The sequence below is a fragment of the Hydrogenophaga sp. genome (assembly GCF_035481345.1).
Taxonomy (GTDB): domain Bacteria; phylum Pseudomonadota; class Gammaproteobacteria; order Burkholderiales; family Burkholderiaceae_C; genus Hydrogenophaga.
This window is the reverse complement of the sequence record NZ_DATIGV010000095.1, coordinates 1-54,648: the sequence shown is the minus strand read 5'-3', so window position 1 is coordinate 54,648 and position 54,648 is coordinate 1. Positions and strand designations below refer to the sequence as shown.

58 protein-coding genes (1 of these 58 only partly in view) are annotated in these 54,648 nt (G+C 69.6%); 21 read left to right on the top strand and 37 right to left on the bottom strand.

Annotated elements, in window-relative coordinates:
• Positions 1-729 carry the 5' end (the start) of a gamma-glutamyltransferase family protein gene (locus VLG41_RS10560; RefSeq protein WP_325349355.1) on the bottom strand. The gene continues 753 nt to the left of window position 1, outside the view, so only the first 729 of its 1,482 coding nucleotides appear in the window; the start codon lies at positions 727-729; its stop codon lies off the left edge, out of view.
• 356 nt (positions 730-1,085) lie between these two features.
• Here VLG41_RS10560 and VLG41_RS10555 point away from each other — a divergent pair, with 356 nt between their 5' ends.
• Positions 1,086-2,618, top strand: a complete 1,533-nt coding sequence (locus VLG41_RS10555) for a hypothetical protein (protein WP_325349354.1) — start codon at positions 1,086-1,088, stop codon at positions 2,616-2,618.
• Between the two features lie 38 nt (positions 2,619-2,656).
• On the top strand, positions 2,657-3,688 hold the full coding sequence (locus tag VLG41_RS10550; protein WP_325349353.1) for a porin: 1,032 nt from the start codon (positions 2,657-2,659) through the stop codon (positions 3,686-3,688).
• Between the two features lie 125 nt (positions 3,689-3,813).
• Here VLG41_RS10550 and VLG41_RS10545 read toward each other — a convergent pair whose 3' ends face one another.
• Positions 3,814-4,629, bottom strand: a complete 816-nt coding sequence (locus VLG41_RS10545) for a sulfite exporter TauE/SafE family protein (RefSeq protein ID WP_325349352.1) — start codon at positions 4,627-4,629, stop codon at positions 3,814-3,816.
• 182 nt (positions 4,630-4,811) lie between these two features.
• Here VLG41_RS10545 and VLG41_RS10540 point away from each other — a divergent pair, with 182 nt between their 5' ends.
• Positions 4,812-5,465, top strand: a complete 654-nt coding sequence (locus tag VLG41_RS10540) for a GntR family transcriptional regulator (protein ID WP_325349351.1) — start codon at positions 4,812-4,814, stop codon at positions 5,463-5,465.
• On the opposite strand, the gene VLG41_RS10535 is transcribed toward VLG41_RS10540, so the two are convergent.
• The 5 genes from VLG41_RS10535 to VLG41_RS10515 are packed head-to-tail and all read right to left on the bottom strand — an operon-like array spanning position 5,462 to position 8,053.
• Positions 5,462-6,370, bottom strand: coding sequence for an ornithine cyclodeaminase family protein (locus tag VLG41_RS10535; RefSeq protein WP_325349350.1), 909 nt, complete (start codon positions 6,368-6,370; stop codon positions 5,462-5,464). The two genes, VLG41_RS10540 and VLG41_RS10535, sit on opposite strands and share 4 nt — an antisense overlap.
• Positions 6,371-6,383: 13 nt before the next feature.
• Positions 6,384-7,139, bottom strand: coding sequence for a TSUP family transporter (locus VLG41_RS10530; protein WP_325349349.1), 756 nt, complete (start codon positions 7,137-7,139; stop codon positions 6,384-6,386).
• Between the two features lie 5 nt (positions 7,140-7,144).
• Positions 7,145-7,426, bottom strand: a complete 282-nt coding sequence (locus VLG41_RS10525; protein ID WP_325349348.1) for a 2Fe-2S iron-sulfur cluster binding domain-containing protein — start codon at positions 7,424-7,426, stop codon at positions 7,145-7,147.
• The gene (locus tag VLG41_RS10520) at positions 7,423-7,746 is read right to left on the bottom strand and encodes a ferredoxin (RefSeq protein WP_325349347.1); all 324 of its coding nucleotides are present in this window, start codon (positions 7,744-7,746) and stop codon (positions 7,423-7,425) included. Before VLG41_RS10520 ends, VLG41_RS10525 begins: the two co-directional genes overlap by 4 nt.
• 16 nt (positions 7,747-7,762) lie before the next feature.
• Complete coding sequence (locus VLG41_RS10515) at positions 7,763-8,053, bottom strand: 2Fe-2S iron-sulfur cluster-binding protein (protein WP_325349346.1); 291 nt, start codon at positions 8,051-8,053, stop codon at positions 7,763-7,765.
• Between the two features lie 186 nt (positions 8,054-8,239).
• Here VLG41_RS10515 and VLG41_RS10510 point away from each other — a divergent pair, with 186 nt between their 5' ends.
• From VLG41_RS10510 to VLG41_RS10490, 5 genes are read left to right on the top strand one after another with little or no spacing between them, the layout of a single operon-like run.
• On the top strand, positions 8,240-8,974 hold the full coding sequence (locus VLG41_RS10510) for an iron-containing redox enzyme family protein (RefSeq protein WP_325349345.1): 735 nt from the start codon (positions 8,240-8,242) through the stop codon (positions 8,972-8,974).
• Positions 8,975-9,021: 47 nt separating this feature from the next.
• Positions 9,022-9,870, top strand: coding sequence for an alpha/beta hydrolase (locus VLG41_RS10505; protein ID WP_325349344.1), 849 nt, complete (start codon positions 9,022-9,024; stop codon positions 9,868-9,870).
• Entirely contained in the window at positions 9,867-11,366 is a 1,500-nt protein-coding gene (locus VLG41_RS10500; RefSeq protein WP_325349343.1) for an aldehyde dehydrogenase family protein, read from the top strand. Before VLG41_RS10505 ends, VLG41_RS10500 begins: the two co-directional genes overlap by 4 nt.
• A 44-nt stretch (positions 11,367-11,410) precedes the next feature.
• Positions 11,411-11,890 (top strand): heme-binding protein, encoded by a 480-nt coding sequence (locus VLG41_RS10495; protein WP_325349342.1) that lies wholly within the window; start codon positions 11,411-11,413, stop codon positions 11,888-11,890.
• A gap of 19 nt (positions 11,891-11,909) precedes the next feature.
• Positions 11,910-12,920, top strand: a complete 1,011-nt coding sequence (locus tag VLG41_RS10490; protein WP_325349341.1) for a 2Fe-2S iron-sulfur cluster-binding protein — start codon at positions 11,910-11,912, stop codon at positions 12,918-12,920.
• 22 nt (positions 12,921-12,942) lie between these two features.
• Here VLG41_RS10490 and VLG41_RS10485 read toward each other — a convergent pair whose 3' ends face one another.
• Positions 12,943-13,782: an IclR family transcriptional regulator gene (locus VLG41_RS10485; protein WP_325349340.1), complete on the bottom strand. Its 840-nt coding sequence runs from the start codon at positions 13,780-13,782 to the stop codon at positions 12,943-12,945.
• A gap of 103 nt (positions 13,783-13,885) precedes the next feature.
• On the opposite strand from VLG41_RS10485, the gene VLG41_RS10480 reads away from it, so the two are divergent.
• The 3 genes from VLG41_RS10480 to VLG41_RS10470 are packed head-to-tail and all read left to right on the top strand — an operon-like array spanning position 13,886 to position 17,213.
• Positions 13,886-14,875 (top strand): tripartite tricarboxylate transporter substrate binding protein, encoded by a 990-nt coding sequence (locus VLG41_RS10480; protein WP_325349339.1) that lies wholly within the window; start codon positions 13,886-13,888, stop codon positions 14,873-14,875.
• A gap of 15 nt (positions 14,876-14,890) precedes the next feature.
• Positions 14,891-16,429 carry a class I adenylate-forming enzyme family protein gene (locus VLG41_RS10475; RefSeq protein WP_325349338.1) on the top strand — a complete coding sequence of 513 codons (1,539 nt, stop codon included), beginning with the start codon at positions 14,891-14,893 and terminating at the stop codon, positions 16,427-16,429.
• Positions 16,430-16,439: 10 nt separating this feature from the next.
• The gene (locus VLG41_RS10470) at positions 16,440-17,213 is read left to right on the top strand and encodes a citryl-CoA lyase (RefSeq protein WP_325349337.1); all 774 of its coding nucleotides are present in this window, start codon (positions 16,440-16,442) and stop codon (positions 17,211-17,213) included.
• On the opposite strand, the gene VLG41_RS10465 is transcribed toward VLG41_RS10470, so the two are convergent.
• The gene (locus VLG41_RS10465; RefSeq protein ID WP_325349336.1) at positions 17,210-17,992 is read right to left on the bottom strand and encodes an SDR family oxidoreductase; all 783 of its coding nucleotides are present in this window, start codon (positions 17,990-17,992) and stop codon (positions 17,210-17,212) included. The genes VLG41_RS10470 and VLG41_RS10465 overlap by 4 nt on opposite strands.
• 164 nt (positions 17,993-18,156) lie before the next feature.
• Between VLG41_RS10465 and VLG41_RS10460 the strand changes: the two genes are divergently transcribed.
• Positions 18,157-19,101, top strand: coding sequence for a LysR family transcriptional regulator (locus VLG41_RS10460; protein ID WP_325349335.1), 945 nt, complete (start codon positions 18,157-18,159; stop codon positions 19,099-19,101).
• Positions 19,102-19,132: 31 nt separating this feature from the next.
• On the opposite strand, the gene VLG41_RS10455 is transcribed toward VLG41_RS10460, so the two are convergent.
• From VLG41_RS10455 to VLG41_RS10395, 13 genes are all read right to left on the bottom strand, one after another.
• Positions 19,133-20,653, bottom strand: a complete 1,521-nt coding sequence (locus VLG41_RS10455; RefSeq protein WP_325349334.1) for a tripartite tricarboxylate transporter permease — start codon at positions 20,651-20,653, stop codon at positions 19,133-19,135.
• A gap of 1 nt (position 20,654) precedes the next feature.
• Positions 20,655-21,101: a tripartite tricarboxylate transporter TctB family protein gene (locus VLG41_RS10450; RefSeq protein ID WP_325349333.1), complete on the bottom strand. Its 447-nt coding sequence runs from the start codon at positions 21,099-21,101 to the stop codon at positions 20,655-20,657.
• 58 nt (positions 21,102-21,159) lie between these two features.
• A complete protein-coding gene (locus VLG41_RS10445) occupies positions 21,160-22,146 on the bottom strand; it encodes a tripartite tricarboxylate transporter substrate binding protein (protein WP_325349332.1) in 987 nt (328 codons plus the stop codon).
• A gap of 111 nt (positions 22,147-22,257) precedes the next feature.
• On the bottom strand, positions 22,258-23,682 hold the full coding sequence (locus VLG41_RS10440; protein ID WP_325349331.1) for a sensor histidine kinase: 1,425 nt from the start codon (positions 23,680-23,682) through the stop codon (positions 22,258-22,260).
• Positions 23,679-24,347: a response regulator gene (locus VLG41_RS10435; protein ID WP_325349330.1), complete on the bottom strand. Its 669-nt coding sequence runs from the start codon at positions 24,345-24,347 to the stop codon at positions 23,679-23,681. Before VLG41_RS10435 ends, VLG41_RS10440 begins: the two co-directional genes overlap by 4 nt.
• Before the next feature lie 20 nt (positions 24,348-24,367).
• A complete protein-coding gene (locus tag VLG41_RS10430; protein WP_325349329.1) occupies positions 24,368-25,171 on the bottom strand; it encodes an amidohydrolase family protein in 804 nt (267 codons plus the stop codon).
• The gene (locus VLG41_RS10425) at positions 25,168-26,175 is read right to left on the bottom strand and encodes a tripartite tricarboxylate transporter substrate binding protein (RefSeq protein ID WP_325349328.1); all 1,008 of its coding nucleotides are present in this window, start codon (positions 26,173-26,175) and stop codon (positions 25,168-25,170) included. Before VLG41_RS10425 ends, VLG41_RS10430 begins: the two co-directional genes overlap by 4 nt.
• Positions 26,176-26,185: 10 nt before the next feature.
• A complete protein-coding gene (locus VLG41_RS10420; RefSeq protein WP_325349327.1) occupies positions 26,186-26,926 on the bottom strand; it encodes a GntR family transcriptional regulator in 741 nt (246 codons plus the stop codon).
• Between the two features lie 98 nt (positions 26,927-27,024).
• Entirely contained in the window at positions 27,025-27,927 is a 903-nt protein-coding gene (locus VLG41_RS10415) for an EamA family transporter (RefSeq protein WP_325349326.1), read from the bottom strand.
• A complete protein-coding gene (locus VLG41_RS10410) occupies positions 27,924-28,910 on the bottom strand; it encodes an SDR family oxidoreductase (RefSeq protein ID WP_325349325.1) in 987 nt (328 codons plus the stop codon). The genes VLG41_RS10415 and VLG41_RS10410 overlap by 4 nt, the downstream gene beginning before the upstream one ends.
• Before the next feature lie 7 nt (positions 28,911-28,917).
• Positions 28,918-29,844: a bile acid:sodium symporter family protein gene (locus tag VLG41_RS10405; RefSeq protein WP_325349324.1), complete on the bottom strand. Its 927-nt coding sequence runs from the start codon at positions 29,842-29,844 to the stop codon at positions 28,918-28,920.
• Between the two features lie 18 nt (positions 29,845-29,862).
• Positions 29,863-31,176, bottom strand: a complete 1,314-nt coding sequence (locus VLG41_RS10400; protein ID WP_325349323.1) for a flavin-containing monooxygenase — start codon at positions 31,174-31,176, stop codon at positions 29,863-29,865.
• Positions 31,173-31,973, bottom strand: coding sequence for an SDR family oxidoreductase (locus VLG41_RS10395; protein WP_325349322.1), 801 nt, complete (start codon positions 31,971-31,973; stop codon positions 31,173-31,175). The genes VLG41_RS10400 and VLG41_RS10395 overlap by 4 nt, the downstream gene beginning before the upstream one ends.
• A gap of 94 nt (positions 31,974-32,067) precedes the next feature.
• On the opposite strand from VLG41_RS10395, the gene VLG41_RS10390 reads away from it, so the two are divergent.
• Positions 32,068-32,829 (top strand): IclR family transcriptional regulator, encoded by a 762-nt coding sequence (locus VLG41_RS10390; protein ID WP_325349321.1) that lies wholly within the window; start codon positions 32,068-32,070, stop codon positions 32,827-32,829.
• Positions 32,830-32,833: 4 nt separating this feature from the next.
• Here the strand turns inward: VLG41_RS10390 and VLG41_RS10385 are convergent, their stop codons facing one another.
• Together VLG41_RS10385 and VLG41_RS10380 are read right to left on the bottom strand one after the other, a co-directional pair.
• Entirely contained in the window at positions 32,834-33,394 is a 561-nt protein-coding gene (locus VLG41_RS10385; RefSeq protein WP_325349320.1) for a MarR family transcriptional regulator, read from the bottom strand.
• A 68-nt stretch (positions 33,395-33,462) separates the two neighbouring features.
• A complete protein-coding gene (locus VLG41_RS10380; RefSeq protein WP_325349319.1) occupies positions 33,463-34,596 on the bottom strand; it encodes an epoxide hydrolase in 1,134 nt (377 codons plus the stop codon).
• Positions 34,597-34,744: 148 nt separating this feature from the next.
• Here VLG41_RS10380 and gloA point away from each other — a divergent pair, with 148 nt between their 5' ends.
• Together gloA and VLG41_RS10370 are read left to right on the top strand one after the other, a co-directional pair.
• Positions 34,745-35,182 (top strand): lactoylglutathione lyase, encoded by a 438-nt coding sequence (gene gloA / locus VLG41_RS10375; RefSeq protein ID WP_325349318.1) that lies wholly within the window; start codon positions 34,745-34,747, stop codon positions 35,180-35,182.
• 9 nt (positions 35,183-35,191) lie between these two features.
• Positions 35,192-35,803: a glutathione S-transferase family protein gene (locus tag VLG41_RS10370; protein WP_325349317.1), complete on the top strand. Its 612-nt coding sequence runs from the start codon at positions 35,192-35,194 to the stop codon at positions 35,801-35,803.
• Between the two features lie 32 nt (positions 35,804-35,835).
• Here VLG41_RS10370 and VLG41_RS10365 read toward each other — a convergent pair whose 3' ends face one another.
• The 5 genes from VLG41_RS10365 to VLG41_RS10345 all read right to left on the bottom strand — a co-directional run bounded on the left by VLG41_RS10365 (position 35,836) and on the right by VLG41_RS10345 (position 41,104).
• Positions 35,836-36,561 (bottom strand): dienelactone hydrolase family protein, encoded by a 726-nt coding sequence (locus tag VLG41_RS10365; protein ID WP_325349316.1) that lies wholly within the window; start codon positions 36,559-36,561, stop codon positions 35,836-35,838.
• Between the two features lie 10 nt (positions 36,562-36,571).
• Complete coding sequence (locus VLG41_RS10360; RefSeq protein WP_325349315.1) at positions 36,572-37,531, bottom strand: PDR/VanB family oxidoreductase; 960 nt, start codon at positions 37,529-37,531, stop codon at positions 36,572-36,574.
• A gap of 19 nt (positions 37,532-37,550) precedes the next feature.
• The gene (locus VLG41_RS10355) at positions 37,551-38,636 is read right to left on the bottom strand and encodes an aromatic ring-hydroxylating dioxygenase subunit alpha (RefSeq protein ID WP_325349314.1); all 1,086 of its coding nucleotides are present in this window, start codon (positions 38,634-38,636) and stop codon (positions 37,551-37,553) included.
• A 26-nt stretch (positions 38,637-38,662) separates the two neighbouring features.
• Positions 38,663-39,703 carry a TRAP transporter substrate-binding protein gene (locus tag VLG41_RS10350; RefSeq protein ID WP_325349313.1) on the bottom strand — a complete coding sequence of 347 codons (1,041 nt, stop codon included), beginning with the start codon at positions 39,701-39,703 and terminating at the stop codon, positions 38,663-38,665.
• Between the two features lie 177 nt (positions 39,704-39,880).
• A complete protein-coding gene (locus tag VLG41_RS10345) occupies positions 39,881-41,104 on the bottom strand; it encodes an FAD-dependent monooxygenase (protein WP_325349312.1) in 1,224 nt (407 codons plus the stop codon).
• Positions 41,105-41,193: 89 nt separating this feature from the next.
• On the opposite strand from VLG41_RS10345, the gene VLG41_RS10340 reads away from it, so the two are divergent.
• Positions 41,194-42,108, top strand: a complete 915-nt coding sequence (locus VLG41_RS10340; protein ID WP_325349311.1) for a LysR family transcriptional regulator — start codon at positions 41,194-41,196, stop codon at positions 42,106-42,108.
• A gap of 20 nt (positions 42,109-42,128) precedes the next feature.
• Here VLG41_RS10340 and VLG41_RS10335 read toward each other — a convergent pair whose 3' ends face one another.
• Complete coding sequence (locus VLG41_RS10335; protein WP_325349310.1) at positions 42,129-42,743, bottom strand: FMN-dependent NADH-azoreductase; 615 nt, start codon at positions 42,741-42,743, stop codon at positions 42,129-42,131.
• Positions 42,744-42,846: 103 nt separating this feature from the next.
• Here VLG41_RS10335 and VLG41_RS10330 point away from each other — a divergent pair, with 103 nt between their 5' ends.
• From VLG41_RS10330 to VLG41_RS10315, 4 genes are all read left to right on the top strand, one after another.
• Positions 42,847-43,749 (top strand): LysR family transcriptional regulator, encoded by a 903-nt coding sequence (locus VLG41_RS10330; RefSeq protein WP_325349309.1) that lies wholly within the window; start codon positions 42,847-42,849, stop codon positions 43,747-43,749.
• Positions 43,749-44,681, top strand: a complete 933-nt coding sequence (locus tag VLG41_RS10325) for a LysR family transcriptional regulator (RefSeq protein ID WP_325349308.1) — start codon at positions 43,749-43,751, stop codon at positions 44,679-44,681. Before VLG41_RS10330 ends, VLG41_RS10325 begins: the two co-directional genes overlap by 1 nt.
• Before the next feature lie 112 nt (positions 44,682-44,793).
• Positions 44,794-46,173 (top strand): FAD-dependent oxidoreductase, encoded by a 1,380-nt coding sequence (locus tag VLG41_RS10320; RefSeq protein ID WP_325349307.1) that lies wholly within the window; start codon positions 44,794-44,796, stop codon positions 46,171-46,173.
• Between the two features lie 32 nt (positions 46,174-46,205).
• Positions 46,206-47,180 (top strand): tripartite tricarboxylate transporter substrate binding protein, encoded by a 975-nt coding sequence (locus VLG41_RS10315; protein WP_325349306.1) that lies wholly within the window; start codon positions 46,206-46,208, stop codon positions 47,178-47,180.
• A 93-nt stretch (positions 47,181-47,273) separates the two neighbouring features.
• On the opposite strand, the gene VLG41_RS10310 is transcribed toward VLG41_RS10315, so the two are convergent.
• Positions 47,274-47,732: a carboxymuconolactone decarboxylase family protein gene (locus tag VLG41_RS10310; RefSeq protein WP_325349305.1), complete on the bottom strand. Its 459-nt coding sequence runs from the start codon at positions 47,730-47,732 to the stop codon at positions 47,274-47,276.
• 52 nt (positions 47,733-47,784) lie between these two features.
• Positions 47,785-48,768 (bottom strand): RNA polymerase sigma-70 factor, encoded by a 984-nt coding sequence (locus VLG41_RS10305; protein ID WP_325349304.1) that lies wholly within the window; start codon positions 48,766-48,768, stop codon positions 47,785-47,787.
• A 186-nt stretch (positions 48,769-48,954) separates the two neighbouring features.
• On the opposite strand from VLG41_RS10305, the gene VLG41_RS10300 reads away from it, so the two are divergent.
• Positions 48,955-49,887 carry an AraC family transcriptional regulator gene (locus tag VLG41_RS10300; RefSeq protein ID WP_325349303.1) on the top strand — a complete coding sequence of 311 codons (933 nt, stop codon included), beginning with the start codon at positions 48,955-48,957 and terminating at the stop codon, positions 49,885-49,887.
• Positions 49,888-49,893: 6 nt separating this feature from the next.
• On the opposite strand, the gene VLG41_RS10295 is transcribed toward VLG41_RS10300, so the two are convergent.
• The 5 genes from VLG41_RS10295 to VLG41_RS10275 all read right to left on the bottom strand — a co-directional run bounded on the left by VLG41_RS10295 (position 49,894) and on the right by VLG41_RS10275 (position 54,512).
• Complete coding sequence (locus VLG41_RS10295) at positions 49,894-50,211, bottom strand: XRE family transcriptional regulator (protein ID WP_325349302.1); 318 nt, start codon at positions 50,209-50,211, stop codon at positions 49,894-49,896.
• Positions 50,192-50,572, bottom strand: a complete 381-nt coding sequence (locus VLG41_RS10290) for a type II toxin-antitoxin system RelE/ParE family toxin (protein ID WP_325349301.1) — start codon at positions 50,570-50,572, stop codon at positions 50,192-50,194. Before VLG41_RS10290 ends, VLG41_RS10295 begins: the two co-directional genes overlap by 20 nt.
• Positions 50,573-50,629: 57 nt before the next feature.
• Positions 50,630-52,876, bottom strand: a complete 2,247-nt coding sequence (locus tag VLG41_RS10285; RefSeq protein ID WP_325349300.1) for a xanthine dehydrogenase family protein molybdopterin-binding subunit — start codon at positions 52,874-52,876, stop codon at positions 50,630-50,632.
• 13 nt (positions 52,877-52,889) lie between these two features.
• Positions 52,890-53,363, bottom strand: coding sequence for a (2Fe-2S)-binding protein (locus VLG41_RS10280; RefSeq protein WP_325349299.1), 474 nt, complete (start codon positions 53,361-53,363; stop codon positions 52,890-52,892).
• A gap of 162 nt (positions 53,364-53,525) precedes the next feature.
• Complete coding sequence (locus tag VLG41_RS10275) at positions 53,526-54,512, bottom strand: tripartite tricarboxylate transporter substrate binding protein (protein ID WP_325349298.1); 987 nt, start codon at positions 54,510-54,512, stop codon at positions 53,526-53,528.
• Positions 54,513-54,648 lie beyond the last annotated feature (136 nt).

Below are 54,648 nucleotides of genomic sequence, written 5' to 3'. Positions count from 1 at the left end.
GAAACGCGCGCGCAAGGGGGTGCAGAACTCGCCCTCATGGACGGCGAAGTCGCTCGCGGCCAGCACGCCGCCGCGCGCGCGACTGGCCTGTTCGGCGGCGGCGGCGGGCGCACCCTTGTAGAAGGCGTCGGGGCCGTCGTGGGCGATGGCGGCCAGCGTGGCGGCCAACTCGGGGTTGCGGAAGGATTCACCCGCGCGCGGCGTGGCCCCCGCGCGGTAGAGGGCCGCGCTCACCGGGTCGCTGGCGATCACGGGCTCGAACAGGGCCCACTCGCGCGCGGCCACCGCGCCCACCGGGAAACCGTCGCGCGCCGCGGTGATCGCGGGCGCGAACAGGTCGCGCCACGGCAGCCGGCCGTATTCGCGGTGCAGGTCGTGCCAGCCACGCACGGCGCCGGGCACGGTCAGGGTGTGCACGTGGCGCTCGGGCAGGCGCCCGCCGGGAAGCGGCGCCAGCAGCGCCGCGTCGAACGCCAGGGGTGAACGGCCCGAGCCGTTGTAGCTGCGGGGAGCGGCACCCGGCGGGACCAGCATGGCCAGCAGGTCACCGCCAATGCCGGTGGCCATGGGCTCGACGACGCCCATCACCGCATCCGCCGCAATCGCCGCATCGACCGCGCTGCCGCCGCGCGACAACAGGTCCGCCGCGGCACGCGCCGCCAGGGGGTGGCCACTCGCGACCATGGCCGCCTCTCCGCGAACGGCATGCGGCATCGGCTTGTCTTGCATAGGCTCTCCTGTTCAGAGAATACAGTATACAAACAGACGGACGGGGCTGAGAGATACCTCCTTCCCTGGCCGCTGCCTCCGCCCGACGCCACCTGCGCACGCCGACGCGGCCCTTGCGCGGCGCCTGGCACGAAGCATGCATCTGGCCCGGCGCAGTATGTATACCGTATCCAAAATGGCGACAGAACTGGCCGACCGTCCCTTGAATCGCCCCGATTGCGGGCTTTCTCGCACCGAAAAGGGGATTTCTCAGACGTGAACAGCATGGGAAAACCCTGAGCTCGCCTTAACAGTATTCTGTATACGATCCTGCCGCCCCCGACATTGACCTCACCACCCACCCACGGACAAACCCCATGGATTCCAACGTAACCCTCACAGCGGCGCACTGGATGTACCTGCTCGGCGTGATCAGCATCATCGTGACGATGGTGTTCCGCGCGAACGTGCTGGTGCCCTCGATCGCGGCCACCTTCCTCGTCGGCCTGGCCTGGACCGGCAACCCGCTGGCCGGCGTGGGCAGCATCTACAGCGCCAGCCTGGTGGCCGCCAAGGAGCTGTTCAACATCTTCCTGGTGATCGCGCTGATGACGGCGCTGCTCAACGCCCTCAAGGCCTTGAAGTCCGACATCCTGATGGTGCGGCCCTTCCGCCTGCTGATGAAGAACGGCCCGGTGTCCTACCTGCTGCTGGCGGCCATCACCTACTTCATCTCGCTGTTCTTCTGGCCCACACCCGCGGTGCCGCTGGTGTGCGCGGTGCTGCTGCCCGCGGCCATCGCGGCGGGCCTGCCACCCATCGTGGGCGCGGCGGCCATCGCCGTGGCCGGCCAGGGCATGGCGCTGTCGTCCGACTACGTGATCGGCGTGGCCCCCGGCATCAGCGCCAAGGCCGCGGGCGCGGCGGCGGCGGTGATCGCCGACCGTGCGCTGGCGCTGTCCCTCATCACCGGCCTGGTCGCGCTGGTGCTGATCTTCCTCTTCCACCGCCGCAAGTTCCAGCCGGCCAGCCCGCTGCACCTGGAGCGCTGGCAGGAACTCGCCGTCAAGGGCGAGCTGGCCGCGCACGAGCATGAGGGCACGGCCCACAAGGCCGAGATCGCCCAGGGCACCAGCCGCGAGCACCAGCCCGTGACCAGCCAGGACCTCAAGCGCGAGCTGCAGAGCGTGCCGGCCGACGATTTCAAGTGGTCCAAGCTGTTCGCCATCGTCACGCCGCTGGTGTTCCTCACCGTCATCGTGCTGATGGTGCTGCCCAAGCTCGGCGTGCCGCTGGGTGACTTCAAGGGCGGGGCCGGCGCCTCGCTGGTGGGCGGCGCCGCCGCGCTGCTGATGATCTGCGCCACCTACGCCATGAAGGGCGCGCGTCAGATGCTGGAGGCCAGCGCCGACCACATCACCGAAGGCTTCGTGTTCGCCTTCCGCGCCATGGGCTCGGTGCTGCCGATCGCGGGCTTCTTCTTCCTGGGCGCCAGCGAGACCGCGGCCGCCATCTTCGGCGGCGACGCCGGCCAGACCCCCAGCCTGCTGTTCGATCTGGTGCGCAGCGCGCAGGACTGGATCCCGCACAACCCGCTGTTCGTGGCCTTCGGCCTGCTGATCGTGGGCATGGTCACCGGCATCGACGGCTCGGGCTTTTCCGGCCTGCCGCTGACCGGCGCGCTCGCCGGTGCCCTGGGCCCGGTCTCCAACATCGACGCCACCACGCTCGCCGCGATCGGTCAGATGGGCGCCATCTGGACCGGCGGCGGCACGCTGATCGCCTGGTCCTCGCTGATCGCCGTGGCCGGTTTCGCGCGCGTTTCGGTGACCGAGCTGGTGCGCGTGCTCGCGCTGCCCGTGCTCATCGGCCTGGCCGCCTCCACCGCGCTCGCGGTGGCGCTGTTCTGAATCTCCCTCCCCACCACTCCCCTCACCTCCCCACCCATATGAAAAAAAGCATCCTGCTCGCCTGCGCCACCCTGTCCACCGGCGCGGTCATGGCGCAATCCAGCGTCACGCTCTACGGCCTGGCGGACATGTACCTCTCGAGCCAGAAGAACCCCGCCACGGGCCTGCGCATGAGCAAGCTCGACAGCAGCGGCGTCTACGAAAGCCGCTTCGGCTTCAAGGGCAGCGAAGACCTCGGCGGCGGCTACAAGGCCAACTTCCAGCTCGAATCGGGCTTCGCCATGGACAACGGCGGGGCGCCCGGCCTGTCGTTCACGCGCCAGTCCTGGGTCGGCCTGTCCGGCGGTTTTGGCGACCTGCGCTTCGGCAAGGCCTGGAGCGCCTTCGACGACATCAGCGGCACGGCGCTGGCGGCCAAGAACTCCGTGCTGGCGCCCAACCAGGGCGCCTGGCTGAGCACCTCGTACCGCGACGCGCCGAACAACGGCGTCTACTACGCCACGCCCAACTTCGGCGGCTTCAGCGGCGTGGTGAGCTACGGCACGGGCGAGAACAAGACCGCCACCACCGGCGCGGGCTCGATCAGCAGCGTGCACGTGAAGTACGTCGGCGGCCCGGTGTTCGCGGGCGTGGCGTTCCAGAACGAGAAGGCCACCGGCGATGCGACGGCGATCAAGTTCACGCGCGTCAACGGCTCCTACGACTTCGGCCCCGCCAAGCTGCTGGCCAGCTACGGCCGCGTGGCCTACGGCGCCGACGACACGAAGGAATGGGCCCTGGCCGCGGACGTGCCTCTGGGCGGCGGCTGGCTGCTGTCGGGCGGCATCGCGGAATCGAAAGGCTCGGTCACCGGCTTCGTGGGCGACGCCAACTACACCGGCAAGCTCGTCACCACCGTGGCGCCCGGCGCGCCGGACGTCAAGCGCACCGGCTGGAGCGTGGCGGCCTTCTACAGCCTGAGCAAGCGCACCACGCTGTACGGCGGCTACCGCGCCAACACCATCAAGACGCCGGGCGCCGCCGACCAGGACGGCAGCGTGCTGGGCCTGGGCATGTACCACCTGTTCTGATGCAGAGCGCCCCGGGGGGTCTGATCCACCCCCCGTCCGGTTCTTCACACGACGATTTCTTCCTTTGGAGCCCTCGCATCAGGGCATTCACCGCGACCCCTGGTCGCGGTTTTTTTTTCGCGCCATCAATGCAGGAACGCCGAGTGCACCATCTTTGCCGCCAGCACGAACAGGAAGCCCGCGAACACGCGCTTGAGCGTGGCGACCGGCAAACGGCTCGCCAGGCGCGCGCCCACCGGCGCCATCAGCACGGCCGGCACCAGAATGCCCAGGAAGGCTGGCAGGTAGATGAAGCCCAGGCTGCCCGCCGGCAGGCCGCTCGCGCCGCGGCCCACGACGAAGAACATCAGGGCGCCCATCACCGCGATCGGCAGGCCCAGCGCGGCCGAGGTGCCCACCGCGCGGTGCATGTTCACGTTGCACCAGGTCATGAAGGGCACCGACAGGAAGCCGCCGCCCGCGCCCACGAGTTGCGACAGGCCGCTGATGAAGCTGCCCACGCCGAACAAGCCCAGCGCGCCCGGCAACTGGCGCGTGGGCTTGGGCTTGGCGTTCAGGAACATCTGCAGCGCCGAGTAGCTGACGAACACCGCGAACACGCTGGCCAGCACCGTGGTATTGAGTTGCCTGGCCAGCCAGCCGCCAACGAGGCCGCCCAGCACGATGCCGGGGGCGATGCCGCGCACGATGGACCAGTCCACATTGCCCTTGGCGTGGTGCGTGCGCGCGCTCGAGATGGAGGTGAACACGATGACCGTCAGCGAGGTGCCCAGCGCCAGGTGCACGAGGCTCTCGCGCGCGAAGCCCTGGGCCTCGAACAGCCAGGTGAGCAGCGGCACGAAGAGCATGCCGCCGCCGATGCCGAGCAGGCCGGCCGCGAAGCCGCCGACGGTGCCCAGCGCGAGATAGAACGGAAGCCAGAAGAGCAGATCAGGTGTCATGTCGAGGGGGATGGGAAAGGTTTGAAGATCACGGACAGGCCAGCAGAATCAAGCCCCTGCCGTGGGAAGGCGCCAGGCCTGCGGCGACCCGCCCGGGCGGGTCGCTCGCATAGAATCGGCCGGCTTCGCACCGGCGCTGCCGCGCCCCGAAGCCACGCGCAATACGGAGCGACGCCCACACCATGAACCTGCCACGCAAGGAAACCTCGCTGGGGGCAAGCCATTCGCCGCTGACGACGCTGGTGGTCGACGCACTGCGCGAGCGCATCATGGGCGGCACCATCCCGCCGGGCGAGCGCCTGGTGGAGAGCCGGCTCTCGGACGAACTCGGCGTCTCGCGCATGCCGGTGCGCGAGGCCCTTCGCCAGCTCGCGGCCGAGGGCCTGGTCACCATCGAGCCGCGCCGGGGCGCCTCGGTCACGGCCTTCTCGCCCGAGCAGGTGCGCGAACTCGTGGAGGTGCGCGCCACGCTCGAAGGCCTCAACGCCAAGCTCGCGGCGCAGCGCCACGACGCGAAGCAGATCGCCGAGATGGAGCGCATCCTGGCCGAAGGCACGCGCATGATCGACAGCGACGACCAGGCCGCGCTGCTCGAAATGAACCAGCGCTTCCACGACGCGCTGGGCAGCATCGCCGCCAACTCGGTGCTGCAGGAGCTCATGCGCTCGCTGCGCGACCGCACCGCGCTGATCTTCGCCCCGCTCAACCGCACGCGCGGCCAACAGAACTGGGACGAACACGCCGCGATCCTGCGCGCGGTGATCAAGGGCGACGCGGAACTCGCGTCGCTGCTGGCCATGCGCCACGTGTACAACGCGGCGCAAATGGAGCCCTAGCGCAGGCGCTGCCACACCAAGCCGGCCAAGGCCACGTCTTCCAGACCCACGCCCACCGACTTGTAGAGCGTGATCGCCTGCGGGTCCTGGCGACCGGGCTTGAGGCCGGCCACCAGTTCACCGAGTTCGACGATGCGCGACGGGTCCAGCACGCCGGGAGCGGCCAGCACCAGGTCGCCCGCTTCCTGCAGGCTTTGTGGTTTCCACTCCACGGCGATGGTCGCGGCGCGGCGCAGCGCCGCGTCGTCGAGCTCGCGCGTGTGCGGCAGGCTGGAGCCGATGGCGGCGACGAAGCTGCCGGGCGCGAGCTGTTCGCCACGGAACAGCGGCGTGGTGGAGCGCGAGGCGGTGACCACGATGTCGGCGCCCTCCACCGCGGCCTCGGGCGCGGCCAGACGCACCGGCACCCCGCAGGCGGCCTGCAGTTCCTCGGCCAGCGTGGGCGGTGCATAGGGATCGCTCACGCGGATCTCGTGCAAGGGAAAGGCGCGCGCCATCTGCAGCGCGTGCATGCGGCCCTGCACGCCGGCACCGTACAGGGCCATCACGCGCGCGTCGGCGCGCGCCAGGTGGCGCGCCGCGATCACCGAACAGGCGGCCGTGCGCAGGCGCGTGATGGCGCCGGCGTCGAAGGACGCGAGCGCGCGGCCATCGTCCGCAGCGAACAGCAGGATCACGAAGGTGAACTGCCCCTGGATGGTGGTGTAGACCTTGGCGCCCACCACGCCCTGCCCCGGCACCACGGCGCCCAGGGTCGAGAGCTTCACGCCACCGGCCTCGGTGCGCACGCGCGCCTGCATCGCGGCCTCGCCGCGGCCGAAGCGCGCGAAGGCGTCTTCGAGCGCGGCCTGCGCGTCCTCGGGGCTGATGGTGGCGTCGACCAGGGCGTCGGTGATGTGTTGCATGGGCTCGAAGGACTCAGAGGGCGGACAGGGTGCGCAGCAGGACGACGATGGCGCCGATCGCCGCCATGCCGAGCAGCATCTTGCGCACGAAGGGCGCGGGCACGAAGCGCTTGATCGGGTTGGAGGCGAAGAAGCCCACGAACATCCAGGGCATGAGCAGGGCACTGAGCAGGTACTCGTGCGCGCCCATGCGACCGACCACGGTGAGCACCGTGATCGACACCGCGGAACCGATGAAGAAGATGGCGCCGAAGGTGCCGCGCAGTTGCGCCGCGCCCATGTGCTGCATGGCGATCGCAAAGGGCGGCGCGCCGGCCGAGGTGATGGTGCCCATCATTCCCGAGGCCACGCCGGCCATGGCCATGTTGCGCCGCGTGGGCATGACGCGCCAGCCCGTGAGGCTCAGGCTCACCCCGGTGAGGATGAGCAGGGCGAACAGCAGCGACAGCGTCTGCACCGACAGCAGCAGCAGGCAGGCGGCGGCCAGCACCGTGCCACCGAGCCGCCCGGCCACGGCCGTGCCGGCCAGGCGCCATTCGATCGCGTCGCGGTCGCGCAGGCCCCCCATCAGGGCGAGCGGACAGCTCAGCACCAGCAGCGGGCCCGGCACCAGTTCGGGAAACCACATCGCGGCCAGCGGCGCGCTGAACATCGCGAAGCCCAGGCCGCTGACGCCTTGCAGGCAGGCACCGACGAGCACCAGCACACCGGCCGCCAGGTAGTGCAGGCCGCTCACGCCTTGCACGAGGTCGGTGGACAGCCAGTCCATGGCGCTCACCAGGACACGGCGATGTCGCCCTTCACGAAGGTCTGGCAGGCCATGCGGTAGCCGGCGGCCAGGTCCTCGTCGCTGAGGTGCTTGCGCTCCTTGGCCTTCACCTCGTCGGTGTTGTCCAGGCCCTGCTCGATGCGGCATTTGCACGTGCCGCACAGGCCACCGCCGCACTTGAAGGGAATGCCGCCCTTCTCGCGCAGCGACACGCGCAGCAGGTTGCTGTTGTCCGGCGCGCTGACGAGCTTGTTGTCATTGCTGATGAAGGTGATGCTGATCGTCATGGCGTATTGAAGGCGGCGGGGTCCCGGGGGCGAAGCTCGGCCTGCGTGCTGCCGTAGCTGCACAGTGCGCGCAGTTCGCGGCGCGCCGATTCGAGGTCCGCGAAGGACTCGAGGAATTTGGACGGAACCGAATTGACGCTGCCGTGGCCGCTGTCGTCGATCACGCGCACGCGGGTGGGCGCGGGCAGCTCGGCCACCAGGAAGCGGGCCCGCACGCGGCCGTCGCAGTGGTAGTCCCAGGCCTCGACCGGCACCAGGCCATCGCCCGGTTCGGTGCGGAAGTGGCCCGGCTTGCTGGTCAGGATCACGTAGGTGCTCATGGGCGGGTCCTCGGCATCACTCTTGCAAAAGCTCGATGTCGTGCTCGATCCAGAGCTGGCAGGTCAGGCGCCAGCCGTGCTCCAGGCGATCGCCGAGCTGCTTCTTTTCTTTCCAGTTGGGCGGGGGCAGGTGCTCGGCACCGGCCAGCACGCGCGTGGCGCAGGTGGCGCACTTGCCCATGCCGCACTGGTACTGAAGGTGCGGATAGGGGTAGGCCTTGATGCCCGCGCGCACCACCAGATTGGTCTTGGGCGCCACCTCGTCGCGGTAGGTCTGGCCGTTCTTGTGGAAGGTGACGATGGGCATGTCGGGCGTTGCGGAGGCTTGAATCTTCGTGAAAGTATACAGTATACTTTTGACGAGGACACCGATTTCCCCGCCTCTTTCACTGGTTTTGGCCTTGAAATCGACCTCTATGTATACTGTATACGCCAATCGGACGCACGCCCGCCCCGATCCCGGTGTCCCCCTTCACCCCACCAGGAGCCCGACATGTCCCAACTGCTCAGCCGAGATCAATTCCGCAGCGCCCTCGAAAACGCCATCAAGGGCAAGAGCGCCAACCAGTCCCCCTTCAGCCTGGCCTGGGCCGGCGGGACGCTCTCGCGCGAGCACCTCGCGCGCTGGGCCGAGAACCACTACCACTACGTCGGCCCCTTCGCCGACTACCTGGGCTACCTGTACGCCCGCACGCCGGACCACATGACCGAGGCGAAGGACTTCCTGCTGGCCAACATGTATGAAGAGGAAATCGGCGGCGACCGCCACACCGACCTGCTGATCCGCTTCGGCGAAGCCTGCGGCACCACGCGCGAGCGCATCGTCGATCCCGACAACATGAACGCCACCACGCGCGCGCTGCAGAGCTGGTGCTACGCCGTGGCCATGCGCGAAGACCCCGTGGTGGCCGTGGCCGGCCTGGTGGTGGGCCTGGAATCGCAGGTGCCCTCCATCTACCGCAAGCAGACGCCCACGCTGCGCGAGAAGTACGGCTTCACCGACGAGGAAGTCGAGTTCTTCGACCTGCACATCGTCTCCGACGAGATCCACGGCGAGCGCGGCTACCAGATCGTGCTGGAGCACGCCAACACGGTCGAGCTGCAGAAGCGCTGCCTGCGCATCTGCGAGATCGGCGCCGAGATGCGCCTGCTCTACACCACCGCGCTCTACAACGACTACGTCGCGCCCGGCCTGAAGCAGCAGCCGGAACTGGCCCACGCAGCCTGAAGGCCTTGGCGGGCCGCGACACGGCCCGCCAAACCCGGTCAACCCGCATGAACCACCACCGCCTGTCCCTGGACGAGGTCGAGCTGCAGGTCGGCATTGCCGGCCAGGGCGAGACCATCGTCCTCGTACACGGCTCCTGGGACGACCACAGCGCCTGGGACGCCGTGACCGCCATCCTGTCCAGCCGCTGGCGCGTGGTGGCGCATGACCGCCGCGGCCATGGCGGCAGCACGGTGCCCGACGGCCAGGGCCACATCAGCCAGGACGTGGCCGACCTGCACCGCGTGATCGGCGCCTTCGGCCAGGGGCCGGTGCACCTGGTCGGCCATTCCTATGGCGCCTGTGTGGCCCTGCTGTACGCCGCGCGGCACCCCGAACGCCTGGCCAGCCTGTGCCTGCATGAGCCGCCGCTGTTCGGTGTGCTCGGCGAGAGCGCGCAACACGCCCCGCTGGCGCGCGCCGCACGCGAGGCCATGGCCCGCGCGGCCGCGCTCATCGAAGCCGGCGACGCGGCGCGCGGCGCGCGCGTCTTCGCCGAAGAGGTGGCGCTCACCGGCCAGCCCTGGGAGGACGTGATGGACGCCCGCCTGCGCGCCACCTGGGTGGCGAACGCCGCCACCTGGCTCGACCAGTCGCGCGATCCCGAACGCCTCGCGCTGTCACCCGAACTGCTCGCCAACAGCCCCCTGCCCGTGCTGCTCACCCAGGGCGAGCGCAGCCCCGCCGCCTTCGGGCCCGGCGTGGACCGGCTGGCCGCGGCCACGCCGCGCGCCCGGCGCCACGTGCTGGCCGGTGCGGGCCACTTTCCGCAACTCACCCACCCACAGGCGTTCGCGCGCTGCCTGGGCGACTACCTGCAATCGCCTTCTTCCTTCATCGGAACCTCCGCACCATGAGCACGACAGTCGAAGCTTTCCTCACCGAGATCAACGCCCAGGGCCGGCCGGTGGAGGAGTTCCTGAACCACATCGACGGCCAATGGGTGAAGTGCCGCAGCGCACGCACCTTCGACAACAGCAACCCGGCCAACACCGACGAGATCGTCGGCCGCTTCCAGGCGTCCTCCGCGCTGGACGCGGAGGACGCGGTCAACGCCGCCGCCACCGCCTTCGAGACCTGGCGCAAGACCTCGCCGAGCCAGCGCGCCAAGCTGCTGAACAAGGCCGCCGACTACCTGGAGGCGAACGCGCAGCGCTTTGGCGAAGAGCTCAGCCGCGAGGAAGGCAAGTCGGTCGCGCTCGGCAAGGACGAATTCCTGCGCGCGGCGCAGACCTTCCGCTTCTACGCCATCGAAGGCCAGACCTTCGGCGGCGAGACCTACCCGCAGGACGACGGCAACCTGATGGTCTACAGCCAGCGCGAGCCGCTGGGCGTGGTCTCCGTCATCTCGCCCTGGAACTTCCCGGCCTCCATCCCGGCGCGCAAGATCGCGCCCGCGCTGATCACCGGCAACACCATCGTCTTCAAGCCTTCGTCGGACGCGCCACTGAGCGGCCTGCGCCTGGTCGAGGCGCTGATCGAGGCGGGCATCCCCAAGGGCGTCATCAACTACATCACCGGCCGCGCCGGCGATGTCGGTCCCATCATCACCACGTCCAAGTCGATCCGCGCGATCTCCTTCACCGGCTCCACGCAGGCCGGCATGCACATCCACCGCACCGTGCACCTCACCACGCGGCTGCAGATGGAGCTGGGCGGCAAGAACCCGCTGATCGTGATGGAAGACGCCGACCTGGACCACGCCGTCGAACTCGCCATCAAGGGCGGCTTCTCGCTCACCGGCCAGGCCTGCACCGGCACCAGCCGCGTGATCGTGATGAAGGCCGTGAAAGAGGCCTTCACCCACAAGCTCGTCGAGCGCGTGAAGACGCTCAAGATCGGCCCCGGCCACCAGAGCGGCATGGACCTGGGCCCACTGGCCACCGAGAAGCAGCTCGAAACCGTGCTGCGCTACCTCGACATCGGCCGCCAGGAAGCGCGACTGCTCTGCGGCGGCGAGCGACTGAGCGGCGGCGTCTACGACAAGGGCTACTACGTGACGCCGGCCGTGTTCGACAAGGTGACGCAGACCATGCGCATCGCGCGCGAAGAGATCTTCGGCCCGGTCATCGCCGTGATCGAGGCGGACAACTTCGCCGAGGCCATGGCCATGGCCAACGACAGCGAGTACGGCCTGTCCGCCGCCATCGCCACGCGCAACCCGCGCTACATGCACGACTTCGCCAACGAGATCCAGTCGGGCACGGTGAAGATCAACCGCACCACCACCGGCAACCTGGTGAACGCGCCCTTCGGCGGCATGAAGAACTCCAGCACCTCCACTTTCCGCGAGTCCGGCCGCGTGGGCCTGGAGTTCTTCACCCAGACCAAGGTCGTCTACCGCGGCCTGTGAGCGCCGCAGCGCCCGCCCCCCCTCCAAAGAACGAAAGCCCAGACATGAAATCCGCCCTCAAGCTGCAACTGCCCGAAGCGCGCCGCATGGCCGCCGCCGCCCTGGAAAAGGCCCAGGCCCTGAACGTGCCCGAAACCGTGTGCATCACCGACGAAGGCGGCTTCCCGCTGGTTCTGGAGCGCATGGACGGCGCGCGCGTGACCGGCCCGCAGATCGCCTGGAACAAGGCCTTCACCGCCGCGGGCCACAAGCGCTCCACCCACCTGTTCAACACCCCGCCCAACGGCCCCGCCCTGCCCGGCAACGAGGCCTTCGGCATCCAGTGGAGCTTCGACGGCAAGTTCGCCGTCTTCGTCGGTGGCTTTCCCATCGTGGTCAATGGCGAGGTCGTTGGCGGCGTGGGCCTGAGCGGCGGCAATGGCGAGCAGGACACGGCCTGCGGCGTCGCCGCGCTGCAGGCCCTGAAGGACCTGCTGGCCGATCAGGGCCTGGAGGTCCAGGTCAAGGCCGACCTGAAGTACTGATCCCCTCGGGAGCGTCGCCATGGCCCACCGCATCACCTGGCTGGAAACCGGCCACTGCTTCGACGCCGAGGGCGACGAGGCCGTGCTGAGCGCGGCGCGGCGCCAGGACGTGCCCTTCGCCTACGACTGCCGCAACGGCGCCTGCGGCACCTGCCGCGTGCGCGTCGTCGAGGGAGCGGTGCGGTACGAAGACGAACTGCCCATGGGCCTGAGCGAGGAAGAGGCCGCCGCCGGCCAGGCCCTGCTCTGCCAGGCGCGCGCCTGCGGTGACCTCGTGCTGAGCGTCGAGCCCGACCTGGGGCCGCCGCCGCAGCGCCTGCTCGCGCGCGTGGACCGCGTCGAGGCCTTGTGCGGCGACGTCACGCGGCTGTGCCTGGAACTGCCGGTGGAGCAAGACTTCCGCTTCCGCCCGGGCCAGTACATGAACGTGCAGCTGCCCGAGGGCGGCCACCGCAGCTTCTCCATGGCCTCTGCCCCGGACGGCGCGCGCGTGGACTTCCACATCCGCCGCATCCCCGGCGGGCGCTTCACCGACGGTGAACTGGCGCAACTGCAGGCCGGCGATGCCCTGGAGGTGGAGCTGCCCCTGGGCAGCTTCTGCCTGCACCCGCAGGACTACCGGCCCATCGTGATGCTGGCCACCGGCACCGGTCTGGCCCCGCTCAAGGCCATGCTCGAATCGCTCAAGGGCGACGGGGACTGCCCGCCGGTGCACCTTTACTGGGGCGCGCGCACCGAGGCCGACCTGTACCTCGACGCGCAGATCCGCGCCTGGGGCGAAGGCCTCTACGAGTTCCACTACGTGCCGGTGCTCTCGCGCGCGGGCGAGGGCTGGAGCGGCCGGCGCGGCCACGTGCAGCAGGCGGTGATCGAGGACCTGGGCGATGAACTCGGCGACTGCGCGTTCTACCTCTGCGGCTCACCCGCCATGATTGGCGACGCCAGGAAGGCGCTGGCGGCGCGGGGCGCCGACCCGGCGTTCTTCTATTCGGACAGCTTCCTTTTTCAGAGCGAGATGGTGGCGGGCTGAGGGCAAGGCTGGCGGTGTACCGCTACAGCCCATCGGGCAACAACGCCGCCAGCGCCTCGCGCATCGCGCGCGCGATCAACTGCTGGCGCTCACGCGGCATGCGTTCGGAGATCGAGGCCACGCTGATGGCCGCCGCCGGCGCGCCATCCCGGTTCAGCACCGCCATGCCCACCGCCAGCACATTGCGGGTGGCGTGGTTGCCGATGACGGACCAGCCGCGCTCGCGCGTGGACCGCACCAGGATCTTCATGCGGTCCGCGGTCATGCCGCCGTAGCGCGCCAGGTCGGGAGCGTTGGCCGCAATGGCCGCGGCCACTTCCTCGTTGGGCAGGGCGGCGAGCAGCGCCAGCCCCGCGGCGCCCACACCAAGCGGCTGGCGCGTGCCGACCTGGATGACGAGCACCTGAACCGGGTGGGTGCCCACGTGGCGCGCGATGCAGTGAGAGGCCGCACCGTCCCGCACGATGGCAAATGCCGCGTCCCCACAGGCCGCGCTCACCCGGGCCAGCACGGGTTGAAGGCGCGCCGCCAGATCGGAGGGCGCTGCACGTTGGACGTGCACCGACAGGCGCGGCCCCGCGACGTAGCGAAATCGCCCCTGCGCGGCGACGTAACCACACTCGATCAGTGTCGCCAGCAGGCGGTGAACCGTGGCGCGCTCCAGCCCCGTGGCACGGCACAGGTCGACCACGCGCCGCCCGTCCCGGCCGCTGTCCAGCACGGCGTCCAGCAGGTGCAAACCGCGCTGCAGTGTGCGGCTGCTGGCGTCCTCGGCCCGCTCCGGACGCACCGCGGAGGGCGCGCGTGCCGGTTTTGAAACGTCCACCCGGTGGACGTTTTTGTTTGTGCTTGACGTGCTCATATCCAAGAATTTCCGGGTCGCTGGCGCATGTCCGACGTGTGCAACAACGCCTCATGGAAGGTGTGCGACGAACCTTACATCGCCAGAAACCAGGAGACACCCCATGAGCATTCACTTCCCGTCGCGCCGCGCGATGCTGTCCCTTGCCGCTGCCTTCGCCTGCGGCACGGCGCTGCCACTGCACGCCCAGAACGCGGCCTGGCCCGACAAGCCCATCCGGCTGGTCGTGGGTTATGCCGCCGGCGGCGCGACGGACGTCATCGCACGGATCGTCGGCCCCAAGCTCGGTGAACAACTGGGCCAGTCGATCGTCATCGACAACCGCGCCGGTGCGAACAGCAACCTCGGCGCCGAGCTGGTCGCGCGTTCGCCCGCCGACGGCTACACGCTCTATGTCTTCACTATCGCCAACACCATCAACGCCTCGTTGTACGACAAGCTCGGTTACGACCCCTTGAAGGATTTCGAGCCCATCGGCCTGATGGCCAAGATCCCCAACATCCTCGTGGTCAACGAGAAGCTGCCCATCAAGAGCGTGGCCGACTACTTGCAGTTCGCCAAGGATTCGCCCCAAGGCATCACCTTTGCGTCGTCGGGCAGCGGCTCGTCCATCCACCTCTCGGGCGAGATGTTCAAGATGACCGCCAGGATCAACATGCTGCACGTGCCCTACCGGGGCAGTGCGCCCGCCATCAACGACCTGCTGGGTGGACAGGTGCAGTCCATGTTCGACAACACGCCCTCGGCCCTGCCCCACGTCAGGGGCGGCAAGCTGCGCGCGATCGCGATCACCAGCGCCCAGCGCTCCCCCCTGCTGCCCGACGTGCCCACGCTCGCGGAATCCGGCTTCCCCGGCTTCGACGTGCAGTCGTGGTTCGGGCTCGCGGCGCCGGCGGGCACGCCACGGCCCGTGGTGAACCGCATCAACGCCGAGCTGGGCAAGGTCCTGGCCAGCCCCGACGTTCGCGAACGCCTGGTGAACCTCGCCGCCACCCCCTCGCCCGGCACGCCGGAGGCGTTTCGCAGCTTCGCCGCGGCGGAGGTCAAACGCTGGCGGGACGTGGTGAAACTGTCTGGCGCCAAAGCCGAATAAGGGAAAGCCCCGCGCATGCATCCCATCGACTTCTTCTGGCGCGCCGCGCAACGCTGGCCTGAGCGCACCGCCATCGATGCGCCCGACGGCGCCATCTCCTACGCCGCGCTGGCCAACCAGGTGGCCGCCATCGCCGCGGGGCTCGTCGCCATCGACCCGGGCGCGCAAAGCCGTGTCGGCATTTGCGCGAGCAACAGTGCCGGGCACATCGCGGCGCTGCTGGCCGTGCTGGCCTGCGGCAAGGTGTGGGTGCCACTGAACCCCAAGAGCACCCCACCGGAAATCCGCCGGCTCATCGACGCCACGCAACCCTCCATCCTGGTCATGGACGCGGCCTGCACCTCCCTGCTGGAGGGGGCACCGGGCGCGCGCATTCTGTGCGGCCCGATGGACAGCTCCCCGGCGGACGGCACCGACGCGCCCAGCCTCGCAGCGCTGTGCGCGCGGCATGCCGGTGCGCCGCGCCCCGCCTTGTCCCTGCCGCCCGAGGCCACGCAGGCCATCAAGTTCACGGGTGGCACCACCGGCCTGCCCAAGGGCGTGATGCAGACGTACCGCGCCTGGATGGCCAACATCAGCAACCAGATCCACGCCTGGGGCTTTGACGAGCACGAACGCTACATCGTCGCGGCACCGATCACGCACGGCACATCCACCTACATCCTGCCCATCCTGGCCCAAGGGGGCTGCCACGTGGTGCTGCCCGGTGCGGGTGCCGAAGCCGTGCGAACCGCTTTCAGGGAGCGCGGCGGCACCGCCTGCTTCATGCCCCCCACGCTGGTCTACATGCTGATGGCCCTGCCGGGTGCGTCGCGCGCGGACTTCCCGCACTTGCGTCGCCTCATCTACGGCGGCGCGCCCATGCCGCCCGAGAAGATTCGCGAAGTGCGGGACTTCTTCGGGCCGGTGCTGGGCACCACCTACGGCCAGACCGAGGCGCCCCAGATCCTCACCGCGATGCGCCCCGAAGACTTCGACGATCCGCGCAACTGGGCGTCGGTGGGCCGCACCACCTGGTTCAGCGACGTGGCCATCATGGCGCCCGACGGCGAGCTGTTGCCGCCGGGACAGGTGGGCGAAGTGGTGGCCCGGGGCGACCTGCTGATGTCCGGCTACTGGCGGTTGCCCGAGAAGACCGCCGAAACGATCGTGGACGGCTGGCTGCACACCGGTGACCGGGGCCTGATCGACGAGCGCGGCTACCTCTACCTCAAGGACCGGCTCAAGGACATGGTCATCACCGGTGGCTTCAACGTCTACCCCGTGGACGTGGAAAACGCCTTGGGCCAGCACCCGTCGGTGCACGAGTGCGCGGTCTTCGGTGTTCCCGACGACAAGTGGGGCGAGGCCGTGCAGGCCGCCGTGCAACTGCGCCCTGGGCAGCAAGCCACCGAAGCCGAACTGATCCGTTTCGTGCGCGAGCGCTTGGGCCCGGTACAAACGCCCAAACACATTCACTTCTACGAGATGCTGCCGCGTTCTCCGGTGGGCAAGGTCCTCAAGACCGCCGTGCGCGAACGCGCCCTGTCCGCCGCTGCCGCCAGCGATGCCTGAAAGACACCCCATGACCACCCCTGCCGGCACGCCCGTCACCCGCCTGTGCACCCACACGCTCACCAGCCTGCACTACCGGGACGCCAACCTCGTCGACGAGCTGATGGGCCAGAAGACCTTCACCGAGGTCATGCTGATGCAGATCCTCAACCGCAAACCCCGCGGCGTGGATTTGCGCATCACCGACGCGGTGCTCATCGTGCTCATGGAGCACGGCCTCACGCCCAGCGCCATCACCACGCGCCTGATCTACATGAGCGCCCCGGAGAACCTGCAGGGTGCCGTTGCCGCAGGCCTGATGGCGGTGGGCAGCTCCTTCGTCGGCACGATGGAGAACTGCTCACGCCTGCTCGACCGCATCGCGGCCGCCGCCGACCCCGAGGCCGAGGCGACGGCCATCGCGCTGGAACACAAGAACCTGAAGAAGCCCGTGCCGGGGTTTGGCCACCACCTGCACAAACCGGTGGACCCGCGCGCCTACAAACTGCTCGAGCTAGCGCGCGCCGAACCCGAACTCGCCGGCGACAAGATCCGCGCGCTGGAGCAACTGTCCGCGGCCGTCGATGCCGCTGCCGGCCGCGCCATCACCCTCAACGCAACGGGTGCCGTGGCCGCCTTGCTGGGCGAAATCGGCGTGGCCACGGGTGTGATGCGCGGCTTCGCCGTCATCTCGCGCGCGGCGGGTCTGGTGGCGCACATCGTCGAAGAACAGCAATGCCCGTCGGGGCGTTTCATCTGGGACACGGTCGAGCAGGCCATCCCGTTCGATGGCACGGCGACCTAGACCGTCGGCACCGTCCCGCCATCGATCACGTGTTCCGAGCCCGACACCGATGCCGCGCGCGGCGACACAAGGAAGGTGATCAGGTCTGCGACCTCCTGCGGCCTGGCGGGCCGACCCACCGGAATTCCGCCGAGCCATTCCATGATCATCTTCTTGCCACCCTCGTAGTCTGTGCCCGCCTGGGCCGCCATTCGCTCGGCGAATGCCACCGAAGCCTCGGTCTCGATCCAGCCTGGCGAGACGCGCAGCACGCGAACCCCCTTGGGCGTGACCTCCTTCGACAAGGATTTGCTGTAGGTCGATAGGGCACCCTTGGCCGCGGCATAGGCGGTGGTCGACTCCGGGAGCGGAAGCACACGCTGAATCGAACTCACGTGCAGGACGACGCCTGCGCCCTTTGCCAACATGGCGGGCAGCAGTGCGCGGTCAAGACGAACCGCGGACATGAGGTTGAGGTTCAGCTCACTGAACCACATGGCGTCGTCCAGGGCCGCAAAACCCCCTGCCGGTGCGTTCGAGCCGCCGAGGGAATTGATCAGGATGTCGACGCCGCCCCAGCGCTCGGTGACCGCACGCGCGAGCTGTGCCACGCCTTCTGCGGTCGTCAAGTCGGTCTGGACGTACGTCACACCTTCAAGCGGCGTCTCGGGAGCAGTGCGCGCAGTCGTCATCACTTGCACGCCGGCGTCCTGCAGGCTCTTGACGAGAGCAGCGCCCAGACCCTTGGTGCCGCCCGTCACCAGGGCACGCTGCCCTTTCAGTTGGAGGTCGAAGCTCATGCCGTGATCTCCAGCGATGCGACGTACGCGGCGATCGGCGCGGGAAGGGTCGAGGTGTCCATGTTGTTGGCTCCATGTGGTGAATGAAGCCCGCAGGATGCGCGTCGAGATGAATTTAGAGAATGCCCTAGAATTCTCATGATCTATGTAGAAAGCAATACATAATGCGCGGATCCGAATTCGCGGAGCTGAAAGCTTTCGCGGCCGTGGTCGAACGAGCCAGCTTCGCCCGAGCGGCAGAGCATTTGGGCCTATCGCCTTCTGCGCTCAGCCAGACCATTCGACAGCTTGAAAGCCGGATCGGCGCGCGCCTTCTCAATCGCACCACACGAAGCGTCGCGCCCTCGGCCAGTGGTGAACTGCTGTACAGGCGCATCGCCCCGCTGTTTCGCGAGATGGCTGTTGCAGTAGCCGAAGCCAGCGAAGCCGCAGGACAGACCACGGGCACGCTTCGCATCAACACGCTGGGCATCGCCGCAAGAACCATCATTGCGCCCAGGCTTTCACGCTTTCATCAGGCGTTCCCCGACGTGGTACTCGACATCGTGGTCGATGACGCGCTGGCCGATATCGTCGCGGGTCGTTTCGACGCAGGCATCCGCGTGGGTGGACGGCTTGAGAAGGACATGGTTGCCATCCGCCTCACGCCAGACCTCAACATGGTGGCCGTGGCGTCGCCCGAGTACCTGGCCAGCCGAGGCATTCCCAAGACACCCGCCGATCTGCACAGCCACGCCTGCATCAACTGGCGGCTGCAGATGGACGGCAGACACTACCGCTGGGAATTCGAAAAAAGGGGGAAAAGGCTCGAGGTGGCGGTAGACGGCCCCGTCGTCACCAATCACGCCGACATCGGCCTGGCGGCTGCGCTGAACGGCCTCGGCATCGCTTATCACTTCGAGCGAGATGGCGTGGGCGAGCTCCTGGCCCAGGGCCGGCTGGTGCAAGTCCTGGCGGACTGGTCCATCTCGCGGCCGGGGATGTTCCTCTACTACCCCAACAGGCGGCATCGACCCGCCCTCCTCGGTGCATTCATCGACTGTCTGTTGGACAAGGACTTGGAAGGCGTCCCTCGCAAGCCCCAGATCGCGAGATCCCCTCGACCTTGAGCGGCACACGCCTGTGCAGGCGCGCCCGCAGTCAGCACTGTGAGGCCGAACGCAAGTCAGGATGCCTCCGACGCCTGACCAGACGCAACACCAACGGCACCACCAGCATCAGCGCCGCCGCGGTCCACAGTCCGATGGCGATCGGGCTCTCCACCAGGATGCCCGGCTCGCCGTTGCTGATGGAGAGCGCGCGGCGCAGGTTCTGCTCCATCATGTCGCCGAGCACGAAGCCCAGGATCAGCGGTGCCATGGGCACGCCCTGCTGGCGCAGAAGGTAGGCGGCCAGGCCCAGAACGGTCATGAGCACCAGGTCGAACGTGGTGGCGTGCACGGCGTACACGCCCACGCTGCTGACGGCCACGATGCCCGGCACCAGCAGCCAGTTGGGCACGCTCAGCACCTTGGTGAACACGCCCACCAGCGGGATGTTGAGCACCAGCAGGATGACGTTGGCCAGGAACAGCGAGGCGATCAGGCCCCACACCAGGTCGGGCTGCTGGTTGAACAGGGCCGGGCCGGGGGTGATGTTGTAGAGCGACAGCGCACCGACCATCACCGCCGTGGTGCCCGAGCCCGGCACACCCAGCGTGAGCATGGGCACGAAGGAGCCGGTGGCGGCCGAGTTGTTGGCCGCTTCGGGCGCGGCCACGCCGCGAATGTCGCCCTTGCCGAAGCTGCCGTCGGTGTCGGTCAGCCGCTTTTCCATGGCGTAGGTCATGGCGCTGGCGATGGTGGCGCCAGCCCCCGGGAGCACACCGACCACAAAGCCCACCACGCTGGAGCGCACCGTGCCCCACCAGGTGTGGGCCAGTTCTTTCAGGTTGAACAGCATGCGGCCGGTCTGCGTCACCTGGCCGGTGCTGCTGTGGTGCTGCTGCAGCATCAGCAGCAGCTCGCTGATGGAGAACACGCCGATGACCACCACCACGAACTGGATGCCGTCGGACAGGTGAATGTCCCCGCCGGTGAAGCGGTAGACACCGGAGTTGGAGTCGAGCCCTACGCAGGACATGGACAGGCCGATGAGGGCGGCCAGACCGGCCTTGACCGGCGCGTCGCCCATGAGCCCGGCGATGCAGGCGAAGGCGAAACACATGAGCGCGAAGTACTCGGCCGGCCCGAAGGACAGCGCCCAGCTCGCCAGCAGCGGCGCGAACAGCACGATGCCGAGGGTGGCGATGAACGAGCCCACGAACGAGCTCCAGGCCGAGATGGACAAGGCCACGCCGCCCAGGCCCTGGCGCGCCATGGGGTAGCCGTCGAGTGCGGTCATGATGGCGCCCGCATCGCCCGGCACGTTGAGCAGGATGGACGAGATGCGCCCGCCGTACTCGCAGCCGATGTAGACCGCGGCCAGCAGGATGAGCGAGGTCTCGGGCGGCAGCTTCATGGCGAACGCCAGCGGCATGAGGATGGCCACGCCGTTGATGGGACCCAGACCGGGCAGCAGGCCGACGACGGTGCCGATGAAGCAGCCGAGCGCGGCGATGAGCAGGTTGGTCGGGCTCAGCGCGACGCCGAAGCCCGCCACCAGGTGTTGAAGGATGTCCATGTCAGGCCCCTGCGAGCAAGGTGGCCAGCAGGCCGGCGGGCAGCACCACGTCCAGCAGCTTGTCGAACAGCAGGTAGAGCACCAGGCCGAGCGCGGCGCCCCCCGTCAGCGCCTGCTTCCAGCTGCCGCCAAAGGCCATGCCCACGGGCACGGCCATCAAGGCCGTGGCGAGCGGGAAACCCAGCCACTGAAACAGCAGCGCGTAGACCAGCACGGCCGCCGCGCACAAGGCGGTGGGCTTCCAGGGCACACCCCGGAAGGCCGCGGCCCCGGCGCCGGGGCGCAGCACCAGCCACAGGCCCGACAGGCCCAGGCCGCCCGCCAGCAGCAGCGGAAATGCGCGCGGGCCGACGGGTTCGTAGGAGATGGCGGCGGCGTAGTCTTGCGCGGCCCAGGCCATGGCGGCGGACGCGACAACACACACCGCGCCGAGGACGCGGTCACTCATGGGCGACTCCAGTGGGGAAACAAAGGGCGGGCCACCGCACAGGGCGGCCCTGCCGGGGTCACTTGGCGGGCACGACGTTCAGGCCGAACTCTTCGGCCAGGGTGCGGTAGCCCGCCACCTGCTTCTTGACGTAGGCGTCCAGCGGCGCGCCCGTCAGCGCCAGGGGGAACAGGCCGCGTTCGTTGCGCAGCTTGTCGTAGGCCGGCGTGGCCATCAGCTTGTTGAAGGTCTCCACCCACACCTGGTAGTCGGCGTCGCTGACCTTGGGCCCGACGTAGAAGCCGCGCACGATGGGCCAGTTCACGTCGTAGCCCTGCTCGGTGGCGGTGGGAATGTTGGCCATGTCGCCCGTCAGGCGCTTGTCGTTCATCACCGCCAGGATGCGCACCTTGGCGCCAGCCTTGATCTGCTGCTGGGCCTCGGCCGCGTCGCCGGTGAAGACGTGGATGTGGCCGCCCTGCAGCGCGGTCAGTGCCTCGCCACCGCCTTCAAAGGCCACGTAGCGCATGGTCTTGGGGTTCACGCCACCGGCGCGCGCGGTCAGTGCGGCCTTCATCCAGTCCTGGCTGCCCACGGTGCCGCCAGCCCCCAGCACCACCTTGGTGGGGTCGGCCTTCATCGCGGCCATCACGTCCTTGAGGGTCTTGTACGGCGAATTCTCGGCCACCACCACGGCGCCGTAGTCGGTGCCGATGGCGGCGAGCCAGCGCACGTCGTTCTCGGTGTAGCGGCCGAACTTGCCCTGCGCCAGGTTCAGCAGCGAGCCGCCGGAGAAGGCGACGATGGTGTTGGCCGCGTCGGGCTTTTGCGCGATGACGGTGTTGTAGGCCACCGCGCCAATGCCACCGGGCATGTACGTCACGCGCATCGGGTCGGCGATGAACTTGCCGTCCTGCAGCGCGCTCTGCACCAGCTTGCAGGTGAGGTCGAAGCCGCCGCCGGGTTTGGCGGGGGCGATGCACTCGGTCTTGTCGAGCGGGTTGGCGAAGGCGGTCAGGGCAGAGACCGCAACGGTGGCGGCGACGAGCTGGTGGGCCAGTGTCATGAAAGTGTCTCCTCGGTGGGTGGAACGCTCGCAACGGAGCTGCTGCGATGAGGCACTGTAGAAACCGGGCACTTTCAAGGCGCTTTCAGGCTTTCGCCCAAAACCCGAGGGTTAACCCGGGAACGGTCCGCGCGCCGGCGGCGCGGGAAAGCGCAGCGCGACGGCCAGCCCACGGCCCTCGGGCCCCGCGCTCACCCGCATCTGCCCGCCGTGCCGCTGGGCCACGGTGCGCACGATGGCCAGGCCGAGGCCGGAGCCCGGCAAGGCGCCGCCACGGCCGCGAAAGAAACGTTCGCCGGCGCGCGCCAGTTCGTCGGGCGGCAGGCCCGGGCCGTTGTCCACCACGGCCAGTTGCACGGCGCCATCGGGTTCGCCGCGCACGACGAGCGTGACGTGGCCGCCCGCGCCTCCGTGGCGGATGGCGTTGTGCAGCAGGTTGGCCACGGCCTCGCGCAGCAGCTCGGGCTCGCCGCTGAGTGGCAGCGGGTGCTCGGGCACGTCCAGGCCCAGATCGACGCCCTGTTCGCGCGCCGGGCCCCACCAATGGCGCACCAGGGCTTCGGCCAGCGCCACGGCATCGAAGGGCTGGCGCTGTGGCGGCGCGCTGTCGGCGCGCGCCAGCGACAGCATCTGGTTGGTCTGGCGGATGGTTTCGTCCAGTTGCTCGCGGATGGTCTCCAGCACCTGGCGCTGCGCGGCTGGGTCGACCTCGCGTTGCGCATAGGCCACCTGCGTGGCCAGCGTGGTCAGCGGCGTGCGCAACTGGTGCGACGCGTCGTCGACGAAGCGGCGGCGCGCCTCGGTCTGTTCGCGGTGGCGTTCGATGTGGTGGTTGATGGCCTGCACCAGCGGCCGCACCTCGGCCGGTGCGCCGGTGTCGTCCACCGGGGTCAGGTCCTGGGGGTCGCGCGCATCCACCTCCTGGCGCAGCCGGTCCAGCGGGCGCATGGCCCAGGCGATGGCCAGCGCCAGCAGGCCGGTGGCGGCCAGCATCAGCAGCACGTCGCGCGCCAGCGACTGCAGGATCAGCGCACGCCGGAAATCCTTGCGCGCTTCCAGCGTTTCGGCCACCTGGATGAGCACGCGCTGGGGCCCGGCGTGTCCGGCCAGCGGCGGGGTCAGCTCGCGCGCGTAGCTGCCGACGCGCACCGCCTGGCCCAGGTACTCGCCTTCGTGAAACTGCGGTTGACCGGTCTCGAGCGGCTGTGGCGGGGCGGGCAGGTCGGCGCTGCCGATCTCGACCAGGCCGTCTTCGGTGGCCACGCGATAGAACACCTGGCCCTGCGCGGTGAGCTCGAAGAACTCGAGCATGCGGTAGGGCAGCTCCACACCGATGCCGCCGCTGGCGGTGGAGACGCTCGAATCGATGGACTTGACCGCGCCCAGCAGCGAGCGGTCGTAGGCGGCGTCGGCCGCCTCGCTGGCGGTGCGCCAGCCCAGCCAGAGCTCGCCCGCGATCACGGCGCCCAGGCCAGGCAAGAGCAGCACCAGCAGGGAGCGGCGGATGCTGGCGCGGGCCCAGCCGAGGGCGGTCACGGGGTGTGTTCGAGCTGGTAGCCCAGCCCGCGCAAGGTGGCGATGCGCACGGGCGAGGCCTCCAGCCGCTTGCGCAGGCGGTGGATCAGCACCTCGATGGCTTCGGGGTGAACGTCCTGCTCGTCGGAGAACACGCGCTCCAGCAGTTCGCGCTTGGACAGCGGCTCGCCCGGGTGCTGGATGAGCGCGCGCAGCACCGCGTGTTCGCGCGGCGTGAGGCTCAGCGCCTCGTGCTGCAGACGGAACTGCCGGGACGCGCTGTCGTAGCTCAGCGGTCCGCAGGCAAAGCGCGGATGGTCCTGTCCGCGCGCGCGGCGGACGAGGGCGATCAAACGCGCTTCGAGTTCGGCCACGTCGAAGGGCTTGGCCAGGAAGTCGTCGGCGCCGCCGTGCAGGCAGCTCACCCGCTCCATGAGCGAATCGCGCGCGGTGAGGATGAGCACCGGCAGGCGCTCATCGGCCTCGCGCAGGTCGGACAGGACGTCGTGCCCGCCCAGGCCGGGCAGGCCCAGGTCGAGGATGAGCGCGTCGTACCGGGTGGCCTTCAAGCTGCGCCGCACCAGGCGGCCATCGTTCACCCAGTCGACCTGCCAGTCGTTCTGGCCCAGGGCCTTGACCAGCCAGGTGCCCAGATCGGTCTCGTCTTCGGCGAGCAGGATGCGCATGGCGCGAGTCTCGTCCTTGCTCAGGCGTAGAGCAAGGCGCCGGCCGCGCGCACGGCGGCGGCGCGGTCCTCGCCCAGGGCCTGCACCACGGGGTGCCAGACGCTGGCGTAGGGGGGCAGGTCGTCGGGTGCGAAAGCGGTGTGCGGCCAGTCGGACCCCCAGACCAGGCGCTCGCCCAGGGTCTGCGCCACGCGCCGGATGGGGGCGTGCAGCGCGCCGTAGGGTGCGCTGGCCTGCAGCCGGTACCAGCCCGAGAGCTTGACCCAGGCGCCCTGCCCGGCCAGGCGCTGCAGCGCGGTCCATGCGTGGGCGTCGTCGTCGATGCCGGCGTGCAGGCCGGCGAGGTGATCGAGCACGGCGATGAGGCCGCTGCCCTCGTGCAGCTCGGCGATGGTGGCGAGCTGGTCGTGGCGGGCGTACCACTGCACGTGCCAGCCGCGCGCCTTCAGCCGCGGCACGAGCGCACGCCAGGCCTCGGGGCCGTTGCCCACGGGCGAGACCAGATTGAAGCGCACGCCGCGCACGCCCAGCGCGTGCATGGCGTCGAGCTCGGCGTCGGTCACCGCCGTGTCCACCACGGCCACGCCCCGATGCCGGCCCGGCTCGCGGGCCAGCGCGCGCAGGATCAGGCGGTTGTCGGTGCCGTAGACGCTGGGCTGCACCAGCACGAGGTGGCCCACACCCAGTGACCGCGCCGCCGACTCGATCTCGGGCAGGTCGCGCAGCACCGGCCGGTAGTGGCCGGCCTGCGCCGGGTGCGCCGGGTCGAACACGTGCACATGGCAATCCCAGCCGCAGGGGACGGAGCTGGGGCTCGGGTTCATCCGGTGGTGATCTTGCGTTCCTTGATCACCTTGGCCCACAGCGCCTGCTGGGCCGCGATGAACTTGCCGGCGCTCTGCTGGCTGGCGTCGGCGAACACGTCGCCGCCGAGCTGGCGGATGCGACCCAGCACCTCGGCGTCTTCCAGCGCCCGGCGAATGCCCGCCACCAGCGCGGCCTTCGTATCGGCCGGCAGGCCGGCCGGCGCCAGAATAGGGTTCCACTCCAGCACCTCGTAGCCCGCCACACCGGCTTCGGCCATGGTGGGCACCTCGGGCAGGGAACGGGCGCGCAGGGCACTCGTGACGGCCAGCGCGCGCAAGCGCCCCGATTGGATGTGGCCCAGCGACGACGCCACGTTGGCAAAGAACAGCGGGACCTGCCCGCCCATCACGTCGTTCATGGCCGGGCCGCCGCCGCGGTAGGCCACGTGGGTCAGGCTCACACCCGCCCGTTGCTCGAACAGGGCACCGGCCAGGTGCTGGGCCGAGCCGCTGCCCGACGAGGCGTAGTTCAGCGGCCCGGCTTTCGCCAGGCGGATCACGTCTTTCACGCTCTTCGCTTCGAAGCTGGGCGTGCACACCAGCACGTTGGGGAAGGTGGCGAGCACGGCCAGTGGCGTGAACGCCGTGGCGGTGTCGTAGGGCAGCTTGGGGAAAAGCGACGGGTTGACCGCGAAGGACGAGGCGTCCAGCAGCAGCACGCTGCCGTCGGCGGTGGCGCGGGCCACGTGGCCGGCGGCCAGCTGGCCGCTGGCACCGGCCTTGTTCTCCACCACCACCGTCTGGCCCAGTGCGGCTTCCAGCTTGGGGGCGATGGTGCGGGCCATGAGGTCGGCACCGCCGCCGGGCGGGTAGGACACGACCAGCGTGATCGGCTTGCCCGCGGCAATCTTCGCCTGCGCGTGGGCGCCGACCCAGGGCGCGGCCAGGGCAGCGCCGGCCGATGCGATCAGGTGGCGGCGCGAGGGCCTCCAGCCATGGAGAGGCGTGTTCGTGTGGGCCATGGTGTTTCCTTCAGGTGATGTTGACGGTGTAGTGAAAGGCGTGGGCGTCGCCGCGCGTGGTGCGCCGTTCGACGCACCGGCCCGACAGGTCGTAGGCCGAGCGCTGCACCTGCGCACAGGGGTGCCCGGCGGGCAGCCCCAGGTGCCGGGCCTGCGCGGCGCTGAGCTGGCCGAAGCCGATGTCGTCGAGCGCGCGGTGGATGTGCACCTGCACCTTGCGGGCGAACATGGGGTAGAGCAGGTCGTCCCAGGTGGCGAGGTCGTCGTCGGCCAGCGGCTCGAACAGGTCCAGCGGCAGCCAGAGTTCTTCGAACAGGCACGGCTGTTCGCCCATGAGGCGCAGGCGGTGCAAGCGCAGCACCGGTTCGCCGGATCCGATGCCCAGCGCGCGCGAAACCGCCGCGGGCGCGTTGACGCGGCTGCGCTGCAGGATGCGGGAGGCGGGGACCTCGCCGGTGCCGCTGTCGAAGCGGAAGAACCGCAGCATGGAGGCACCGGCCAGCCCCTGGCGAACGAAGGTGCCGCGGCCGTGGATGCGTTCGATGAAACCTTGCTCCACCAGCAGTTCCAGCGCGCGCCGCATGGTGCCCAGGGCCACGCCGTGTTCCTTGGCGAGTTGGCTCTCGGCCGGCAGGGCCGAACCGGGCGACCATTCGCCGGCCACCACGCGCGCGCGCAGGGCCTGCGCCAGCGAGGCGTAGCGGCTGAGGCCGGGCTCGGCGGCGGTGACGAGGTGCAGGCTGGTGTTCATGCGCTGAACTCTAGTCCTCTATAGGACTAGAGCCATCAGTGCAAACCCTTGGCTGCCGGCTGGGCCTTGCGGGTCGACAGCGCCCTGAGCGCAGGCGCTCACCGCCCTACCCGCCCACCTCTCACCTGATTCACCACCAGCCCCACCAACACCGCTCCCGTTCCCACCCACTGCAGCCCCAGCGGCGCCTCTCCATACGCCACCCACGCCGCCCACAAGCCCACCACCGGCACCAGCAGCGAGAACGGCGTGACGCGCGTGGCGGCGTGGCGTTGCAGCAGGCGCGTCCACAGGCTGTAGGCCAGCAGCGTGGCGCCCAGGGCCAGGTACAGCACTGCGAACCAGGCGCCCGGGCCCATGCCGGCCAACTGTTGTCGCACGCTCGCCGGGCCGTCGGTGGCCAGCGCGATCAATGCGAACGGCAGGATGGGGAACACGCTGCTCCACACCACGAAGGGAAAGGGCTCGTAGCGCGCGATCTGGCTGGCGCGGCGCGCCACGATGTTCGACAAGGCCCACATGGCCGCGGCCGACAGCGTGAGCACGAAGCCCGCCAGCGTCATCTGGCCCGGCCCTTCGCCGTGCGCCGAGGCGATCATCAGCAGCCCCGCCAGGGCAACGCCCAGGCCCAGCCATTGGTTCGCGCGCACGCGCTCGCCCAGCAGGGGCACCGCCAGCAACAGGGTGAAGAAGGCCTGCGTCTGCATCACCACCGAGGCCATGCCGGCCGTCATGCCCAGTTGCAGACCGAGGAAGAGGAAGCCGAACTGGCCCAGGCCCTGTACCAGCCCGTAGCCCGCGATGAAGTGCCAGGGGAGTGGCGGCGGCCGCACGAACAACAGGAAGGGCAAGGACGCCGCCGCGAAGCGCAGCGCGCCCAGCAGCATGGGGCTGATGCTTTGCAGGCCGAGCTTCATCACCACGAAGTTCAAACCCCAGATGACCACCACGGCCAACGCGCGCAGCGCATCGCCGCGCGAGAACGGGGTGGGTTCACTCACAGCGGGCGCCCTTGCGCGCGCCGCGCGGCCACGAAGGCGTCGAAGGCTTCGGCGCTGGTCTTCTTGGGCACGTAGCCGAAGCGCTCCTTCAGCGCGGTGTTGAGCAGCACCGGGCGGTGACGCAGGAAGTCGATCTGCTCGGGCCCGTAGCGCGACACGCCGAGCGCGCGGCCCAGGGCCAGCGCGGCGCGCAGCAGGCCAGGGGGGAACACGCGGGGCCGCTTGCCCAGGCGCGCGGCGATCTCGTGGATGGTGAGCGCGCCGTCGCCCGCGAGGTTGAAGCAACCGGGCGGGCCCTTGCCATCCAGCGCATGCAGCAGCGCGCCGACGACGTCCTCGTCCCAGATGAAGACGAAGGGGCTGTCGCTGCCGGCGATGGCGATGGGACGCGGCTTCTCGAACAGCGCGGTGATCTGGTTGTCCACGCGCTCGCCCAGGATGGTGCCGATGCGCAGCACGGTCTGCGCGAGCTGAGGATGGTGACGGCGCGCCTCGGCCAGCATCTCTTCCACCAGGCGCTTGTGGTGCGCGTAGGCGAAGGCCTCGTGGCCGCGCAGGGGGTGGTCTTCGGTGATCCAGGCGGGGTTGTCGGCGTGGTAGCCGTAGGCCGCGCCGCTGGAAGAGACGATCAGGTGCTGAACGCCGTGCGCCAGGCAGGCGGTGAGCACGTTGCGCGTGCCGCCCACGTCCACCGCGTACTCCAACTCGCGCGTGGAGCCCTTGCCGGGCGTGACGATGGAGGCGAGGTGCACGACGGTGTCGATGCGGTGCTCGGCGAGCACCGCGCCCAGGCCCTGGTCGCGCACGTCGAGCCGGCGGTAGGTGATGCCAGGGAGCCGGCGCGCGGGCTCCACCTCGCGCACGTCGGTGGCGACGACGGTGTCGCCACCGACGTGGGAGAGGCCGCGGCGCGCGAGCGCGTCGACCAGACCCCGGCCAAGGAAGCCGTCGGCGCCGGTGATGAGGATGCGTTGCGCTCTCATGCGGCCGTCATGCCTGGGCCTGTGTGGGCACGCCGCCCTGCAACGGCCGCCTGCCCCACCAGCCCGCCAGCAGCATGCCGGCGATGATGTCCCAGAAGCCCCACACGCCGGCCACCACCGCCATGCCGCCCAGGCCACCGAAGAAGCTGAAGATGAGCACCAGGCCGAGGCCCGCGTTGCGGATGCCGACCTCGATGGACAGGGCGCGGCGGTCGTAGTCGGGCAGGCCCACGGCGCGCGCGCTGAGCCAGCCGATGAGGAAGGCCAGCGCGTCGTGGATGGCCACGGCCACGATGACCAGGCCCACGTAGTCGAGGAAGTAGCGCCAGTTGCCCGCGATGGCGCCGACGATGAAGCCGATGAGCGCGAGGAAGCTGATGATGCGCACCGGCTTCTTGAAGCGCGCGGTGAGCGCGGGGAAGCGGTGCGCCACCCACAGCCCCAGCGCGAAGGGGATGCCGATGATGAGCAGGATGTGGCCCACCATCTGCACCGGGTCGAGCGCGATGGTCTTGAGCAGCGCCGAGGCCGTGGGGTGGATGCCGCCCCAGAAGGCGAAGTTCAGCGGCATGGCCACGATGGCGATGGCGTTGGACACCGCCGTCATGGAGACGCTCAGGGCCACGTTGCCGTTGGCGCGGTGCGTGAGGATGTTGCTCACGTTGCCGGGCGGGCAGCAGGCCACCAGGATCATGCCCAGCGCAATGCTGGGCCCCACGCCCAGCAGCAGCGTGAGCGCGTAGGTGATGGCGGGCAGGAAGAGAAATTGCGCCACCACGCCCACGGCGAACGCCAGCGGCATGCGGGCCACGCGCTTGAAGTCGTCAAGGCGCGTGTCCAGCGAGATGCCGAACATCAGGAAGGCCAGCACCGCGTTGAGCACCGCGAGCGAGGCGGGGTTGAAGTTCAGGCGGATCTCGTCGATGGGCAGCATGCGGTGTCTCCTCGCGGCTTAGTCGAATGCCTTGGCCGCTTCGCGCACGGCCTTGCGGTAGGTGTCCTTGTGCACGTAATAGGCCATGCGCTCGAGCTTGAGGTAGCGGTAGCCGCCCGAGAGGTCCGGCGGCGGCCCGGCCTTGGCGGCCTTGAGCGCCGCGGCCTGCGGCGCGCCCGCGTCCAGCGCCTTGAGGTAACGCGCCACCAGCTCGGCCTGTTCGTAGCGGCCCTGCCAGCCCAGGCCGCTGGCCTCCACCATGCCCAGCACCGCGAGGCGGTCGAAGCGCGGCGCGAAGATGTTGAGGTACAGACCCGGCGCCATGCCCTGCCAGTTCAGCAGTGCGTGGTCCATGAAGGGAAAGTGCAGCTTGTAGCCGGTGGCCGTGAGGATGAGGTCGTAGTCGCGCGCGCTGCCGTCCTTGAAGTGCACGGTGCGGCCATCCAGGCGCGCCACGTCGGGGCGCACGCCCACGTCGCCGTGGCCGATGTGGTACAGGATGAGCGAGTTCACCACGGGGTGCGACTCGTACATCCGGTAGTCGGGCTTCGGGAAGCCGAAGCGCACCGGATCGCCCGTGAACCACTTGAGGATGGTGCTGTCGATGCGCTGCTTGAGCCAGGGCGGCAGCTTGAACCTGCCGCCCACCGAATCGGCGGGTTTGCCGAACACGTACTTGGGGACGAAGTAGTAGCCGCGCCGCACGGAGATGTCGATGCTCCTGGCGTGGTGCACGGCGTCCACCGCGATGTCGCAGCCCGAGTTGCCCGCGCCCACGATGAGCACGCGCTTGCCGGTGAGCTGCGTGGCCGATTTGTATAACGAGGTGTGCCAGATCTCGCCATCGAAGCGCCCCTCGAAGCGCGGCAGGTTCGGCTCGGCCAGGGTGCCATTGGCGATGACCACGCCCTTGAAGATCGCGGTCTCGGGCGGCGCGTCGCCGGTCTGGGTGGTGAGGCGCCAGAGCGTGTCGGGCGCCTCCGACAGCGGCTCGGCCTTGAGCACGCGGGTGTGGAAGCGGTAGTGCTGGCGCAGGCCGAAGTGGTCGGCAAAGGCGCGGAAGTAGTCGAGCAGTTCGCGGTGGCTGGGGTAATCGGCCACGCGATCGGGCATGGGGAACTCCAGGAACTCCGTCATGCGCTTGCTGGAGATGAGGTGCGCCGATTCGTAGACGGTGGAGCGCGGGTTGCCGATGTTCCAGAGCCCGCCCACGTCGCCGTGCGCCTCGAAGCCCTGGAAGGCAATGCCGTTCTTCTGCAGGCAGCGCGCGCCGGCCAGGCCCGACGGGCCGGCACCGATGAGGGCGATCTGTTGTTCGGTGGGTGTCTTCACTTCAAGCCGGGGATATTGGTGGAACCGGGTTCGCCCGCGCGTGGCTTGCGCGGCTGGCCCAGCAGGATGCGGTCGTGCAGCGTCTCGGGCAGCAGGTTCAGCGCGCGCGACAACCAGCCGATGCGCCGCGGCAGCACGATGTGTTCGACGCCCCTGTCCACGCCCGCGAGCAGGCGGCGCGCGGCCTCGTCGGGCTCCAGCAGGCCCGGCATGGCGAATCGGTTGCCGGCGGTGAGCGCGGTGCGCAGGTAGCCGGGGCTCACGGTGTGCACGGTGATGGGCGTGGGCCGCAGTTCGGCGCGCAGGCTCTGCAGGTAGGTGATGAGGCCCGCCTTGCTGGCGCAGTACGCGCCGTTGCCCGGCATGCCGCGCCAGCCCGCGATGCTGGCCACGCCCACCAGCGCGGCGGGCCGTCCCGCGTCCTGCATCGCGCCCAGGAAGGGAGAGAAGGTGCAGGCCACGCCGAGCAGGTTGATCTCCAGCATGCGGCGCATCACGCGCAGGTCGTCGGGGCGCGCGGTGTCGAAGCCGCCGGCCACGCCCGCGTTCGCGATGATCAGATCGGGCGCGCCGAAGCGCGCCATCCAGTCGGTGCCCACGTCGGCCATGGCGCGGTGATCGCTCACGTCGGGCGTGAAGACGGCGCAGCGGCCCGGCGCGAGCGCGGCGAGATCGTCGAGCACCGCCCGGTCGAGACCGACCAGTCCCACCCGCGCGCCACCCGCGATGAGCCGGCGCGCCAGCGCCTGGCCGAAGCCGCCGCAGGCACCGGTGAGCACGGCGTTGTGGAATCGCAAGGCCCGGGTCTCCTCTGTTGTCTTGCGGGCGACTGTAGGTCGCCCCTACACTTCGTCTCGAAAACTTTTAGAGATTTGTCTCGAAATCCGAGACATGGACAGCGACACCTCCCTCACCAGCCCAGGCCTGCGCCTGATGGACCTGCTCGAGCACCTGGTGCGCGAGGGTCGGCCACTGGCCCTGCCCGAGGTGGTCGCCGGCACCGGCTGGCCCAAGCCCACGGTGCACCGCATGCTGCAGCAACTGGAGCAGGGTGGCTGGCTGCAGCGCGAGCCCGACGGCCGCCGTTATGCGCTGGCGCCGCGCCTGCTGCGCCTGGGCGAAGGCGCCTTGGGCGCGAGCACGCAACACGGCGTGCGCCACGCGGTGCTGCGCCAGCTGGTGGCCGAGCTGGGCGAGAGCTGCAACCTCACGGCGCTCTCGGGCGCCGAGGTGGTCTACCTGGACCGCGTGGAATCGGCTTTCCCCCTGCGGCTGGAGCTGCGCCCCGGCACGCGCGTGCCGCTGCACTGCTCGGCCAGCGGCAAGCTGTTCCTGGCGCACCTGGGGGCGGCGCGGCGCCAGGCCCTGCTCGATGGCCTGGCCTTGAGCCGGCACACCGCCACCACGCTCACGCGCCGCGAGGCGCTGGAGACCGAGCTGGCCACCATCCGCCGCCAGGGCCATGCCTTCGACGCGGAGGAATTCGTCGACGGCCTGGTGTGCATCGCGGTGCCGGTGCGCGCCGCGGGCGAGCGCGACGTGCGCTGCGCGCTGGCGCTGCAGGCGCCGGCGGCGCGGGTGCCGCTGGCGCGGCTGCCGCAGTTCCTGCCGCGCCTGGCGCAGGCCGCGCAGGCATTGGCGCGCACGCTGTGAGCGTTCAGCGCAGCAAGGTGTTCTTGCTGCGGCTGCGGGCCTTGGTGGTCGTCGCCGCCGTGGAGCCCGGGTCGAACTCGTTGACGTAGGGAATCTTCGCGGTGGTCCGCTGCAGCAGGTCCACCAGGGTCTCCACCTCGTCGGCGCTCAGGTCCGACAGCAGGCGGCGCTCGCGTTCCAGCGCCACCTGGATGATGCGGTCGTGCATCTCGTAGCCCAGGGGCGTGAGGCTCAGCAGCTTGCGGCGCTGGTTGCTCGGGTCCTCGGCCACGGCCAGGTAGCCCTTCTCCTCCAGCCGACGGGATTCGCGGCTCACCGAGGCCTTGTCCAGGCCGATGACCTGCGTGATGCGCGCCGGCGTGATGTCGGGTTCGATCGCGACCATGGCCATCACGCGCCATTCGATGATGCCGATGCCGAAGCGCTTGAGGTACAGGCGCGAGGCCCCGCTGGACAGCTTGTTCGCCAGGACCGTGTAGAAGTAGGTGACGTAGTGGGCGAGGTTGAGCACCTCGCGCTTCTTTCGCGCCTGCTCCGTAGCGGCCTTCTTCCCCGACGTTGCCATTCAATGGTCCCTAGCTTGGATGCGACAGGGACGTACTGTACAAGCAGCGCCCGCGCGCGCCTTCGCGCTCAAAGGCCGCTCGCGAAGGCGCGGATGTCCTCGCTCAACAGCTCGGGCACCTCGTAGCCGGGGAAGTGTCCGCCGCGCGGCAGCTCAATCCAGCGCGCGACGCGGTAGGCCTTCTCCACCAGGCTGCGCGGGGGCAGCACGAACATCGGGTCGCGCGTGGCGGCCAGTGCCACCGGCACCTCCACGCGCTGGCCGCCGGGGTAGCCTGGCGGGCCTTCGCTGGCCAAGCCACGGTAGATCCACGTGGACGTGGCCGCGGTGCCGGTGACGAGGTAGAGCATCACGTTGCGCAGCAACTGGTCGGCGCGCGCGGGGGTCTGGAACAGCGCCGATCGGTCGGCCTCGGCCGGGTCGCCCCAGGCGGCGAACTTCTCCAGCATCCAGGCCAGCAGGCCCACGGGGTTGTCGTTGAGCAGGTAGCCGGCCGTCAGGGGGCGCGAGGTCTGCAGGCGGAAGTAGGCCCCGTCGTCCTCGAAGCGCTCGCGGAACGCGCCCAGCCACTGCTGCTCCTCGGGCGCGCTGGCGGCACCGGCCACGAAGCGCGGGCTCACCATGGTCATGTGCACACCCGCGCAGGCCTGCGGGTGGTCGAAACCGAGCCAGCCCGCCAGGATGGAGCCCCAGTCGGCGCCGTGCGCGAGGTAGCGCGGATACGCCAGCACCTCGGTCATCAGCGCGTGCATCAGGTCAGCCATGGCGCGCGGGCCCATCAGCTTCGCGGGTGTGTCCGAATGCCCCGCGCCGGGCAGCGAGACGACCACGGTGTCGTGGCCCGCCCGGTTGAGCCGGTCGGCCACGTCGAGGTATTCGAGGTAGCAGCCGGGCCAGCCGTGCATCAGCAACACGGGCAGGCGGCCGTTGCCCGCGGCGGCACGCTGGTGCACGAAGTGCAGGTCCAACCCGCCGACGCGGGCCTTGAACTGCGGTCGCTCGTTCAATCTCGCCTCTTCCGTGCGCCAGCTGAATCCGTCGCGCCAGCGTTGAACCAGGTAGCGCATCGTCGCAGGCTCGGCGCCCAGCGCCCAACCGGCGCCCTCGGGCGTGCGCGGCCAGCGGTACTCGGCCACCTGATGCGCGATGCGACTCAGCGTCAGCTCGTCGGTGGTGTGAGTGAAAGGCGTGGCCTGCGTCATTCGTGTCTCCTCATCAAGGGCTTGGTGGTTCGCGGAAATCTTCGCATAATGTTGCCACCTCAACGTTGGTATTGCAACTCAAAATGAGGTTCCACCCCACCCCGCGGATGGCGCTGTCAAGACCCATTCGCCCCGACAGGAGACACACATGAGCCAGACGGACACGACGCCGGCCCACCAGCCCAACCACCGCGTGATGCACACCATGATCCGCGTGAAGGACATGGACAAGTCGCTGGACTTCTACACCCGCCTCATGGGCATGAAGCTGCTGCGCCGCAAGGACTACCCCGAGGGCCGCTTCTCGCTGGCCTTCGTGGGCTACGGCGCCGAGATCAACCACGCCGTGATCGAACTCACCCACAACTGGGACCAGGACAAGCCCTACGAACTCGGCGGCGGCTACGGCCACATCGCCATCGCGGTGGACGACATCTACGCCACCTGCGCGGACCTCAAGGCCAAGGGCGCCAACATCGTGCGCGAGGCCGGGCCGATGAAGAACGACACCCTGCACCTGGCGTTCGTTCAAGACCCGGACGGCTACAAGATCGAGCTGATCGATTCCAAGACCGTGGCGGGCTGAGGAGCGCGTGTGATCACCTTCTACACCTACCCTGGCCCCAACAGCCGCAAGGCGCAGATCATGCTGGAGGAATCCGGCGAGGCCTACGAGACGCGCAAGGTCGACATCACCAAGGGCGAGCAGTTCGACCCGGCCTTCCTGGCGATCTCGCCGAACAACAAGATCCCGGCGATCGTGGACCACACGCCGCAGGGCGATGTGCCGGTCTTCGAGACCGCGGCCATCCTCACCTACCTGGCCGAGAAAAGCGGCAGGCTGTTGCCCGCCTCGGGCGCGAAGCGCTTCGACGTGCTGGCCTGGCTGGTGTGGGGCACGGGATCGGTGGGCGGCACGCTGCCGCAACTGCACCACTACGCGGACCTGCCCGAGAAAGTGCCCGGCACGGTGGAGCGCTTCAGCACCGAGGCGGTGCGCCTCTTCAAGGTGCTGGAGCGGCGTTTGCAGCAACACGAGTACATCTGCGGCGAGTACTCGATCGCCGACATTCCCACCTTCTGTTCGGCAGCGGGTTGGCTGCAGCGCGTGAAGCAGCTGTCGGGCGGCCAACTCGGTGACACGCCGGCGATCGACCGCTGGCTCAAGGCCGTGGCCGCGCGGCCGGCGGTGCAACGCGTGGGCTGAACGAAGCGGCGGGCGCCAGGCGCCCGCCCTTCTCAGAGGCGGCGCCCGAAGAGATCGAACAGGCGTTGCCAATGGCGTTCGGCACTGGCGTGCTCGTAGGCGCCGCTGCGCGACGGGAACACGAAGCCGTGCTGCGCGCCCGGGTACCACTCCAGCCGGAAGGGCGCGCCGCTGGCCTGCAGCGCGCGCTCCAGCACCGCCATGTCGTCGGTCGATGCCCACTTGTCCACTTCGGCGCAGGCCACGTAGGTCTCGCAGCGCAGGCGCTCGGCGGCACGGTGCGGCGAATCGGCGCGCTCGGTCACCATGTTGGCGCCGTGGATGGAGGCGATGGCGGCGATGCGGTCCGCGAACTCGGTGGCGGCAGCGAACACGAACGGCCCGCTCATGCAGTAGCCCACCGCGCCCACGCGGCGCGCATCGGCGGTAGGCTGCGTGTCCAGGAAGTCGAGCATCGCCCGCGTGTCCCGGTTGACGAGATCGATGCGCAGGCGGCCCATCATGGCGCGCATCTCGTTCATGCCCTCCTCGCCTCCCTTCATGACGAAGCGCCGCGTCTCGCGGTAGTAGAGGTTGGGCAGCAGCACCAGGTAGCCCTTGGCCGCGAGGCGCCGCGCCATCTCGTGCAGCTCATCGCGCACGCCGAAGGCGTCCATGTAGAACAGCACCACGGGGTACGGGCCACTGCCGCCGGGTGACACCACGCGGGTATTCATCGCGCCGTCGGCGGTGGGAATGTCGAGATCGGTTTCGGTCATCGGGTTCGTGTCAGAGGTCGAGCACCAGCTCGGGCGATTTCGCGCGCGAGCAGCACAGGGTCATGCAGTCGTTGCGGGCGTGTTCGCTCGCGTCCAGAAAGCTGTCGCGGTGGTCCGGCACGCCAGCCAGCACGGGCGTGAGGCAAGTGCCGCACACGCCTTGCTCGCACGACAGGGGAACGTCAACGCCGGCCTCCAACAGCACCTCGTGAATGGCCTGACCCGGGGCGATGGTGAAGCGCCGGCCGCTGCGGGCCAGCACCACATCGAAGGCCTGTTCGCCGTCGACGCTGGCCACCGGTGTGGCAGCGAATCGCTCCACGCACACCTGGTCACCGCGCCAGCCGTGCGCGGACGCGAAGGTGACGATGTCCTCGATGTAGCCCGTGGGCCCGCAGACGTAGAGCCGCGCGTCGGGATCGGGCGTGGACAGCAAGGGCGGGAGCTCCAGGCGGTTGGCGCCGGGGCCCGCGCTGAAATGGAAGCGCACGCGATCGGCGTAGGGCGCGGCGGCGAGTTGCGCGCGGAACGCCGCCTGCTCGGGGGAGCGTGCGCTGTAGTGCAGTTCGAAGGCTTCACCGCGCGCGTGCAGCGTTTCGGCCATGGACAACAGCGGCGTGATGCCGATGCCCGCGCCGAACAGCAGCGAACGCCGCGCCGGCACCATGGGGAACAGGTTGCGCGGCAGGCCGATGCCCACGACGCTGCCTTCGTGCACTTCGTCGTGCAGGGCGATGGAGCCGCCGCGCGAGTCGGCCTTGCGCTGCACGCCGATCACGTAGCGGTCGCGCTCCCAGGGCGCATTGCACAGCGAATACTGGCGCACCAGCCCGTCGCGCAGGAAGACGTCGACGTGCGCGCCGGCCGTGAAGGCCGGCAGCGCCGCGCCATCGAGCGAGCGCAATTCGAAGGCGGCCACGCTGCCCGCCTCCATCGACTTGCGCACCACGCGCAGTTGCAAGGCCTGCATGCCGGCTCCGCTCACGCCCTCACACCTGCGGTACCGCCACGCGCTGGGCCTTCTCCAGCGCGCGCGCCTCGTTCTGGCGCGCCTCGGCCTCGGCCATGCGCCGCACGATGCGCCGCAACTGCACGCGCGTGGCATCGGAGACGATGTCCACCAGCGCGCCATCGCCGAGTTCGTCCAGCCGCGCCTGCTGCCCTTCGCAGATCAGCTTGTCCTCCAGGAAGGCCTCGGAGATGTGGTCCATCAGCGCGGCGGTGGCGGCCTCGTCCTCGGGCCGGTAGCCGTTGGCCGGGGCGTAGAAGTAGAAGCAGGTGTTCTCCGTCTCGGGCGTGAGGCCGTGGAAGATGCGCAGCGAGAAGCCGCCCGTGCGCTTGCCGTTCTCGCGCGCACCGGTGCCGGCGTCCACCGCACCGCTCCACTGCAGCACGTTGCTCGGCGGCGAGAACTCGAACTCCTGCCAGCGGTCCACGCGGCCCTTGAACGGCACGGCCGCCAGGTAGGTGGGCGGCGGCACCGAATCCAACATCCAGCGCACGTACTTGATGCTGTCGTCGGTCTTCGTCACGTCCATCAGCGCCTCGACATGCGTGAGCGGGTTGCCGCCGATGGTGGAGCCGTGCACGTAGCCCAGGTGGGTCAGGTCCATCAGGTTGTCCACCATGAGCATGTAGCCCGCCTTGATGTGATAGAAGCCCTGGTGGTGGGGCCAGTGCGCGTGGTCGTCGTTGAACGGGTAGTCGACGATCAGCGACTCGTCGGCGAGCTCGGGGTCGCCCATCCAGATCCAGATGAACTCGTTCTTCTCCACCACCGGGTAGGCGCGCACCTTGGCGCGCGCGGGAATCTTGTCCTGGCCGGGAATGTGCACGCAGCGGCCCGCGCAGTCGTGCACCACGCCGTGGTAGCCGCACTGCAGGCCGGCCTCCACCACCACGCCCATGGACAGTGGCGCGGCGCGGTGGCAGCACTTGTCCTCCAGCGCGGCGATCTTCTTCGTCTGCTGGTCGCGAAACAGCACCACGGGCTGGTTGCAGATGCGCCGCGCGAAGGGCTTGTCGGTGATCTCGCTGCCCCAGGCGGCGATGTACCAGGTGTTCAGGATGAACATGGGGGTTCCTTTCTCTCGTCTGTCCTTCAGGTCTTGGAGTACTTGGCGATCAGCGACTTGGCCGTGGCCAGCAGCTTCTGCCCGTCGTAGCCGCGCTTGTTCATGTCGGCCACCCACTCGTCCTTCACCGGGCCGGCCAGCTTGATGAACTCCTCGGCCTCCACCTTGCGAATCGTGTGGATGGGGTTGCCGCGGTCCATCACGGCCTTGCGGCCGATGGCGTCGCTCGACTGCGTGATGGTTCCGAACTGCGCCGAGGTGTCGATGCCCGAGTTGGCGTCGATCACCTTCTTCAGGTCCGGCGGCAGCGACTCGTACTTGGCGCGGTTCATGGCCATCACGAAGGTGCCGGTGTAGAAGGCGGGCACGTCGTCGGCGAACTCGGTGGAGAACTTCGTGAGCTCGTGCACTTTCACCGAGGGCACCACGTCCCAGGCCGTGGCCACACCCTGGATCGTGCCCTTGGACAGTGCGTCCGGAATGCCCGGCAGCGGCATGCCGACCGGCACCGCGCCGTAGATGGCAAGCTGGCGCGTGATGAGCCGCGTGGGCGCGCGCAGCTTCATGCCCTTCAGGTCGGCGACGGTCTTGATCTGCTGCGTCGAGTGGAAGGAGCCCCGGCCGTGCACGTGCAGCGCCAGCACCTTGGTGTCCTTGAACTCGTCGGGCGCCTGGGTCTGGATGTACTCCCAGTAGGCGCGCGAGGTGGCGCCGGCCTCGGTCATCATGAAGGGCAGCTCGAACACCTCGCCCCGCACGAAGCGCCCGGGCGTGTAGCCCGGCAGGGTCCACACGATGTCGGCCACGCCGTCGCGCGCCTGGTCGTAGAGCTGCGGCGGCGTGCCGCCGAGCTGCATGGCCGGGTAGCCCTCGAACCGGATGCGCCCGCCCGAGTCCTTCTCCACCTTCTCCATCCAGGGCTTGAGCATGATCGTCCAGACGTTGGACGTGGGCGCCATGAAGGTGTGGAAGCGCAGGCTCACGGCCTGCTGGGCGAAGCTGTTGAGCATGGGGCCGGCCACCGCCACGGCGGCACCGGTCTTGAGAAGGCTGCGTCGCTGGATCATGTTTGTCTCCTGTTGTCTGAACGGGCTGTCGTGGGTGCAGCGGGCGCCGCACATCCCTTGCCGGGTCATTGCTCTTCTGGATTTATGTTCCTACTGCAACGTTGACGTTGCAACATGTAGATTCCCCTCTTGACAGATCACCGGGGTGGGAGCAAACGCGCGCGTCCTGGCACGGCATCAGGCGACGAGCGGCGAGGCGGGTTCTTGCGCGGCGCGCGTGGCGTCGTAGGAGAACAGCCAGTCGTAGCGGCGGTTCACTTGCTCCGGTGTCCATTCGCGCTCGACGTAGGCGGCCGCGCCCTCGGCGTGCGCGAGTTCGGGGTTGTGGAAGCGCCGCGCGTTGTCGGCCGAGCCGCGCACGATGCGCGCGGTGCGCTCCTGGCGCAGCGACTCGTAGCGGCGGAAGGCGCCCGCCGGGTCCTGGGGGCTGGCGGCCAGGCAGTGCGCGAGCACCACGCCATCCTCGATGGCCATCATGGCGCCCTGCGCCAGGAATGGCAGCGTGGGATGGCAGGCGTCGCCCAGCAGCGTGGCGCGGCCCTTGCTCCAGACGGGCATGGGTTCGCGCCCCAGCAGCGCCCATTGGTAGGGCTGGTCGATCGCGCGAATGATGCGCTGCACGTCCTCGTGCCAGCCCTCGAAGTCCTTCAGGCAGTCCTCGATCCGCCCCCGGCTGTTCCAGGATTCGTGTGTCCAGTCGCCGCGCTCGACCACGCCGACGAAGTTGATCAGCTCGCCGCGGCGCACCGGGTAGGTGATGACGTGCGCGCCCGGCCCGACCCAGTTGGTGCCCACGGGCGCCGACAGGTGCTCGGGCAGATCCCTGGCGGGGACCAGACCGCGCCAGGCCATGCAGCCGGTGAACCAGGGCGTGCCGGCGCCGAACATCTGCGCGCGACAGGCGGAGTGGATGCCGTCGGCGCCGATCAGGGCATCGACACCCACCGGCGACGCGCCCTTGATGTCCAGCCAGACGCGCCCCCCGCGCTCTTCATGCCCCCTGACCTGGGTTCCCAACCGGATCGCGTCGGGCTTGAGCGCGTTCAGTGCCTGCACCAGCACGGCGTGCAGGTCGGCACGGTGCAGCATCAGGTACGGAAATCCGTAGCGCTCGACCGAGCGCTCACCCAGGTCGAACAGGGTCCAGCGCTGGCCCGTGCTCCACAGGCGGATCTGCTTGCCCGCCGGCACGCTGGCCGCAGCGCGCAGGGGCGCTTCAAGGCCCAGTTCGAACAGGCAGCGCGTGCCGTTGGCGCTCATCTGGATGCCCGCGCCCACCTCGCCGAAGCGCGTGGCCTGCTCGAACACCTGGACGTCGATGCCCGCGCGCAGCAGCGCCAGCGCCGCCGTCAAACCGCCGATGCCCGCACCGACCACCGCGACCGTGATTGCCTTCGCCATGCACACCTCTCGTTGGAACAGGCGCCATTGGAGCGAAAGGCATTCGCCAAGGGAAGTTTGACTATCTCATCAATTAATATGCTCGCCTTATGAATCTGAGTCTGCGCCAACTGGAGGCCTTCGTCGCCATCGCGCGCTGGCGCAACCTCACGCGCGCGGCCGATCAGATCCACATCACCCAGGCCGGTCTGAGCCTGATGCTGCGCGACATGGAAGCCCAGCTCGATTGCCGCCTGTTCGAGCGCACCACGCGATCCGTCTCCCTGACCGAAGGTGGCGCGCGCCTGCTGCCGCTGGCCGAGCGCACGCTGCGCGACTTCACCGAAGTGGCCGGGCAGTTGGGCCAGCTGTCGGCCGAGGCCGCGCGCACCGTGAGCGTGGCCGCCACGCCCTTGGTGGCGGCCGACGTGCTGCCGCAGGTGTGCCGCGAGCTGGCGCGCACACACCCCGACATCCGCGTGGTGGTGAAGGACGTGGACCGCCGCCAGATCCAGGCGATGGTGGAGCGCGGCGAGGTGGACGTGGGCGTGGGCGTGCTGCTGCGCGAATCACCCGCCACCACGCGCGAACTGCTGCTGCGCCTGCCGCTGGTGGCCGTGGGTGCGCGCGGCGCACTGGCGGCGTCGCTCAATGCGCGCGGCACCGTGAGCTGGGCGGCGCTGCGCGCGCAGCCGCTGCTCGCGCTGCCCACGGACAACGCCATCCAGCAGATCGTGGACGCCCGGCTGGCGCCCGCGCCACCGCGCGAGGACCGGCCGGTGTTCGCGAACCTGCACACGCTGATCGCCATGGCCGAGGCCGGTGTGGGCGTGGCGGTGCTGCCGGCCTTCGTGGCCAGCACCTGCCGGCGCTACGCGGTGGACGTGCACCGCATGGGCCAGCCGGTGGTGGCGATGGAGTTCTTCTCGGTCGCGCGGCGTGGCGCGGTGCTCACGCCCGCCGCCGCGCCGCTCTTGCGGGCGCTCACGCAGCACCTGGACCGATCGGCCTCAGGCGCCACTTGAGCGAACCGCGCGGCCGGCGTTCAGGCCGCCACCGGCTCCAGCAGCGTGTCGATGGCCGACTCGGCGTTGCGCAGGCCTTCGGCGCGCGGCTCGTCGCCCATGTTCAGTCCTTCGGCGAAGACGAAGCGCACGTCCGTCATGCCCAGGAAACCGAGGAAGTTGCGCACGTAAGGCGTCTGCGTGTCGTGCGGCTGGCCCTGGTAGAGGCCGCCACGCGCGGCGAACACCACCACCTGTTTGCCCTTGACCAGGCCCTCGGGGCCGGAGGCGGTGTAGCGGAAGGTCATGCCGGCACGGGCGATGTGATCGAAGTAGGCCTTCAGCGTGGACGGGATGCCGAAGTTGTAGAGCGGCAGGCCCAGCGCGATCACGTCGGCGCCTTGCAGCTCATCGATGAGCGCGTCCGACTCGGCCACCAGGGCCTGCTGTTCGGGCGTGCGCTGCTCGGCCGGCGTGGAGAAGGCGCCGACGCGCGCCAGGTCCAGGTGCGGCACGGGGCTCTGCGCCAGGTCGCGCACGACCACGCGGCCCTGGGGGTTGGCCGCCTGCCAGGCGGCGACGTAGCGGTCGGCCAGGCGGTTGGACTGGCCGTTGCCGAGAAGGAGGCTGGAGCGGATGAGGAGCAGGGTTTTCATGGCGCGGTTCCTTGTTGCGATGCATCATTGAAACATCGACCGATTGAATGAAAAAGCGCAAAATTCCGCTCAAAACCATCTACTCATTCGATCATTAACATCCATGGCCCATCCCCGCGTCACGCTCGATCAATGGAACGCCCTGGTGGCCGTGGTGGAGGCCGGCGGCTACGCGCGCGCGGCGGAGCAGCTCAGCCGCAGCCAGTCTTCCGTCACCTACGCGGTGCAGCAGATCCAGGCGCAACTGGGCGTGCAGGTGTTCGAGCTCGACGGCCGCAAGGCGCGCCTCACGCCCACCGGCGAGCAGCTCTATCAGCGCGCGCGTTACCTGGTGGCGGAGGCCGCGTCGATGGAGGTGGCCTCCACCTGCCTCTCCCTGGGCTGGGAGGCCGAGCTGCGGCTGGCGGTGGAAGTCATCTACCCCAATCGCCGCCTCTTCGCCTGCCTGGAGCGCTTCGGCCAGAGCGCCGAGCACACGCGCGTGGAGGTGGTGGAAGCGGTGCTGGGCCACCGCAGTTCGCTGCTGGAAGAAGGCGCGATCGACATCGCCATCTACGGCACCGTGCCCACGGGCTACGAAGGCCAGCACCTGATGCGCGTGCGCTTCCTGCTGGTGGCACACCCCGAACACCCGCTGCACCGCCTGGGCCGCGCCATCACCCTGCGCGACCTGCGCCAGCACCGCCACCTGGTGGTGCGCGAAACCAGTCCGCAGCGCACGCACGAGCCCGCCGTGCAGACGCCACGGCGCTGGACGGTGAGCCACATGTCCACCTCGATCGAGGCGGCGCGCGGCGGCCACGGCTTCGCCTGGCTGCCCGAGGAACTGATCCGCCGCGACCTGGAAGCCGGCACGCTCGCGCCCCTGCCCATGCGCCGCGGCGGCGAGCGCTTCGGCGACCTGTACCTGGTGTTCGGCGACCGCGAGGGCGCGGGCCCGGCGGCGCAGCGGCTGGCCGAGATCCTGCTGGCGGACGCGCGCGGCATCACACCGGAGACCCACTGATGCGCCGTGCGCCCGCCACGACACCTCCCGCTCAGCCGGGCACGAACATGGACATGAAGCTGCTGGCCGTCTTCGACGGCGTCTATTCGAGCGGCAGCGTGTCGCGCGCGGCCGAACAACTCGGCATGGCGCAGACCTCGGTGAGCCTAGCGCTGGCGCGCATGCGCCGCCAGTTCAAGGACCCGCTGTTCGTTCGCACCGCGCGCGGCATGGAACCCACGCCACGCGCCGAGCAGTTGCACCGGCCGCTGCAGCAGGCGCTGGAGCTGCTGCGCACGGCCACGGAGCAGGCCGTCGTGTTCGACCCCGCCAGCTCCGTGCGGCACTTCCGCATCAGCATGACGGACGTGAGCCACCTGGACTTCCTGCCCGGCCTGGTGCACCGCGCCGAGTCGCTCGCGCCGGGCGTGCTCATCGAGGTGCTGCGCATCGCGCCCGACATGGCCGCCCGGCTCGCGGCCGGCGAATCGGACCTGGCGGTAGGGCACATGCCCGAGCTGGAGTCGGGCTTCTACCAGCAGAAGCTGATGGAGCAGGGCTTTGCCTGCGTGGTCGCGCGCGAGCACCCGCGCATCCGCCAGCGTCTCACGCCCGCGATGTTCCAGCGCGAGCGGCACGTGGTGGTGACCACCCCCGGCACGGGCAACGAGTTGCTCGAGCGCCAGTTGCGCCGCCTGCGCATCGAGCGGCGGGTGGCGCTCTCCTTGCAGACACTGCCTGGGCTGGGCAACCTGCTGGCGCAGACGGAGCTGGTCGCCACCTTGCCGCAGCGCGTGGCGCAGACCCTCGCGCGCATCGCGGCCGTCAAGCTGCTGGCGCCGCCGTTCGACACGCCAACCATCGCCATCAAGCAGCACTGGCACGAGCGCTTTCACCACGACCCGGGCAACCGCTGGCTGCGCGGGCTGGTGGCGGAGCTGTACCTCGAATAGCGCAACGACTGCACTATGCAGTTTCCCGCTGGGTCGTATTCGGTTCATTGCATTGATCGCATAGTGGTCGCTGCCTAGGATGCCGCCCTTGGCATCTTGAGGACGACACCGAATGAGCGACACCCCCTTCCCGACGACACCCAGCCTCACCGAACCGAGCCGGCAAACCCCCATCTGGGGCGAATTCGAGGTGGTCGTGGTGGGCGGCGGCCCCGCCGGCATCGCCGCCGCCACGTCGGCGGCGCGCGCCGGGCGCCAGACCCTGCTGATCGAGTCCTATGGTTTCCTCGGCGGCATGGGCACCGCCGCCGGTGTCACCAATTTCTGCGGCCTGCACGCCAACGTGCACGGCACCATCCAGCGCGTGGTGCATGGCGTGGCGGACGACCTGCTCGATCGCATGGAGCGCCTGGGCGGGCTCAAGGAACCGCACGCGCTGTTCGGCGGCAAGATCGCTGCGCAGGCCTACGACAACGCGGCGCTCAAGGTCGCCTCGGACGATCTGGTGCTGGGCAGCGGAGCGCAACTGCTGTTCCACACCCGGGTCGTCGGCCTCGTCATGAAAGACCCCACGGCCATCCGCGCCGTCCTGATCGAGACCCGCTCGGGCCGCTATGCGGTGCTGGCCAACACCTTCATCGATTGCACGGGGGACGGCGACCTGGCCGCGCAGGCTGGCGCGCCCTTCGAGAAGGGCACGGACGGCCACGACATGATGTACCCCTCCACCATGTTCCGCGTCGGCGGCGTCGACGCCGCGCGCGTGGGCAGCGACTACAGCCAGTTCGACCGCTTGATGGCCGAGGCCGAGGCCCAGGGCCGCCGCTTCCCGCGCAAGACACCCATCATCCGGCCACAGAAGAATCCCGGCGAATGGCGCGCCAACGTGACCCAGCTGTCCAACCCGGACGGCAGCCCCGTGGACGCCACGGACGCGCGACAGCTCAGCGCGGCCGAGGTGCAGGGCCGCCGGCAGATCGTCGACTTCTTCCAGTTCCTGCGCGAGAGCGCCCCCGGCTTCGAGAACGCCTACCTGCTCGAGATCGCGCCCCAGGTCGGCGTGCGCGAGACGCGCCGCATCGTGGGCGAGTACCAGCTCACCGAAGAGGACGTGCTGGGCTGCGCCAGCTTCGCCGACAGCATCGGCGTGAACGGCTGGATGGTCGAGGAGCACGTGGCCGGCAACATCCGCTTCAAGTGGCAGGACATCCCGCACTGCCGGGGCTTCAACCACCTGCCCTACCGCATGCTGCTGCCGCTGGGCGTGGACAACCTGCTGGTGGCCGGGCGCTGCGCGTCCATGACGCACGGAGGGCAGTCCGCGGCGCGCGTCTCGGGCGCGTGTTTCGCCATGGGCCAGGCGGCGGGCACCGCGGCCGCGCTGGCCATCGGCGCTGGTTGCGCGCCCCGCGCCCTGCCCGTCGCCGGCCTGCAGGCCCGGTTGATGGCCGATGGCGCCTTCCTGGGCCAGGACGCGACCGCCGCGGCCTGAGCCCCTTTCCTTTTTTCAACAGGAGACAAGACATGCAACGACGATTCCTCATCGCTGCGGCCCTCAGCGCATTCGCGGCGGCGGCCCCCGCGGTTCACGCGCAAGCCGGCGCTGACACCTGGCCCACGCGGCCGGTGCGCATCCTCGTCGGCTTCCCCGGCGGCTCCACGCCCGACATCGCGGTGCGCATCGTCGCCGAACCGCTGGCCAAGGCGCTCGGCCAGCCGGTGGTGGTGGAAAACCGCGCGGGCGCGTCCGGCAACATCGCGGCGGACCAGGTGGCCAAGGCGCGCGACGACCACACGCTGGGCGCCGTGATCAACGGCAACCTCACGTCCGCGAAGATGCTCAACCCCAAGCTGTCCTTCGACCCCACGAAGGATTTCAGTCACCTGTCGCTGCTGGCGACGGCGCCCCTGGTGCTGGTGGCGCCGGCGGACAAGCCGGCGGGCGCGGCCTTCTTCGCCGCGGCCAGGGCCGGCGGCGACCGCTGGTCCTACGGCTCGGTGGGCGTGGGCTCGGTCGGCCACCTGGGCATGGAGCTGCTGAAGACGCGGGTCGATGGCCTGGCGCCGGTGCACATCCCTTTCAAGGGCAATCCGGAGGTCATCACGAGTCTCATCCAGGGCGACATCCAGCTCTCGCTGGTGCCGCCCGGCGTGGCCATGCCGCAGGTGCGCGCGGGCAAGCTGCGCGCCGTCGGCGTCACCACCGGCCACAGCGCGCTGGTGCCCGAGGTGCCCTCGCTGGCCGACGCCGGTGTGCGCGACTTCGTGCTCGAGGTCTGGACCGCGCTGGTCGGCCCGGCGAACCTGTCCCAGGCCGCCCGGGACCGGCTGGCCGAGGTGCTGCCGCGCACCGTGCAGAGCGCCGAGGTGCGGCAAAAGCTCTTCGACCAGGGCTGGCAGGCGGTGGGCTCCACGCCCGCCGGCATGAAGGCCCGCGTCGAGCAGGAGGCCGAGAGCATGCGGCGCATCATCTCGGCGCAGGGCATCCGGCTGGAGTAAAGGGCGCACGATCCGGCACCGGGCCGCCCCAAGGCGGATCAGCCGTCGAGAGGGCAGCGACCCGCGCAGCGGCGGAGCCTGGGGGCCACACGTTCATTCGATCGGCTTGTCCGGCAGCGGCGCGTGCATGCCCACGGCCATGCGGTTCCAGGTGTTGATCTGCGCGATGGTCCAGCTCAGTTCAACGATCTCCTGGTCGTTGAACTGTTCGCGCAGGGCGCCGAAGGCGGCGTCGTGGCCGGCGTGGCCATCGGGCAGGCGCGTCAGTTCCTCGGCCCAGGCCAGCGCGGCGCGCTCGCGCGGGCTGTACAGCGCCGTCTCGCGCCAGGTGCACAGGCTGTTGATGCGCTGCCAGGCCTCGCCGTGGTGGCGCAGCTCGCGCGTGTGCATGTCCACGCAGAAGGCGCAGCCGTTGATCTGCGACACGCGCAGGTCCATCAGCGACATCAAGGTCTTGCCCAGCGTCGAGCGGGCGATGGTGCCCTTGACACCAGCCATGGCCTGGTAGGTCTTGGGCGCGATGTCGGTCCACGGGAGTCGGGGAGCGCTCACGGGAATCACCTTTCGTCTTGAATGAATGGAGTGAAGAAGCAAGCTTCACCCATCAAGACGAAGTGGCGTTCCCCTTTGTGACGTCGTTGGCATCGTTGACGTTCTTGTCGCCGCGGTCGTACCGCGTCACCGCCGGATCGACCAGCGCCAACCCGCGCGCCTGCGCGATGCCGCGCAGCTTGTCCGGGTTGCGCTGCACATGGATGCCCGTCACGCGCCCGTCCTCGACCGCCAGGGCCTGCGCCGATTCGAGCGCGCCATCGATGAAGCGCAGCAGGCCCCACTCGCCATTGAGCGAGGCCAGCTCGTAGTGCACCCGGCCCGCGAAGCGCAGGGTGGTGGCCAGGTAGAGCTGCGCGATGCGCGTCCCGCCGAGCAAGGGCACACCGAAGCTGGGCACCTTGCCACCGCCGTCGCTGATGAGTTGGGCGTCCTCGGCCAGCGCCGCCTTCAGGCCGGCGATGTCGCCGCGCGACGCCGCCTCGGCGAACGCACGCAGCAGGCGCTGCTGGTCGGCGGGCGCCACGGCCTGGCGCGCCGCGCGACCGTCCTTCAACAGGGTGCGCGCGCGGTGCACGAGCTGGCGGCAGGCCGCCTCGCTCTTGCCCAGGGCGGCGGCCACTTCGGCGTAGTCGGCGTCGAAGATCTCGCGCAGCAGGAAGGCCGCGCGCGCCTCGGGCGCCAGGCGCTCCAGCACCGCCAGAAAGGCCACCGAGAGCTGGTCGGCGCGCTCGAGCATCTGCTCGGGCGTGTGCGGCGCGTCGGCCTCGGTGAGGATGGGCTCGGGCAGCCAGGTGCCCACGTAGTCCTCGCGCCGCGCCTTGGCCGCGCGCAGGCGGTCGATGGCCAGGCGGGTGGTCACCGAGACCAGCCAGGCCTCGGCGTTGGCCACCGCCGCGTGATCCGTCTCGTGCCAGCGCAGCCAGGCGTCCTGCACCACCTCGTCGGCGTCGGCGGCGGAGCCCAGCATGCGGTAGGCGATGCCGCGCAGCCGGGGCCGCAGGCGCACGAAGCTGTCCAGGGTGTGATCGTTCATGACCCGTCAGACGGAGGTGAGGCAGCGATTGTGACGACGGCGGACGGGCGCCGGACGGACGGTTGTCACGATCCTCCGCCATGCTTGCCCGATCCTGCAAGGCGCGCCGGCACAAAACCCCACGGCCCTGAAAGACCAGGCCACTTGCGGGATCATCCCGGCGCCGCCCCACGAATGGACATTCCCGTGCTCAAACCCGACGACTACCTGAGCGAGATCAACGCCATCATTGCCCGATCCACCGAGAGCGACGGCCTCACGCCGACCGCGGTGGACCACCTGTTCTTCGGCCGCCAGAGCTCGCCCTCGCTGCCCATGCACCTGGCGCAGTGGCCCTGCTTCGCGCTCGTCACCCAGGGCGCCAAGCGCCTCACGCTGGGCGACGAGGTCTTTCACTACGGCGTGGGCGACTGCCTGCTGGTGACGCTGGACCTGCCCGTGGTGTCGTGCATCGTCGAGGCCACGCCCGAACGCCCCAAGCTGAGCCTGGGCATGGCCATCGACAGCGCGCGCCTGCAGGAGGTGCTCTCGCGCGTGAGTCTGCCGCCCGAGGCCTTGCGCTGCGACACCCTGCGCGGCGTGGCCGTGCACAAGGCGCCGCTGGAACTGCTGGACGCCATGCTGCGCCTGGTGCGCCTGCTGGAGCGCCCGCAGGACATCGCGGCCATGGCGCCGCTGATCGAGCAGGAAATCCTGTACCGCCTGCTCACCGGCCCGCACGGCCCCACGCTGCTGCGCATCGCCTCGGCCAACAGCCCCGGCAACAAGATCGCCAAGGCCATCGCCTGGCTGCGCCAGCACTATGCGCAGCCGCTGCGCATCGACGCCCTGGCCCAGCACGTGGGCATGAGCCCCTCGTCACTGCACCACCACTTCAGCCAGGTCACGGCGATGACGCCGCTGCAGTACCAGAAGCGGCTGCGCCTGCAGGAGGCGCGCCGCCTGATGCTGGTGGACTGCCTGGACGTGGGCAGCGCCGGCTACCGCGTGGGCTACCAGAGCGCCTCGCAGTTCAGCCGCGAGTACAGCCGCCAGTTCGGGATGTCGCCGCTGCGCGACGTGGAAAGCGCGCGCGGCACCGGCCTGGGCTATGTGGCCCTGGCCGATGCCTCGGCCTGAGGTTTCCTATCGCGAAGCAAGGTCCGTGAAATTGGTGATCCGAACCGAGCCCTCAGGGAACCTGGCGATCACATCGAGTTGACCGCCCATGGCCTCGATGTGGCTTCGCAGCGTGGACAGGTACATGTCCGTGCGCTTCTCCAGCTTGGCGATGGAGGGTTGCTGCACGTGCAGGACATCGGCCAGCATCTTCTGGGACAAGCCACGCGCCTGACGCAGTTCGTCCAGCGGCATGGCCTCGATCATTTCCGTGGTCATGCGATCCGCGTGTTCGCGGCTTCGCGGGGTCATCTTCTCGCGCAGCTCACTGAATTTTCGGGCCATGACTTTCTCCTGCTTGCTTGCCAATCTCAACCAGATGCTCATCGTAGAGACGATCCGCCATCGGGACATGGGAGTCATACCAACGGTCATTCCCGGTCTTGTCGCCTCCGATGAGCAATATGGCTGCCCGCCGGGGATCGAAGGCGTATAGCACCCTGTACGGCCGGCCCTGGTGCTGGACACGAAGTTCCCGCATGTGCCCATGCCGCGAACCGTTGATCCCCGAGCTGTGCGGGAACGGCAACGACGGCCCTTTGATTTCGAGCAGTTGCACCGACGCGGCAACGGAGGCCTGTTCGTCCTCCGACAGCCGCTCCCACCAGTCGCCGAACTCGTCCGTGTATTCGACATCCCATGCCATCGAAGGAATATACCTTCGATGGAATATCGGGTCAACTGACGGCGGGCGGCGGCGAACTCAGGCCAGCTTGAAGGGCAGCTCGCGCAGCGGCTTGCCGATGAGGCGCGCCAAGGCGTTCGCGAAGGCCGGCGCCAGCGGCGGCAGGCCCGGCTCGCCCATGCCGGTGGGCGGGTCGGCGCTGGGCACGGTGTGCACCGCCACCTTGGGCATCTCGGTGATGCGCGCGACGCGGTAGTCACCGAAATTGCTCTGCTCCACCACGCCGTCCTTCAGGGTGATGGCCGCGCCGGGCAGGCACATGCCCAGGCCCATCAGCGCGGCGCCCTGCACCTGCGCCTCCACCGTGCGCGGGTTGATCACGAGGTTGCAGTGCACGCCCGCGGTCACCTGGTGCAGCACGGGTTCGCCGTCCTTCACCGAGGCCTCGACCACGTAGGCCACCACCGACTCGAAGCTCTCGTGCACCGCCACGCCCCAGGCGCGGCCTTCGGGCAGCTTGCGTTTGCCGTAGCCGCTCTTGTCCACGGCGAGCTTGAGCGCGTCGCGGTGGCGCGGGTGCTCGTTGCCGAACATCGCCAGGCGGTAGGCCACCGGGTCCTGGTTCGTCTCGCGCGCGATCTGGTCGATCAGCGTCTCCATGGCGAAGGCGGTGTGCGTGGAGCCCACGCTGCGCCACCACAGCACCGGCACATTCACCTTGGGGTGGTGCACCGTCAGGCGCATGGGCATGGGGTACGGCGTGCGCATGCCTTCCACGGCGGTCTGGTCCACGCCGTTCTTCATCATGTTCTGTTCGAAGAAGGTGCCCGCCATGATGGACTGGCCCACGATGACGTGGTCCCAGGCCAGCACGCGGCCGCGCTCGTCGAAGCCGATGCGCGCGCGGTGCAGGTGCATGGGGCGGTAGTAGCCGCCCTTCACGTCGTCCTCGCGGCTCCACACGGTGCGCACCGGCGCGCGCACGCCGGCGGCGCGCGCCGCCCGGGCGATGGTGCAGGCCTCCACCACGTACTCGCTGCTGGGAATGGCGCGCCGGCCGAAACCGCCGCCGGCCGATTGCACGTTCACGCGCACCTGCTCGGGTTTGAGGCCCAGCGCGCTCGCCGCGGCCATGCCGTCCAGGCCGGGCATCTGCGTGCCCACCCACAGCGTCGCGCCCGCGTCGGACAGCTCCACCGTGCAGTTCAGGGGTTCCATCGGCGAATGCGCGAGGTAGGGAAAGACGAACTCCGCCTCGATGCGCTTGGGCGCGCTGGCCAGCGGCCCCATGTCGGCGTCGAAGTGCTTCGCGCCCGGCTGGCCCGCGAGTTCGCGGTACTGCGCGAGCTGGCGCGCACTGTCCACCTTCTCCACCGCGTCGGTGGCCCAGTCGAGCTTGAGCGCGTCGCGCCCCATCTTGGCGGGCCAGTAGCCGTCGGCCACCACGGCCACGCCCTCGGCGCCACGGTCCAGCGGCACGCGCAGCACGGCCTTCACGCCTTTCACGGCGCGCGCCGCGCTGTCGTCCACCGAGCGCAGCTTCGCCCCGAACACCGGCGGGCGCGCGACCACGGCGGTGAGCTGGCCCGGGCGGCGCACGTCGATGCCGAAGTCCTGCCGGCCGCTGCTCTTGGCGCGCGCGTCCAGCCGCGTGGTGGGCTGGCCGATGAGCTTGAAGCGCTTGGGGTCCTTGAGCGTGACGCGCTCGGGCACGGGCTGCTGCATGGCGGCCTCGGCCAGTTCGCCGTAGCTGGCGCGGCGGCCACCGGGGCCGATGACGTGGCCGGCCTCGGTGCGCAGCGCCGCCGGGTCGGCCTTCCAGCGCGCGGCGGCGGCGGCCACCAGCATGGCGCGCGTGCGCGCGCCCAGTTCGCGGTACTGCGTGAAGCTGTTCTTGATGGCGGTGGAGCCGCCCGTGAGGTGCATGCCCCACAGCGGGTCGGCGTAGGCCGGGTCGTTGGTGCCGAGCTGGCTGCGCACCTTGGACCAGTCGGCGTCCAGCTCCTCGGCCAGGATCATCGGCAGCGCGGTCTGCACGCCCTGGCCGAACTCCAGGCGGTTCACGGTGACGGTGACCGTGCCATCGGTGGCGATGGCGACAAAAGCGGCGGGCAACTGCGTGGGCTTGAGCGCGGCATCGGCGGCGCCCGCGCCTTGCGCCTGCGCGGCCAGTGGCGCGAAGCCGAGCGCGAAGCCGCTGGCCACGGCGAGCTTGAGGAAACCGCGGCGCGGCAACTCGGCCACGCCGTCGGCGGTGGCCTGGTCGCGCGCCAGCATCAGTTGCAGCGCGCGCGGCATTTCATGGGTGAAGGTGGAAGGCAGCATGTCCGTGTCTCCTTCAGGCGATGGCGCGCGCGGCGTCGGCCACGGCGGCGCGGATGCGCTCGTAGGTGCCGCAGCGGCACACGTTGCCGGCCATGGCGGCGTCGATGTCGGCGGCGCTGGGTTTCTGGCCCTTGGGCAGCGACTTCAGGAAGGCGGTGGCGCTCATGATCTGGCCGCTCTGGCAGTAGCCGCACTGCGCCACGTCGTGCTTGACCCAGGCCTCGTGCACGGCGCGGCCCACGCGGTCCTCGCCCTGGGTCACGGCCTCGATGGTGGTGATGGCGCGGCCCTCGACGCTGCCCACGGGCGTGATGCAGGAGCGGATGGCCTGGCCATCGACGTGCACGGTGCAGGCGCCGCACAGCGCCGCGCCGCAGCCGAACTTGGTGCCGGTCATGCCCAGGTTGTCGCGCAAGGCCCAGAGCACGGGGGTGCCGGGGTCCACATCGACGGTGTGGTTTCGGCCATTGACTTGAAGGGTGGTCATGGAATCTCCCGGTGGGGTCGGAGTGGGATGGAAAACGGAATCGGCCTTGCCGGCGCGGGTACCGCCGGCATGGCCGAGAGTGTTTCCGACCTACCCCCCGGGGGTGTTAGCACAGGGCTGCGAGATGTTTGCCTGATCCTCCAGACAGGCGCCCAGGCCCACTTACTCGATCACCACCTTCGCCTCTTTCACCAACTGGCCGAACTTGTCGGTTTCGGCCGCGATGCGGCGCGCCATCTCGGCGCTGCTGTCGCCGATCGGCTCGGCGCCGATCTCGGCCATGCGCGCGCGGAACTCGGGCGACTGGATCACCTTCACCATCTCGGCGTTCAGACGCGCCACGGTCTCCGGCGGCGTGCCCGCCGGTGCCAGCACGCCGAACCAGGTGCCGATGTCGAAGCCCTTCAAGCCGGCTTCGTCCAGCGTCGGCACATCGGGCAGCGCGCCGGAGCGCTTGCCGGTGGTCACAGCCAGCGCGCGCAGCTTGCCGGCCTTGATGTGCGGCAGCACCGGCGTGACGGTGTCGAAGCTCATCAGGATCTGCCCGCCGAGCAGGTCGGACGACAGCGGCCCGCTGCCCTTGTAGGGCACGTGGATGACCTGGGTGCCGGTGCTGTTCTGGAACTGCGTGCCGATCAGGTGCTGCGCCGTGCCGTTGCCGTTGGAGCCGAAGGAGTGCTTGCCCGGCGCGGCCTTGAGCAGGGCCACGAGCTCGCTCACGTTCTTCGCGGGCGTGCTGGCGTTCACCACCAGCACGTTGGGCACCATGGCCACGGTGGACACGGGCACCAGGTCCTTCGAGAAGTCGTAGGGCAGGCGCTTGTAGACGCTGGGCGCGATGGTGTGGTGCACCGCGCCCATCAGCAACGTGTGGCCATCGGGCCGGGCCTTGGCCACGTAGTCGGCGCCGATGGTCGCGCCCGCCCCGGGACGGCTTTCCACCACCATGGGCTGGCCCAGGCTCTGCGAGAGGCGATCGGCCAGCGCGCGGGCCAGCACATCGGTGGTGCCGCCCGCCGCGAACGGCACGACGAGGGTGACCGGCTTGCTCGGCCAGGTGGCCTGCGCCATGACCAGGCCGCTGAACGCCAGCGGGGCCAGGGCCGCGAACCGAAGCCAGCGGCGGCGGCGCAAGAGGGAATGGCTCATGTCTGTCTCCTTCAATGGCGCTCCAGGCGCTCTGTTTCGCGGACCTCGGCGTCCGCGGGCGAAGGCCCGCGCTGGCGGCGCGGGCCCGGTGTCCGGTGCGCTCAGGCGGCCTTCAGCAGCCCGCCCTGCGCAATGC

Coding starts and splice junctions, on each gene's coding strand:
- VLG41_RS10555 (WP_325349354.1), top strand. CDS start 1,086: ATGGATTCCAACGTAACCCTCACAGCGGCGCACTGGATGTACCTGCTC.
- VLG41_RS10550 (WP_325349353.1), top strand. CDS start 2,657: ATGAAAAAAAGCATCCTGCTCGCCTGCGCCACCCTGTCCACCGGCGCG.
- VLG41_RS10545 (WP_325349352.1), bottom strand. CDS start 4,629: ATGACACCTGATCTGCTCTTCTGGCTTCCGTTCTATCTCGCGCTGGGC.
- VLG41_RS10540 (WP_325349351.1), top strand. CDS start 4,812: ATGAACCTGCCACGCAAGGAAACCTCGCTGGGGGCAAGCCATTCGCCG.
- VLG41_RS10535 (WP_325349350.1), bottom strand. CDS start 6,370: ATGCAACACATCACCGACGCCCTGGTCGACGCCACCATCAGCCCCGAG.
- VLG41_RS10530 (WP_325349349.1), bottom strand. CDS start 7,139: ATGGACTGGCTGTCCACCGACCTCGTGCAAGGCGTGAGCGGCCTGCAC.
- VLG41_RS10525 (WP_325349348.1), bottom strand. CDS start 7,426: ATGACGATCAGCATCACCTTCATCAGCAATGACAACAAGCTCGTCAGC.
- VLG41_RS10520 (WP_325349347.1), bottom strand. CDS start 7,746: ATGAGCACCTACGTGATCCTGACCAGCAAGCCGGGCCACTTCCGCACC.
- VLG41_RS10515 (WP_325349346.1), bottom strand. CDS start 8,053: ATGCCCATCGTCACCTTCCACAAGAACGGCCAGACCTACCGCGACGAG.
- VLG41_RS10510 (WP_325349345.1), top strand. CDS start 8,240: ATGTCCCAACTGCTCAGCCGAGATCAATTCCGCAGCGCCCTCGAAAAC.
- VLG41_RS10505 (WP_325349344.1), top strand. CDS start 9,022: ATGAACCACCACCGCCTGTCCCTGGACGAGGTCGAGCTGCAGGTCGGC.
- VLG41_RS10500 (WP_325349343.1), top strand. CDS start 9,867: ATGAGCACGACAGTCGAAGCTTTCCTCACCGAGATCAACGCCCAGGGC.
- VLG41_RS10495 (WP_325349342.1), top strand. CDS start 11,411: ATGAAATCCGCCCTCAAGCTGCAACTGCCCGAAGCGCGCCGCATGGCC.
- VLG41_RS10490 (WP_325349341.1), top strand. CDS start 11,910: ATGGCCCACCGCATCACCTGGCTGGAAACCGGCCACTGCTTCGACGCC.
- VLG41_RS10485 (WP_325349340.1), bottom strand. CDS start 13,782: ATGAGCACGTCAAGCACAAACAAAAACGTCCACCGGGTGGACGTTTCA.
- VLG41_RS10480 (WP_325349339.1), top strand. CDS start 13,886: ATGAGCATTCACTTCCCGTCGCGCCGCGCGATGCTGTCCCTTGCCGCT.
- VLG41_RS10475 (WP_325349338.1), top strand. CDS start 14,891: ATGCATCCCATCGACTTCTTCTGGCGCGCCGCGCAACGCTGGCCTGAG.
- VLG41_RS10470 (WP_325349337.1), top strand. CDS start 16,440: ATGACCACCCCTGCCGGCACGCCCGTCACCCGCCTGTGCACCCACACG.
- VLG41_RS10465 (WP_325349336.1), bottom strand. CDS start 17,992: ATGAGCTTCGACCTCCAACTGAAAGGGCAGCGTGCCCTGGTGACGGGC.
- VLG41_RS10460 (WP_325349335.1), top strand. CDS start 18,157: ATGCGCGGATCCGAATTCGCGGAGCTGAAAGCTTTCGCGGCCGTGGTC.
- VLG41_RS10455 (WP_325349334.1), bottom strand. CDS start 20,653: ATGGACATCCTTCAACACCTGGTGGCGGGCTTCGGCGTCGCGCTGAGC.
- VLG41_RS10450 (WP_325349333.1), bottom strand. CDS start 21,101: ATGAGTGACCGCGTCCTCGGCGCGGTGTGTGTTGTCGCGTCCGCCGCC.
- VLG41_RS10445 (WP_325349332.1), bottom strand. CDS start 22,146: ATGACACTGGCCCACCAGCTCGTCGCCGCCACCGTTGCGGTCTCTGCC.
- VLG41_RS10435 (WP_325349330.1), bottom strand. CDS start 24,347: ATGCGCATCCTGCTCGCCGAAGACGAGACCGATCTGGGCACCTGGCTG.
- VLG41_RS10430 (WP_325349329.1), bottom strand. CDS start 25,171: ATGAACCCGAGCCCCAGCTCCGTCCCCTGCGGCTGGGATTGCCATGTG.
- VLG41_RS10425 (WP_325349328.1), bottom strand. CDS start 26,175: ATGGCCCACACGAACACGCCTCTCCATGGCTGGAGGCCCTCGCGCCGC.
- VLG41_RS10420 (WP_325349327.1), bottom strand. CDS start 26,926: ATGAACACCAGCCTGCACCTCGTCACCGCCGCCGAGCCCGGCCTCAGC.
- VLG41_RS10410 (WP_325349325.1), bottom strand. CDS start 28,910: ATGAGAGCGCAACGCATCCTCATCACCGGCGCCGACGGCTTCCTTGGC.
- VLG41_RS10405 (WP_325349324.1), bottom strand. CDS start 29,844: ATGCTGCCCATCGACGAGATCCGCCTGAACTTCAACCCCGCCTCGCTC.
- VLG41_RS10390 (WP_325349321.1), top strand. CDS start 32,068: ATGGACAGCGACACCTCCCTCACCAGCCCAGGCCTGCGCCTGATGGAC.
- VLG41_RS10385 (WP_325349320.1), bottom strand. CDS start 33,394: ATGGCAACGTCGGGGAAGAAGGCCGCTACGGAGCAGGCGCGAAAGAAG.
- VLG41_RS10380 (WP_325349319.1), bottom strand. CDS start 34,596: ATGACGCAGGCCACGCCTTTCACTCACACCACCGACGAGCTGACGCTG.
- gloA (WP_325349318.1), top strand. CDS start 34,745: ATGAGCCAGACGGACACGACGCCGGCCCACCAGCCCAACCACCGCGTG.
- VLG41_RS10365 (WP_325349316.1), bottom strand. CDS start 36,561: ATGACCGAAACCGATCTCGACATTCCCACCGCCGACGGCGCGATGAAT.
- VLG41_RS10360 (WP_325349315.1), bottom strand. CDS start 37,531: ATGCAGGCCTTGCAACTGCGCGTGGTGCGCAAGTCGATGGAGGCGGGC.
- VLG41_RS10355 (WP_325349314.1), bottom strand. CDS start 38,636: ATGTTCATCCTGAACACCTGGTACATCGCCGCCTGGGGCAGCGAGATC.
- VLG41_RS10350 (WP_325349313.1), bottom strand. CDS start 39,703: ATGATCCAGCGACGCAGCCTTCTCAAGACCGGTGCCGCCGTGGCGGTG.
- VLG41_RS10345 (WP_325349312.1), bottom strand. CDS start 41,104: ATGGCGAAGGCAATCACGGTCGCGGTGGTCGGTGCGGGCATCGGCGGT.
- VLG41_RS10340 (WP_325349311.1), top strand. CDS start 41,194: ATGAATCTGAGTCTGCGCCAACTGGAGGCCTTCGTCGCCATCGCGCGC.
- VLG41_RS10335 (WP_325349310.1), bottom strand. CDS start 42,743: ATGAAAACCCTGCTCCTCATCCGCTCCAGCCTCCTTCTCGGCAACGGC.
- VLG41_RS10330 (WP_325349309.1), top strand. CDS start 42,847: ATGGCCCATCCCCGCGTCACGCTCGATCAATGGAACGCCCTGGTGGCC.
- VLG41_RS10325 (WP_325349308.1), top strand. CDS start 43,749: ATGCGCCGTGCGCCCGCCACGACACCTCCCGCTCAGCCGGGCACGAAC.
- VLG41_RS10320 (WP_325349307.1), top strand. CDS start 44,794: ATGAGCGACACCCCCTTCCCGACGACACCCAGCCTCACCGAACCGAGC.
- VLG41_RS10315 (WP_325349306.1), top strand. CDS start 46,206: ATGCAACGACGATTCCTCATCGCTGCGGCCCTCAGCGCATTCGCGGCG.
- VLG41_RS10305 (WP_325349304.1), bottom strand. CDS start 48,768: ATGAACGATCACACCCTGGACAGCTTCGTGCGCCTGCGGCCCCGGCTG.
- VLG41_RS10295 (WP_325349302.1), bottom strand. CDS start 50,211: ATGGCCCGAAAATTCAGTGAGCTGCGCGAGAAGATGACCCCGCGAAGC.
- VLG41_RS10290 (WP_325349301.1), bottom strand. CDS start 50,572: ATGGCATGGGATGTCGAATACACGGACGAGTTCGGCGACTGGTGGGAG.
- VLG41_RS10285 (WP_325349300.1), bottom strand. CDS start 52,876: ATGCTGCCTTCCACCTTCACCCATGAAATGCCGCGCGCGCTGCAACTG.
- VLG41_RS10280 (WP_325349299.1), bottom strand. CDS start 53,363: ATGACCACCCTTCAAGTCAATGGCCGAAACCACACCGTCGATGTGGAC.
- VLG41_RS10275 (WP_325349298.1), bottom strand. CDS start 54,512: ATGAGCCATTCCCTCTTGCGCCGCCGCCGCTGGCTTCGGTTCGCGGCC.